We start from the raw sequence: 57,671 nt of genomic DNA, 5'->3' as shown, positions 1-57,671 counted from the left end.
TCTAATAATCTGATTGTCAAAAAATGCTGAAACGCTTCCATTTACGGGATACGTATGATCACCAAATTCTATATCTCTTTGAAGCACTTTTGTTGATCTTCTGTTTAAATAAAAATATTCAGCACCTAGTCTTGATCTTCTTGAAATGCGCCATTCAAAAGCAGCAGTAAATGATTCACTGCTTTTATTAAAACCGAGATCTTTCTCAAAATCGATCGAATTTCCAAAATCACCGTCATTGCTTCCCACTTCGACTTGGGTGTTATTTATTGGAAAAAATGCACCGGCTGTAAATTTAAATCGGCGTGCGTGCCAAGGCAAATCTTCAGGGTCATAATTTTGAAATTCGTCTGAGTGATTTTCTGTGGCGGGTAAAGTTTCAGCTGGAATTTCGGCAGTGTTTTGTGCTTTAGCCGTAATCCAAAAGAGGCAAAGTATCATAAAACAAATTAATTTTTTCATCGGATTTAATTTTAGAGTTTTTGATAAATTTTTAACACTTAAAGTTAACAAAAAAAATCATTCATTTAAATTTTTATAGTTTATTATTTAGATAATTGATTTGATTATCAGTTGAATAACTTTATTGTGTTTTGTGATGACTAAAATTTCTTTTGAAAACGGATGCCGCGTGAGGGATAGGAGCATGCTGCCGAAGCAGCGCGGATAGCCCGACAGCATTTAAAAAAAGGCCTGATGAACGCAATGTTGATCAGGCCTTTTTTTAAATGGTGGCACGCCCAGATTATTTTAGATTTTTGGATTTTTAGATTTTTGGATTTTTAGATTTTTGGATTTTTAGATTTTAGACTTTAGACTTTGGAATTTAGACTTTAGAATTTAGACTTTAGACTTTAGACTTTAGACTTAGGACTTAGGACTTAGGACTTAGGACTTAGGACTTAGGACTTAGGACTTAGGACTGGGAACTAATCACTAAAAACCAAATCAAACCCTATCATAATCTGCTTTCCAGTGGACTATTGCTTTTTTGATGGAGTCGCCGGCGAGGTTGTTTTTAATAGCATCTTCAAGAAGCGGTAAAAACTCGTTGTCCGGTGCGAAACGCAGAGCAAATAATTGATCGTCGGTTAATTTGTATTCAAATTCTTCGAGTCTTTTCCCTGTAAGGGTGAAATAGCGGTAACGTAGTTCTAAACGCACGATTCGGTTTTGTAAAATCAAAGCATAATGTTGACGGAGCATAAAAGCTAAAAAGAATAGAAAAATGAAACCTACACTGATAAACGACCAAATAAGCGCATCATTTGTAGTACAGGCAAAATAGATGCTGAAAATTAAAAAAATCGTTAAAACGGGATAATATATAAAATGATGAGGTGTGTAAAACCGTATGTGATTGTAATAGGTTTGAACTTTCATAATGACATTTTTAGGTATTGATTAAAAAAACAAAGCTACTCTAAAAATTAGAATAGCTTTATTTCTCAAAATAAACTAACATAACCAATGTTTTCTTTATACTTTAACTTTTACAGTTTGTAATTCTATTTATTTGAAAAAAGCCTTCATTTTGCATCAAAATACTTTTCTTTTTTGGCTTTAATTTCTTGTTGTAAAGTTACATCGAGCGTCAAGGTTTTTGTTATATTTTAATTTGAAAATGTTATATTATTTCAACTGCTTCAATTATAAAGTGCCAATGATTTTCCACTCGGCTAACTTTGAATCGAAAGATTTTCCAGCATTGGCGGGACTTGTAGAGGGAAGCGTATGAAGTTGATATGCTTTTTTTAGAGCAACATATTTTTTAAAAAAGGCATGTGCTTTTTGTCCGTTAAAGAAGATGGTTGTAATCTTTCGATGTTGTTTTAAAAACGTTTCAAAATCATTTGCGATTTCGTTTTTGATGGCGCTGTCTAAACTTCCTATTCGGTCACAATATTGCAAAACATCCCAAAGTGCAATTTTGTTTTTTATTAGCAAAGCTTTTCTTATTTCATAATCAGATGAGAAATCTTCTTTGAAAATAGTAAACATGAATTTCCAAAAATTGTTTTGATTGTGCCCGTAATATTGATTCAACTCTAATGACTTTGTACCAGGCATTGTGCCGAGAATTAGAATTGTGGAATCATTTGTAGCGATGGGTTCGAACGAAAAACTTTCCATTTTTTTGAATTAAGATTTTTTTTGTTTGAGTTAAAATTATCATTCCGAAGTAATTATAAAACAAAACCCCAAAATTATATAACATTTTTCAAGAACGCTTGACCGAACTTTGAATTATTGATTTTAAAAAGAAATCTAAAAGTAAAATGTCAAATTTAAATGTACGCAAAATGAAAATAGTTACCATACATACAGAGCAAATTCAAACGGTATTTGATGAATTGAATGATAATTTTGACGGAAAAATAGCTTTTGATTTTGATGAATATACGCTTGAAATTAATAATAGTTTTGCAAAAGGAACTATAACTGGCGCTTCTTTTAGTGATAATATTTCATACGTTCAGTTTGATATGACATTTTCGACAGCTGTTAGAATGGATTTTTTAAACGTATTGTCAACGCCTGTTTATTTTGCGTATTGCTCAAAAGGCAGTTTATCGCACAGTTTTGGAATTAACGGCGAAGAAAGAAAGTTTAAAACTTTTCAGACTGCAATTTTGACTTCGGATAAGGATCAGGATAATGTTTTGTTTTTTGAGAAAGATGTCAATACTAAACTAACGCTGATTATTGTTGGAACTCAAACCGAACAGCCATATTTGATGCCATCACTAAACCAAAAGGTAAAAGAAACTTTTTTTGAAAATAATGCAACGGAGAATTTCTTTTATATGGGTTCATATAATTTAAAAATTGCCGAAAAAATTGAACAGCTTAATGCCGTAACGCAAACCGGAATTGTTAGAAATTTATTGAAAGAAGGGATTTTGAAAATTATTTTGGCAATGGAAATTCAGCAACACAGTGACGATTTGAATGCTTTTACAAAAGATGTTAATGGCTTGACATTAAAAGAAATGGAAGAGATAAAAGAACTTTCAGAATTTATCAAGTCTAGTCCAGAAGAAGCTTTTACGATTAAATCGCTGAGCAAAAAATCTGGATTATCGCCAAGCAAACTTCAAGAAGGTTTTAAAATGATTCACGACCGAACTGTCAACGATTATATCACACACATGAGGGTTTTAAAAGCCGAAATTTTAATGCGCACTTCTGATCTTAATATTTCAGAAATTGTGTATTGCATTGGTTTCACCAGCAGAAGTTATTTCTCGAAAATCTTCAAACAAAAATTCAACTGCAGCCCAAAAGAGTATAAGTTTAATATAAGTTGCTAAGGTTCTGAGATTCTAAGATACTGAGGTTCTGAGATACTACGACTCTGAGATTCTGAGATTTTGGGTAGCTTAATATAGATGTGAAAATAGACTAAGATTTTGAGTCGCTGAGGTTCAAGGTGAAAACTTTGAGGCTCCAAACTTAGAATCTTAGTTTTTTTTAGATCAATTTTACATAGCAAAAAAACTCAGCATCTCAGAATCTTAGCATCTTAGAATCTCAGAACCTCAGTATCTTAGAATCTTAGCATCTCAGCACCTTTTAAAATCATCTCCCAAATCGATAATATTCCAAATCCATATTATTTTTACCATTGATGGAATCCAGAATAGAATTCATTCCGATGATACTGAAAGTGATTCCGTTGCCGCCAAAACCTAGGACATAATGTTCATTTTTTTTAGGATCTGGTTTTCCAAAATAGGGAAGACCGTCTTTTGTTTCACCAAATGTTCCCGCCCAGGAATAATCGAGTTTAAAGTTGATATTTGGAAATTTTCTTCGAAAGGATCGTAGCATATATTGTTCTTTTTTTGGAATTAACTTATCTCGTTTTTTGGAATCTAAAAAATCTTCATCTCCACCGCCTACAATCAGTCTATTATCTGAAGTTGCTCGAAAATACAAATACGGATTTGAAGTATCCCATAAAATTGAGTTTTTGAAAACAGCAGGCAAATCGGGCAAACTTTCAGATGCAATGACGTACGTGCTTTTTAAATCGACAACTTTCTCTTTCAGCGTTTCAGTACTTTCATATCCCGAACAATGTATAATATGATTTGCCATAATAAAGTTTCCATTTGCTGTCTCAGCAATAAATTTTCCACCTTGACTTTTTATGGATTCGATATTCGTGCGATCAAAAACTTTCATTCCTTCATTTTGACAATATGAAATTAAATCTTGAGCCAGATGAAAAGGATCCACCACAGCTGCGGTTTTTGATTCTATTGCTGCAATTGCTTTTAATCCCATTGTTTCTAATTCCGCTTTACTGAGCCAGTTAACATCAAAACCATGTTGTTTTCTGGTTTTGAATTCATTTTTTAAAAACGGAATATCTTTTTTGAGACTGCAGAAATAAATACTTTTTTTAAACTCAAACTCGCAGTCGCTTTTTATGGTATCAATAATGATTCGCAAGTCAAAAATTGCTTTTTTACCGTTGCGGTAGCTGTTTATTGCACAGTCTGCTCCACGTAATTTGATTAATTCATGCAACGAAACATCAATTTCGTATTGGAGTAAAGCCGTGCTTGCGGCCGTGCTTCCGTTACAAACGTCGCGTCGGTCAACTAAAACTACTTTCTTTCCGTCGCTAATTAATTTGTAAGCAATCAATGCGCCTGTAATTCCGCCTCCAATGATTAATATCGGTGTTTCGATATCTGAATCTAAAGACGGATAACTAGCCTGCATTTTGTATTTCAAAGGCCAAAAAGTTTCTGTGGAGCGTAGTTTCATTTTTTGGTAGTTTTGGTGGTTTTTGTACTAGCTGTAGTTTTTATTTTTTTAGCCGGTTTATCCTTGGCTTTATTTTCACTTCTATTTTTGTCTTTTCGCTCATGCTGTTCATGCGCTTCTGCAATAGAATGTGATGTTCTAATGCTTTCATCTTTTTTTGCAAGCTCACTCAGTCTTCGATAATATTTTTGAATGATTTCCATTTCTTCTTCCGTCATACTTTCAATATCAACGAGGCTATTACTAGACAATTCATTTGAAGCAACTAATTCGTTTAACTTTAACTGAATGGCAAGTGAATCTTTATTTTGAGCTTTCTGAATTAAGAAAACCATTAAAAAAGTGATAATTGTTGTTCCGGTATTAATAACAAGCTGCCATGTTTCTGAATAATCAAAAAATGGTCCAGAGACTGCCCAGACAACAACAATTAAAAAAGCAATAATAAATGCCGGCGTGCTTCCTGTCGCTTTGCAAACCGTACTTGCAAACTTTTCGAAAGCACTGTTTTTATTTTGATTTTTTGTTTTCATTTGGATTTGATTTTTTGGGTTTGCTTACCTTTTCTTCTCTTATTACTTTATTATGTTTTTCATCATAAACTGCCTCATCGATTTTTTGTCCTGTTTTACTGAATATTTTTATTTTAGGATCTTCATGGGTACCTGTTATTACAATTGGAAAACCAATAATTCCAAAAGGTGGCAACCCTAATCGCATTCTTAAATCCAGTAGTCCATCAAAACTGGTGGTACCTTTTATTGTGGGTTTAAAACTGGCAACAGAAAAAGTAAATGGCTCAATAAAAATTAAGTTGTTATCGATTGTAGATTTAATTTCAATTCCCTTCATATCAGGATTATCAAGGCCTTTTTGTCCTGTTTTAGAGCTGATTCCGTCAAATAGTTTCAATCCTTTAACCTGAACATCACGCAGATTTATTGTACCGCCTCCTTCAAGTGATTCATAAATAGGCCCCATATTTCCGTTCAAATCGCCTTTAACTGTATAATCAACAGAGATAATTCCCTGCGCTTTTTCGGCTACAGTTACCATATCATGAAACATCGGGATTTCTTTGTATGCACGTTGTACGCTAAAATCTTTAGCAGTAAAATGAGCATCAAAATGAGCCGTTGTCGGTGATTCGTCTTTGTATGAAGCATCAATTCCTAATAAGCAGTCAATGATATTAAAAGTGGCATTTTGCAAATAAAAATTACCTTTTTCAATTCCGGTTTTACCTGCAAGTTTGTTTAAAACCAAACCGTTGTATTCGACTTTTTCAGCAGTTGCATTTAAAGAAACATTCAAATTTTTCGGAATCATAACGACACCACTCATTTTTGGATGATCTTCTTTGGCATAATCAACTTCGAGTTTTCGATCTTTGTTTTCTCCTTTTTCAAGTGCCATAAATTCATCAACATTAATTAGTTTTGATTTCAATCCAAAATTGCCACTCAATGTTCCGTGCGATTCAAGAAAATAATTGATAGTATTTAAAAGATATCCGTTAATATCAAAATCTGATTTTCCGTAAGTGGCATTGAATTTTTCAAACCACATTTTTTCATTCTGAAAACGGAAATTTCCTTGTTTAATAAAGAAAGCCTTCGGAAAAAGTTCTGAGGTTGCTTTAATATTTTTCAGCAGAATTGTACCGCGGTTATCCAGTTTATCATATTGTCCGGTTGTAGCATAACTCTGTTTTCCTTTTAAAGACAAATCGGCTTTTGCATAACCAGTTACATCAACTCCTTTTTGAGAGAAAACCTGATAAATTCTTCCCACATTCAATTCGCCTTTAATTTTGGCATTGTAAGCCAAATCATTAAAGTCAGAAAGTGTTGCATTTACATACATCGGATTTCCTTCAAAAACAAACGATGCCGGAGCCACGGCCACAATCAAATCTTGATAAGTGCCCGCTTTATTTAGCACATTAGCAACAAAAGTAATATTGGTAATGGGGTTAGGATAGGAGTTGGTTTTGAGCCAGCCGTTGTGCAGTGCAATACCACCAATTGTTTTTGGAAATAGTTTTTTTGAAGTGCTGAAAATACCTTTGGCTTTAATATTTGTTTTTAAAATACCTTTTAAGTCAACCGAATTTAAGCCCAAAGCGGCATCGACAACCCCAAGATCCAGTGCGCCTTTTACACTGGCATCTATTGTCATTTCAGTAAAACCTTTGCTGTGCAAATAGGCATTGAAATAATCTTTTTCGCCAACTTTAAATTTAAAAGTTCGAAGATTTACTAAGAGTTGTTCCCTATCTAAAGAAGGAAGAATCGCATTCAAATCCATTTGAAAATCAGTCAGCGGTACCGGAGCATTTTTATAATTTACAGCACCATTATCGATTTTTAGATTGAAAGCTAAATTTGGTTTTTGTTTTTTGGCAACATTATAATCTCCTTTAAAAGTAAAAAGCAGATCACTTCTGCCCGAAATATCTGTTTTTTCCAACCAGGTTAAGTATTCTGGTGGCATTACAGACAGTAAATCTTTGACAGTTGTATTTTCTGAAGCAGCCTTGATATTGATTTTATAGCCATCTCTTAAAATAGTAAAAAGCCCAGTAAATTTTAAGGGCAGTTTATTGATATGAAGCTCGTTTTTTTGCAGAATAAACGAAAGGGCATGTGTATTGATGCGCGTAATTAAATCGGCGCTTACATTTTTTCTTCTCAAATAGCCTGTTCGGTCATAATAGAAATCAAGATTGTCAATTTCTGCATTGGTACTTAAATCAAATATATCATCGCTAAGGTTTCCTTTTCCAATATAATTGAATCCTCGCGCATCTACTAAAACTTTAGCCGATCGGTCATTATATTTAACATGGCAATTTTTTAGATCGATTCTTTCTAACCGAATCGCTGTTCCTTCTTCGGGCGCATTGGGATCTTTTTTATCTTTTCGATCTTCGGGCGCTACATAAATATTATAGTTGGCTTGTCCTTTTTCATTTACCATTACATTTATTAAGGCATCAGACACATATAATTTATTTATTTTGACTTCGTTGTCAAAAATTAATCTCTTAATATTTATACCAAATGCAACTTGATCTGCTTTTAATAAAGTATCATTACTGAAAGGCGCAGAACCCGTCATGGACAAATCATCTAATGAAACTGTCAACGAAGGAAAGTGTGTAAAAAAGGAAAGTTTCGATTTCGAAAATTCCAGTTTCGTATCTAAACGTTCATTGGCTATTTTTTTAACTTCTGAGGCAATTTTTCCGGGAAATAAAAGAGGGAGCAGGAAAAGCAATAGTAGTATTCCTGCTATCGTGATTCCAGTCCATTTTAGAATTTTAAGGCTTATATTTTTATGTGAAGTTTTCATGGCGTAGAAATTTTATTATTTTTTTTCAGGCTCTTTTTTAGCATCTTGTTCTTTTTGCTTTTCCTGTTTCGCTTTTTCTTCTTTAGCCTTTTCCTGTTTTTCCTTTTCCTATTTTTCCTTTTCTTCTTTAGCTGCTTTTTCCTGCTGTTCTTCTTTTTTTTCTTTTATTTCTTCTTCTTTTTTTGCTTTTTCTTTCTCTTTTTTCTTGAAGTAGCCTTTAAAGAGGAAATTGCTTTTTGCAGCTTCCATATTTTCGCTGAAACCTTTTGTGCCACTTTCTAAGTTAGAAAGCGTGTTTGTAACACTGTTTGCCATTTTATCATCGCGGACTAATCTTGCTAAAGCGCCATTTCCGTTGTTCATACTGTGGCTAAAAATGGCCAGTTCTTCAGAAATTACACCAACGTTGTCAACACTTTTTTTGACGCTTTTCATGATATCATTCATTTCAATTCCGTCAATAGAAGCGATTGCACCGTTGTCTTCAATAATTTTTGTTGATTTAACGCCGGGAGAAATAGTCAGCACTTTGTCGCCCATTAATCCGTCAGAACCAATTCCTGCGCGGGCATCGGTTTTTATAAATTTTCGAACTTCTTCTTTAATGACCATTGAAACTACTACAGAAGAATCGTTTATAATTCTGATTTCTTCAACAGTCCCAATATTAATACCAGAAAAACGGACATTGTTCCCAACTTCTAAACCACTAACAGTTTTAAATTTTGAACTGATGTGAAAAGTAGAGCCAAACAGATTTTTTTGTTTTCCGATAAAATAAATGGCCATAATAAAAAGCAGCAGACCAACTGATACAAACATTCCTAATTTCCAAGTATATCCAGATTCCTTTTCCATGATTTCTACATTTTATTTTGCTTTATTCAAAAAATGAGCGAACCCATTCGTCTTCATCTTTTTCAAGTTCTTCATAAGTTCCTTCGGCGTGGATTACTCCATCTTTTAAAACCATAATTCGGTCGGCAGTCATTTTGGCGCAGGCCATATCGTGCGTAATGATTATTGATGAGGTTTTTTGTTTGTGTTTGATATCCAGAATCAGTTCACTTATTTCTCGAGAGGTAATCGTATCTAATCCTGTTGTGGGTTCGTCGTATAAAATGATTTCGGGTTTTAGAATCAGTGTCCTTGCTAGACCAATTCTTTTTTTCATTCCGCCAGATAATTCGGCAGGCATTTTATCAATAGCATCGCCAAGACCTACACTGTCAAGAGCTTCGATAACTTCATTTTCAACTTCATCTTCGCTTAAATCTCTTTTGTGTGCCCGTAATGTAAAAGCCAGATTTTCTCTAACCGACATTGAATCGTAAAGTGCGCCACTTTGAAATAAAAAGCCAATTCGCACCCGCATTTTATTTAATTCTTCTTTTGAAAGATCCAGTAAATTTTCATCAAAAACCTTTATTTCCCCTTGATCAGGTTGAATTAAACCCACAATACATTTTATGGTTACTGATTTTCCAGAACCGGAACGGCCTAAAATCACTAGATCTTCACCTTTATTTACGGTAAGATTAACGCCTTGCAGCACTTTATTGTCTTTACCGAAAGTTTTATGCAGATCCTTAATCTCAATGATTGGAGTCTGTTTTTTATCTTTTGATTTTTGCTTGATATTTTTTTCTTCTTTAATCATCTTAGTAAATTAAATCAGTTATTTGTACTGCGATCATGTCAATAATAAAGATGCTTAAAGAAGCTGTAACCACTGCCGAGTTTGCAGCACGTCCTACACTTTCTGTTCCATTTGCAGCGTTAAATCCTTTAAAGCATCCAATCATACCGATGAAAAAACCAAAGAAAAAAGTTTTTATCGTTGCCGGAATCAAATCTGAAAATTCTAATGACTGAACAATCTGAGTGAGATAGCGGTAGAAATTAACATCACCGTGAATGTTTATTCCGGCGTATCCGCCTATAAGGCCAACAGCATCTGCAAAAATCACTAATATGGGAACCATCAGCGTACAAGCTGCAATTCGGGTTACTACCAAATAATTATAAGGGTTGATGGCTGAAACTTCCATAGCATCGATTTGTTCTGTAACTTTCATTGAACCTAATTCGGCACCAATTCCAGATGAAATTTTCCCCGCACAGATTAAAGCAGTTATTACAGGCGCAATTTCACGAATCAGCGAGAGTGCCACCATTCCAGGAAGCCAGCTTTCGGCTCCAAATGTCACTAAAGTAGGTCTTGACTGAATTGTTAATACCAATCCCATAATAAAACCGGTAATAGCAACTAAAGGCAGTGATTTATAACCAATAATATAACATTGTTTTAAGAACTCTTTTGCCTCGTATGGAGGGATTAAAAGTTCCTTAAAAAACCGCGATGCAAACATTGTTGCATTTCCAATTTGTGCGAATGTATTTTTTAAGCTGAGGATCAAAATAATGTTGTTTTAGAGTTAAAACATATTGTAAATCAATTTTTTAACAGTTTTATATGCCTTTTGTAATTATAGATGAAAGTTACCGTAATACTTGTTAAAATCTTTTACACAACTTTTATACAAGCTTATATAATTTACATTTGAATACAATAATTCTAATGGAGTGACGTTTTGCAACGCTTTGAAACAAAAAATCCCTTTCATTTAGAAAGGGATTTTAAGGGTTTAAAAAGAATTTTGGTCAGCTTTGCCGTTGTATTATGAGTTTATTGCGATTCCAGTTCGAGTTTTCATTAGCGGAATAACTCGAGATTGCGATAAAGCTAATTTTTCCATTAATAATCGTGCCGTCAGAAAACATACAGTAGATTCAGCTCCTTGATTTAAGTTCACATTTTCTTTTTCAAGTCCGTCATAACCACCGCCGCTCACTGGATTGTACATAATTTGATTTAAATGATTTTTGCCTAAAAACCAGTTAAAAGCTGCTTTCATTTTCTTTTTGTAATGCGGTGTTTTAAACGCGTTATAAAAAGTATATAATGTTTGAATGGTATAAGTAACATCAATTGGCTGTTCGCCGTATTGACTTGGTTCTGAATCTTTATGATGCCAGCTTTGATTTGAAATTGCTTTAAAATCGCCATTTACAAATGTTTTAGAAATCAAGAAATCTAATGAGTCTAATGCCACTTTTTTGTAAATAGGCTTATTAGTAATTAAATAAGCATAAAGCATTGATTCTGGAAGAATTCCATTACCATAAGTTAAATAATTCTCAAACCATTGCCATTCTTCAGATGCTGTATCTTCATAATTGGCCAGCAGTTTTGTATTCAGTTTATTGATAATTGCGGCGACATATAAATTAGGAATCGTAGCATGATATAAAAATAAACCTTTAGTAGCAAAGCCAATAGAGCGCGGCGACTGAATTGTTTCGGCCCATTTTAATGAATTCAATAAACATTTAGTCGCTTTTTTAGTAATCGCTTCTGGAAGAATATCGGAAAGAGAAATTACCGTTCCTAATGCCCAAATTGCTCGCGCATTTGAATCCTCTAAATTAACTTCGGCATTTTGCTCAATATGTTCGCGATTTTCCTGATCGACATAATTGATAAAATCTCCTTTTGGTTTTTGACAACGCTGAATAAAGTCTAAATAGATTAAAATATAAGCTAAATCATCTTTATCCTGAGTCAATTTATAATGCATGCAAAAAGCAATTAATGCTCTTGCGTTATCATCTAAAGTATATCCTGTATCTAAATCTGGAATAGAAATTTTGCTGAACTGAATAATACCGAGCTCGGTTGTCAATTTTTTAATGTGATTTAAACGAATTTCCGGATAACTGAATTTAATTTCAGATGGATTTTCAATTAAGTTTTTATAGGTATTGATGTGCGTGATGGCAGCATTTTCCCACGAAGAAGCTCGCATTTTAGTAAACGAGTTGATTCCCATTTCATTTCTTAAATTTTCATCAGAAATCAGTTTGATTGCTGCCTCTGCAAATTGATCAACATTTCCAATATCAACTAATATTCCTGAATCTGGCGTTAAAACTTCTCTGGTATGCGGAATCTTTGAAGCAACAATCGGGCATGCACAACTCATTGCATAAGCAAAGGTGCCGCTTACTGCCTGATTTGGATCTTTAGAAGTAAACATATAAATATCAGTTGCTTTTAGATATTCTAAAAGTTCATCAGTATCTAAATATTCATTTACGAAACGTACGTTGTTTTCCAGCTTTAAATCCTTAACAATTGTTTCGAGCTTATCACGGTAAACATCGACGCCGTCTTTAATTAAATTTGGATGTGTTTTACCAATTATCAAATACAATGCATTTGGCGCTTTTTCAATAATTTTTGGAAGCGACTGCAATCCTGTTTCGATGTTTTTTCCTTCGCCTAAAAGTCCGAAAGTAGAAAGCACTAATCGATCAGCTATATTTAATTTTTCTTTTGCTTGAGCTGGAGTTTCATAAACTACAATGTGAGTTCCGTGTGGCACGCAAGTGATTATGTTTTCGTCAATTTCATAATCGTTTATCAAAATTTCTTTCGATTTATTTGTCATCACAAAAACCGAATTACTATAACTCAATAACAGTTTAACAAATGTTTTTAAATCATTATTCGGGTTAGGAATAACGCTGTGAAATGTAAAAGTCACAGGTTTTTTAATCACATTTAAAAAGTCTAAAAGATAATCTCCATAATTTCCTGAAAATAAACCAAATTCATGTTGAATATGAACTAGTTTTACAGCCTCATCATTATTGATTTCCTCTGCTGCCCTAGCATAATCTTCTCTGTTTTTTGTGTTTAAAGTAAATGCCTGTGTAGTTTTTTCTTTTGGTTTATCGACAAGTTCGCATATTTCGCATTTGATAGATTTACCGTAAACATCTGTGATTCCTTTAATTGTATCTTGCGTATAAGTTGCTATGCCGCATTGTGTTGGCGGGAAAGTAGATAAAAAAACTATTTTAGATTTATTGGATATCGTCTTCATGGGGATTCTGTTTTAATTCAGTTAATAAGTCGTTGAGGTTCAATGAAGCCACCGCAATTTTGTCATCGGCGGCACCGTAATAAATATATAGAAGGTCATCAAAAATGGCAGTTCCGGTAGGGAAGACCACATAATTTACATAACCATGTCTTTCATAGTATTCTGAAGGTGTAATAATGGGTTTTGTCAATCTTGACAACACTTTTGAAGGATCATTCAGATCCAATAAAGCGGCACATGCATGATAAACAAGGCCCTTTTCGCGTTTTTCGGCAGCGTGATAAATCAACAGCCAGCCATCTTCAGTTTCAATAGGTGGGGCGCCTGGACCAATATGACTGGTTTCGTGGTCATATTTAGGTTCCAGAATAATATGGTCTGGTAAGTTTTTGATGTAGTCTTTCCAAAATTCAACCGTCAGATCGGTTTTTTTTTCAAATGAAAATATTTGAATCGAAGGAAATAATCTATGTAAAGCTATGAATTTCCCATCAATTTTTTTAGGAAAAAGAACTACATTTTTATCCCAGACATATAAATGTTCTTTCATTGTTTCTGTCAGCGGATAATTTCTTTCTGTATTGAAAGCTAATATTCTAGCAATGCTTGGTGTTTGCAAGTGTTTGCGAATCAAGTTTGTAAATTCGTTCAAGATAAATCTTGGCGTTATTATTCCCTTCTTTTTAAAAGAAGTTATATCTTTTGATGTTGCTAGCGCACCGCATGCATTTATTCCATCATAAGTTACATACGTCATGTAGAATTTATTGTCAATTTTTACAATTCTAGGATCTTCTACGCCATGAATTTCATAAATGTATTCAGGAACAAAAATAGGTTCTGTATGTCGTTCGACTAAAGTTTTTGGTCCTTCAAAACGGCAATAGCCAATAGTTGAAAAATTTCCTCTTTTCGCAGCTCTATAAAACATATGAACATTGTTGCCATCTTGATAAATAGCTGGATTTAAAACACCAAGTGCTTCAAATGCTCGATCTGTTTTCTCTAAAACGACACCATGTTTCACAGCGGTTAAGCTTTTTACTTCTGCTATTTCCATAATTTTTCAATTTTCATCTAAAATTACTTTAGAAACAGAGCGACAATTGATCCAATCGATCAAAAAAATAACTCAATCACTTAGAAATGGGAATTTTGTAACGAGGAAAATTGAATTATAAAAATTAAAGTCCAGTCTTTATTTTTTTTAGCTTATTGTGTTGTTAAAAAGGCGTTTATAGCTATTAGGAAGTAAAACAAAAAGTGATTTTTGCAAAAGAATAGAATCAAGTATTAAAGGAGTATTTACAAATTAAAACAAACCTTATGTCACATTGGACAATTAGTTTCATTTTTTTGACAGTTATTGCCGGAGTATTTGGTTTTGGAGGAATTGATAGCGGATTTGAGAGTATCTCGCAATTGTTTTTCTTTATTTTTTTTATACTAACTATTATCACTGTAATAATAGGGCGAATAACAATATCACATTAAAAATGAAAAAACGCGAAATCAAAAATAATTAGTTTCGCGTTTTTTTTTAGGTTTTATTCCTTTATAAATTAGCTTCGCAATGACAGGTATTTTTTATGAATAAAAGCAATTGGGATTCCGATGCAACATATCAAAATTATAATTGATAAGAATAATGGAAAATCTAAATGTTTTTCTGGAAGCACTGGAAACACAACAGGAAGAACCACTAAATTCATAATAATCCAGACAAACACGCCGTAAATAATTCCAGAAAGCAGTGTGTTTTTTTTCAGAAATGAAAAATAAGGAAAAACAGTAAAATAAAGCCACGCAAAAGTAAAAGCGATGAAGTAGTGTAGTAAAAGGCCGTAAAGTGCCATTTGAGCACCGCCACTATAGGCTTCTTTTTTAAAAATACCGCTGGCTATTGACTGTAAAATTTTAATTCCGGTTGTTTTGTTTAGAATACCTGCATAAATGGTAATTGCTGCAACAATGTCTAATGTACCGGCAATTAATCCAGCTATAAAAATGGCTCCGCTTTTTGATTTCATATTAATAGGTTTTTGGTTGATTTTGAAGCTTTAAGTTATACTTTGGTTAATGTTTTTAGAATTGAATTTAGCTGATAGGTATGTCGCTGTGTATGAACAAGAGCAAAATGAATCCATTCAAAAATGGTGAAATTTTCAAAACCAGGAACATTAAAATCCAGACATGTCAAGGTTAAATCATAATTTTCTGCAGACTCGAGTAATTCAGCTTCTATTTTTATTAAGGATAAAGTTAAGGAATTTTTGCTGTACTGTTTTTTCTCTGGTATTAGAAAATCGGGTGCATTCATTTTTGTAGTAAAGTCAAGAAAAAGTGCATCTAATTGCAACACATTATCATCATATTTCCGAATGGTTTTTTGTGTTTTTCCTTCAAATAATTGAGGAAAACCTGAGCATGCAAGAATAATGTGCTGCGCCGTTTGTCCGGCGGTCCAGCTTCCTTGATAAGGAATTTGGTTTAATTCTTCCTCCGAAAATGAAGAAAATACTTCATTCAGTTTTTTGAATGTTTCGACAATATTTTTTTGAACGGCTGCCTTCATAATTATTGATTTTTAAATTACAGATGTGATCCACCAGACATTTCCAAACGGATCCGTAACACCGCATGTTCTGCCATAATCCTGATCACTTAATCCCATTAAACTTGTTGCACCATTTTCTAATGCTTTTTTATAGGTTTCATCGGCATTTGGAACATAAACAAATAAGTGTGAGGTTTGTTTTGCCCAATCCGTAATTTCGTCTGTAATCATAATAGTGCTTCCGCCTAAGGTAATTTCAGCATGCATGATCGTTCCGTCTTCGCGGATTGATTTTGTGTTGGTTTCACTTGCTCCAAAAACGGTTTTGGTAAAATCTATGAATTTTGATGCGCCTCTTAAAATCAAGTAGGGCATTATTGTTTGGTGTTCAGCAGGAATATTCATTTTTTTGATATTTTAAAAATTAGGATTTTAAAATTACAAATTTTTAAGGTATTATTTTGTAAATCAATAAATTATGATTTATAAAAGAACTTCGCAATGAAAACCATAGGAGTCAAGAAGGGCTATTATTTTTCGATTTGAAATTGATGAGGCATGAATCCGCAGAATTTTATCGCAATCTTCTAAATCAAAATTGATTTTGCTGTCTGGGAAATGTTCAAGAAGTTTCCCAACAATCAAAATAGATTGCTCGACTTCCTGAACATTTGTTTTGAAAACCTCAATCATGATTTCAAAAGTTTATAACGCTATGTTTTTGTAGCGTTCTATTTTATGATAGTAGATATATGAAATTGCCAGAATCAGTAGAATAATTAACGGAAAAAAGCTTTGAAAATTAAACCCGTCAACTGCAAAATGACTAATTGAGGCAAAGATAAAATCAAATCCAAATCCAGCATAAGCCCATTCTTTTACATTTTTTGGAACTTGCGGAATCACTAATGCTAGAACACCCAATACTTTGAAAACAACTAATGCATTTCCAAAATACTCAGGATAACCTAAATGTCTGATTCCTTCTTTCGCTAATTCTGTCTGCGAAGTCAGCGCCGGCATTACGCCTTCAAATAAAAAGATTAAAATTGTCGTTGTCCAAAAAATAATTTTTGCTTTTTTCATGTGGTTTGTTTTTTTAAATAGTTATTAGTTAATGTATTACAAACTTACTAATCTTTCTTTTTTGAAAAAATATATATTTAAGACTATTTTAGGGGCATTTGGGACAAGTTTTTGATTTTAGATTTTAGAGGGTAGATTTTTGACTGTGTAATCACAAAGCATGTCATTGCGAGGAACGAAGCAACCACTCTAACATAAATAATTGGTTGATTTAGAAAGTGTGATTGCTTCGTTCCTCGCAAAGACAAAAAAATCCGTGGCATCAATGTTTGCCATACAACAACAATAAATTAAAAAACGCCATGAAACCAAAAGGTCTCACAGCGTTTTCATCTCAAAAAATAAATAATTAACGGGTATTGGGTATTATTTCCAGCCTCCACCTAGTGCGCGGTACAAATCTGTATTAGCTGTAAGTTGTTGTCTTTTAATATCGGCAAGTTCTAATTCGCTTTGTAATAAATTTGCTTGTGCAGTTAAAACTTCAAGGTATTCAGCCATACCGTTTTTGAATAAAAGGTTAGCGTTTTTAATAGCTTGTTGCAGTGTTTTTACTTTTTCTCTCAAGAAAATTTCCTGCTGTTGTAATTTTTCGACTTTAACTAAAGCATCCGAAACTTCGCTTACAGCAACCAAAACAGCTTGTCTAAAATTTAAAACAGCTTTTTCTCTTTCTGCTACAGCGATATTATATTGCGTTTTTAATCTTTTATTATTCAAAAGCGGTTGCGTCAAACCTCCGGCAACAGTTCCAAATAAAGAAGCCGGAATGTTGAACCAATTGCTGGTTTCGAATGAATTTACACCACCTTGAGCTGTAATTCTTAAAGCCGGATACAAATCAGCTTTTGTGATTCCTACGTTTGCGTTGGCCACTTTAAGAGCCAATTCGGCACTTTTTACGTCGGGTCTTCTGCTTACTAATGAAGATGGAATTCCGATTGCGTTATTGTTTTTAACTTCAATAGCACTTAAACGAATTGTTCTTTCTTTTGAATTTGGGAAAGAGCCCGTCAATACGCTCAAAGCATTTTCCTGAATCGAAATGTTTTGTTCCAATAACGGAATCAATTGTGCTGAATTTAATTTCTGCGCTTCCGATTGTTGAATCGCCAATGAAGTTACCTGACCAGCATCGTATTTTAATTTGATAATATTGGTTGTACTATCATTTAAACGAAGATTTTGTCTGGCAATATCCAGTTGCGCGTCCAACATTAAAAGATTGTAATATCCTCTTGAAACATTGGCAACAATATTAGTCTGCAATGCTTTTTTAACTTCTGCAGATTGTAGATATCCTGCGTACGCCCCTTTTTTCTGATTTTTGATTTTCCCCCAGATATCAGCTTCCCAAGAAAGTGAAGCTCCGGCTGAATAATCGTCAATATGTTTGGCACCAATTGCTTGGTTTAGGTTCAATCCTGTAAAACTATTGTCAGACGGATTGCTTGTGCTTGCATTTACAAATAAATTAACCTGAGGTACATTTCCCCATTTTGACTGCGTAAAACGGTATTGCGCAATTTCAATGTTCTTTTCGGCAATCTGTAAATCGTTGTTTCTCGCAACGGCGCTGTCGATCAATTTGATAATATCTTTTTCAGTAAAGAAGTTTTTCCACTCCACATCGGCAATACTTGTTGTATCACTCGAAACTGATGCATTCCTGAAATTCTCAGGAAATGCATCTTTTGGAGTTTCAATATCCTTCGAAACTTTACAGGATATTAAGGTCGTGATCAGAATGGCGAAGGTCACGATTTTGGTTATATGATTTTTCATTCTTTCTTTTATTAAATTTTTTTATCCGTTGGGTGTAATTTTTTAAACACATAGAAACATAGCTTTTTGAGGATTTAAAAAAAGGCGTTTCACTTATTTTAAATACACATAGTTTTCTATGTGTTGAAACTAGTTTCTTTTATTCTCTTTTTTCGAAATAAGAAATCTATGTCTCGATGTGTTAAAATATTTTTTTTCCAAAGGGTTAAATTTCTGTACAAGTATCTTTTCTAGTTTCAAGATCTTTTGAGATTCTGTACGATATATATGCGATGCCAAATATGATGGCTACTAAAGCTGTTGTTATATAGTTTTCCATTTATTATTTTTCTTCTTCGTTATGAATTACGGCAACTGGTTTTCCAGAAACCTTTTCTTGTAAATGCTGGAAGATGATGAATAAAACAGGGATGATAAACAAACCTAGAATTACTCCTGAAATCATACCTCCGGCAGCACCAATACTAATTGAGTGGTTACCTTGCGCTGATGGTCCTTTGGCGCTCATCATTGGCACTAAACCAACAATAAAAGCAAGAGACGTCATGATAATTGGTCGCAAACGTAATTTGGCTGCATCGATGGAAGCTTTAATTAACGCTTGTCCCGATTTTCGTTTCTGGACGGCAAATTCCACAATCAGAATGGCATTTTTGGCGAGCAGACCAATTAACATTACCAATGCAACTTGTACATAAATGTTATTTTCAATTCCGGTCAAGCCGATTGCCACAAATACTCCAAAAATACCTGCAGGGATTGATAAGATTACCGCCAAAGGCAAAATGTAACTTTCGTACTGTGCAGCAAGTAGGAAATAAACGAATATCAAACACAGTAAGAATATAGTTGCCGATTGCCCTCCGGAAGAAATCTCCTCACGAGTCTGACCCGAGAATTCGAACCCGTAACCTGCAGGTAATTGTTGTGCTGCTACTTCTTCAATTGCTTTAATGGCATCTCCTGAACTAAATCCTGGTTTCGGAATCGCATTAATAGAAATTGAATTAAATAAATTGTATCGTGAAGCGGTTTCTGAGCCATAAATACGAGTTAGTTTTACTAAAGTATTTATTGGCACCATTTCGCCAGTTTTGTTTTTAACAAAAACTCTGTCAATTGAAGTTGGATCGGCTCTGTCTTGGATATCAGCCTGAACAACCACACGGTAGTATTTACCAAATCGGTTGAAATCAGATGCCTGCGCGCTACCAAAATAAGCCTGCATCGTTTGTAAAATGTCTTTTACATTTACACCCAATTGATTTGCTTTTTCGTCGTTAACTTCCAATTGCAATTGAGGATAATCTGCTTTGAAACTCGTAAAAGCAACTGCAATTTCCGGACGTTTCATTAATTCACCAATAAAGTTTTGAGAGATACCACTGAATTTGTCTAGTTTTCCTCCCGTTTTATCCTGAAGAACTAAATCTAAAGCTTCAACATTACTAAATCCGGGAACAGTTGGGAAACTGAATACGAAGAAACTTCCTCCTGAGATTCCGCCTAGTTTTCCTCGAACCTGGTTCATGATTTCGTCAATATTTTTTACTTCGCCTCGTTCTTCGTTTGGTTTAAGCAATACGAAAACTACGGCTGAAGATGGGCTTGTAGAGTTTGTCAATAAGTTGAAACCTGAAATAGCGGTTACAAATCGAGAAGCATCTAAACCTCTTAAAGTGTTTTCTGCTTCAGTCATTACTTTTTGAGTTCCGTCTAATGATGTTCCGGATGGCGTATTTACTGCAATCGCAATAAATCCTTGATCTTCGGTTGGAATAAACCCTGCAGGAGTTGTTTTTACCATTACAATAGTTGCTACAACAATTAAAGCTAATCCGCCTAAACTCAACCATTTTCTTCTGATTAAGAATTTAAGTCCACCAACATAACGATTCGTTAAAGATTCAAAACTGCTGTTGAAAGCGGTAAAGAATTTTTCTTTAAATCCTTTTTTCACATAAGGCGCATTGTGATCGTCTGCTCCGTGATTATCTTTTAAGAATAATGCTGCAAGCGCCGGACTCAATGTTAAGGCATTAACAGCCGAAATTACAATTGCAATTGCCATTGTAAAGGCAAACTGACGATAGAAAACTCCTGTTGAGCCTTCCATAAAACCAACCGGCAAGAATACAGCAGCCATTACCAGCGTAATCGAGATAATAGCACCCGTTATTTCGTGCATTGCTTCATGGGTTGCGATTTTTGGAGACAAACGTTTGTGCTCCATTTTCGCATGCACCGCTTCGACTACCACAATGGCATCATCGACCACAATACCAATCGCCAGAATTAATGCGAAAAGTGTTAAAAGGTTGATCGAAAATCCGAATAACTGCATGAAGAAGAACGTTCCTAAAATTGCTACAGGTACAGCAATAGCCGGGATTAATGTTGATCTAAAATCTTGCAAGAAGATAAATACCACAATAAATACAAGTATAAAAGCTTCTAATAAAGTATGCTCAACTTGCTCAATAGATTGGTCAAGTGATACTTTTGTACTATAGAAAATATTGTGTTTGATGCCTTTTGGAAAATCTTTAGAAGCCTTTTCCATCATTTTGTTAATGGCAATCTGAATATCATTTGAGTTCGATCCAGCTAACTGAATAACCCCAATTACAATTCCTTTTTTACCATTTAAACGAGTTAAACTGTTATAAGAATAAGCACCAAGTTCAACTCTAGCAACGTCTTTTAAGCGAAGTACTGAACCATCGGCATTAGAACGTATCGCAATATTTTCGTAGTCTTCTGGTTTGGTTAGTTTTCCTTTGTATTTGATAACATATTCAAAAACTTCTTTGCTTCGCTCTCCAAATTTCCCCGGAGCCGCTTCCAAACTTTTGTCTTGAATCGCTCCCATAACTTCGCTTGGCGTCACTTTGTAAGTTGACATCTGCGTTGGGTTTAACCAAACACGCATCGAGTAATCTTTTACACCACCAAAAATACTGGCAGAACCTACACCCGGAATACGTTTTAACTCGGGAATAATATTAATCTGTGCATAGTTGGCAACAAACGTCTGATCATATTTTGCTTCATCATCGGTGTACATACCAATCGCCATGATGAAACTGTTTTGTTGTTTCGCCGTAACAATACCTTGTTGTACCACTTCGGCAGGAAGCTGGCTCGTTGCCTGTGCCACTCTGTTTTGTACGTTTACCGCAGCTTGATCAGCATCTGTGCCCAGTTTAAAGAAAACTGTAATAGCTAAAGTACCGTCGTTACTCGCTGTAGAACTCATGTAAGTCATGTTCTCTACACCATTTATAGATTCTTCGATAGAAGGTGCCACAGAACGTAAAACCGTTTCTGCGTTTGCTCCCGGATATACCGCCGTTACCAAAACCGATGGAGGCGCAATATCAGGAAACTGTTGTAAAGGCAGTTTAGTTAAACCTAGTACCCCCAGAATTACCAATAAAATGGAAATTACGGTTGCCAGTACAGGTCTTTGTATAAATATTTTGAACATTTTCTTTTAGAATTATTTTTTATTAGTTACTTCGGCAACTTTAGTTGATTTTTCTGGCTGAATCGCTTGTCCATCCTGAAGTTTGTCAATACCGCTTAACACGATTTGGTCACCCGTTTTTACACCTTCTTTAATTAAATAATTGGTTCCGCTTTTACCCACAACGGTAATAGGCATTTTAGTTACTTTGTTGTCTTTGCCTACAGTGAAAACAAATACTTTATCCTGCATTTCAATTGTAGCTGCTTGTGGCACTAAAATCGCATCGTCGTGGTTTAATCCTAAACGGATTCTTCCTGTGTTTCCCGAACGTAACGTTCCGTTTGCATTTGGGAAAGTCGCTCTAATCGTGATTGCTCCGGTAGTTTTATCAAACTGTCCGTCAACCATATCAATTTTTCCTGTTTGAGGATAAGCATTGTTATCAGCTAAAATCAAAGTAACTGGAGGAAGTTTTTTGATTTTATCACCAAGAGAATTTCCTGCGTATTGTGCTTTAAAGTTGATGAAATCTGTCTCTCCTAAAGAAAAATAAGCAAACACTTCATGAACATCAGATAAAGTGGTCAGCGCTTCAACATCAGAAGCAGAAACTAAACTTCCTTGTTTTTTAGGTAATCTTCCGATGTAGCCACTCACTGGGGCTGTAACATTTGTATAGCCTAAATTAATTTTAGCAGAACCTACCATTGCTTTTGCCTGTTCAATATTTGCAGCAGCAATTTTTTGAGAAGCTTTAGCCGTTTTTAACTGATAATCAGAAACTACTTTATTTTGTACTAAAGGAGTCAATTTGTCAACTTCTAAATTAGCGTTGATCAAAGCCGCTTCTGCCGCGTGAAGACTTGCCAAAGCATTGTTTAACTGCTCACGGAATGGACGCTCGTTTATTTTGAATAAGGTTTGTCCTTTGCTTACATAAGAGCCTTCGTCAACATAAACTCTTTCTAGATTTCCGCTTACTTGAGGGCGAATTTCAACATCAACAGTTCCTTGTATAGCAGCAGGATATTCGGCGTCAGTGGTTGTATTTGCGCTTGTGATGGCCAATACTGGTAAAACCGGTGGAGGTGGAGCAGTAGGTGCCTGATTTTTATCAGCACAACTGCTTAATACTAATGCCAGAATAAAACTGGTTATAATTACATTTTTCATTTTCATAGTGGTTTTAATTGGTTGAACATTTCTTTTAAAAAATTGTGGTATTCTAAAATTCTCGGGATCCATATTTAATAATATTAAATTTTCTAACGTTGTTAAGTTTAAGTGCGCAAATTTCCTTATTGTAACTCTTTTCTATTCTGTTTCAAAATCGTATTAAATGATTTATCACTGTTAAGTAAAAGAGTAAAAAAACTCGAAATTACTTAGGTTAAATTTTCTAACAGTGTTAAGTGATTGTTATAAAAAAAAGGATTTTATATTATCCAATTAAATGATTTACCACTGTTAAGTAAAATTAAAAATTTTTTTATTGTATTGATTTGATGATACCGCCAATAGCATCTTTCAAAATCTGATTGTTGATACTTTCTAATGCTCCATTTCTGTTTATAATGTTGATTGCAATCAAACCATGAATGATAGAAAAGAAAGTAAAATACTTTTGTTTAATAATTTCCGGATCCGGATTACTGTCTTTCATGACTTCAGCAATAACGGCTGTAAACATCATATAAGGTGAATCTGAAAGCGAACATTGTTGCGAACAGCAATTCATTTGAACCCCAAACATTACCTGATACATTTCGGTATCTGTAAAGGCAAAATCCCAATATGCCATCCACATGGCTTCTAATTGTTCTTCTGGCTTTTCAAATTTTGCTTTTGCTTTTTCTAACTCTTTTGCCAGTTTAATAAACCCTTGACCAGTCAATTCGGTCAATATAGCATCTTTATTAGAAAAATATTCATAAATAATAGGAGCAGTATATTCAATCCTATCAGCAATTTTGCGCATACTTAAACCATTCCAGCCGTCTTCTTTCACGATGTCATAAGCAGCCCCAAGAATGTTATTTCTTGTCTCTTCTTTTTGTCTTAAAATTCGATCTTTACTAGCCATTTTGATTAAGTATTAAATTGTTTAACACTGTTAGGCAAATGTATGGCGCTTTTTCTGATTATGAAATAATTTTATCATAATATTTTCTTATCGTGTCATAGAGTGATTTCAAAAGCTCTGGAAAACCTTTATTTTATTGGGATTTTTGCTTGTGTGAATTTTTAAAGGAGCAGACGTTTTTCGTTTTTTAAGACGTTTTGTCCCGCTCTACATTATATCTTTTGTGGTGAACCCCACCACAAAAGGATGCCATTTCGATCGGGGCTAATCGAGAATGTGTCTTTTTCATAAGATTTTGACATTAATATTTATAATTATTGCATGCTTAGCTAGACTGAAGTCCAACTCTACAATATTGGTTGAGCCTTTGGCTCTTTTCTATTAAATATATTCAAAATGTATTACTGAAAACAAAAAAGAAAATCATTCTTTTTCATATCAATGAAAATAAAAATTCCGAAGGAATGATTTATATTGTAGGGCTGGACTTCAGTCCAGTTTAATCATAAAAGGAAGGATAACAAAGATTACAACACAAATCAGTGGAGAGGTTTTTTTTCGTAACATTACAAAAAAAAATATGAAAACATCTATAACCATAAAAACCACAATTGTGGTCTTGTTTTTTCAACATTTAGCATTTTCCCAAGAAGCCAAAAAAGAAACTGCATCACCGCAATACACGATCGAAAACTGCGTCAATCATTTTGACATAACCAAAGCAACAAAAACAAAAGTTGGATATCAATATTGGTTTGCCGATAAAAACTTCACTCAGGAAAACACGCTCAAAATGAGTATTGTAGAACCAGGGAAATCGACACACGCGCCGCATCACCATCCTGAGGAAGAATTCTTCTATATCTTAGAAGGAACTGCCGAATTCTTCTTAGACGGAAAAACGGTTACAGCCGGACCAAACACCAGTTTTTACTGTCCACCAAATGCTGAGCACGGAATCAGTAATGCAGGAAAAACAGACTTAAAGTATTTGGTTATAAAGAAGGATTTAAAGTAAAATGGGTTTATGACAATAATTCATTTTATTGAATATTGATTGAATACGTTAGTAAACCTCCATTTGGTTGTGGAAATCTCAAAATATGTGTTCCGGTTGTTGTGGCTTTAAAATTATAAATAGTTTTGATGTTTCCAATGCTTTGAAAACAGAAGCACCCTTCATATTTGGCTTTTATTGTAATTGTTTTGGTATTTCCCGAATTTGTTTCAGAAACAGAATCAAATCCACCACAGCTATTACGGGTTGAAAAAGTAATATCAATCGGAATTATCTCATTCACTTTGCCTATAGATGGAACATTAGCAACAATTACTGGCGCCTGCTCGTAGCTCACGCAAACTTGATCAAATGTTTCTGTCCATTCGACAAACGAGTATTTTTTCATTGCTGTTTTCCAGTACGTTTGCGTTCCTTCCGGAATGCTCAAACAGATGTTCCCTTTATCCTTTTCTTGTAGTTTTAATGACGAAATGATGCCTAGCAGATCTTCCTGATTGCTAAGATTCATTTCAAAAAAACTATTTACAATATAGGTCTTGTTTTCTGGTTCGTAGTAAAAAACACTGCTCGTTGTAGCTTGCCAGGCACCTGTTTTTATATATGGTTTTGTATTTAAGAAATCTCTTAAATCTGGAACATCACTTTTAGCAGTATTAGAAAGATAAACAAAACCGTTCATTTGACGAATATCAAAATTTAGTTCGTTTATGGTTTTGAAAACTACACTTAAATCAGCGTTATCTTTAATTCCGATAGCCAGATTTATTTTAGATGAATTCGGTCCTTTAGCCAGTTCAAGGTCTAATGTTTCTTCTTTTTGAACTTCTGAATTATCAGAAGAACAGCTAAAAAGTAAAAATGTAATAATGCTTAAAGTTAAAATCTTACTCATTTTCATATAGTTTTTATTAAATAGATGAGTTTTTTGCTAAAAGGTTGCGTGTAAAGTTACATTTTTTTATAAGAGATATAGTACTCAGGAATTCATAAATGAAAATATGGTTGCAGTAATGCTGTAAAAACAGATTTAAAGTACTTGATTATTAAAAAGATTTAAGGTAGTTGTCTACTTATTCATGTCAGTTTAAAGTATTTTCTTTTTGCACTTTCATATGACGTAAAGGGCGCTTCCTCAAGTTGGTAATCAAATCCTAGAAGAGACTCACAATAAAGATTTCCTTCTTCATCGACGTTGCTTAGAATGCTTTCTTTTACTATTTTTTTGTTTGCAACTACAAATTGAATGAATTCGCTAAGTGGGTAATGATCGCCAACATCTTCAAGAAATTCGACTAGAAAATTCTCAATTTTCAATCTTTCCACTAGTTCAATAATTTCTAAGGTTTCTTCTAATAAATTAGATTTGTTTTTACTTAGTTCCTCAATACTTTCATATTTTCCAAATTCATTTCGTACATCTTCGATTGCAAAAGAAATTTGTAGAGGAAAGTGAATATATGAATTGCTGATAAAGTGAATTATTTCGGTAGGTATACCAGTTAGTTTGTCTTTTGTCGTTATCCGAGATCTTACAAAATGGGCCATTTTTATTTATTTATTCAATTTAATCCTATTTTTTTTCACAATCTTGCGTTCACGAGCGAGACGCTCGCGCCAGCTGGGGGCAATCTTTTGTGCCGAACCCCGGCACAAAAGGATTTCCACTTCTATCGGGGCTAGGCCAGTCATTTTCATAAGAATATTTCCGTTAGTTTGTCATTTCGAGGAACGAGAAATCCTCGCAAGTAGCTCGACAAAGATTGGCCATTTTGGCTGTATGTTTATCGAAGATTTCGATAGCGCGGATTTGTAATCCGTGCCCGCAAAGATTGGTTATACCTGCATTGTGTAAAACTGTTGCGGGCACGGATTACAAATCCGCGCTAACGGAGTTTTGTAAAACAATTTTTGATATTAAGAAGGTTTTGCAGTTACTAAAATTAATTTATGAAAAATTACTCGCTATAACTAATCCCACCACAACCATAATCCATTCATTTCTTTAATTGCTTCTTTTAAATTTTTTAGACTGCCAACACCTTGGTCAACAGAATCAGGACAAAAAGCATACACTTCTTTTGAAAAAGAATCCAAATCAGATGGTAATTTATCAAATTCAATATGAACCCAATCTCTACTGCAACCTATTACTATTAGACCGTATTTTGTTTTCCATTCAGAAATTTTTTCAACTACAGCTGTATTGTCCAAATCATAGTTAATTCCGTCAGTTCTTCTGTATCTCAGAATGTCTAGATCATCTGTACCTTTAATTACAGCAACTCCTTTTTTATTGTCATTACTTTCAAATTCAAAAATCAAATAACCGTTCTCTCTAAATTTATTTTTAAGCTTTTTTACATATTCGACAGCTTGATCTTCTGTAGTCTCGGTAAAAACACCATCGTAAAACTTATCGTTGTACATTTCTCCTGTTTCTCCGTCAATTGCGGGCAGTTGTTTAAAATCACTTTTTGTAAGTTCTTTTAGTTCTACAATTAAATCGGAGTTAAAGTTTATTTTTTTTACTAATTCGGTTTCAGTCGAGGTTAAATTGTTTTTTTGGCTGCAGCCAAATAATAAAGAGATTCCTAGTGTGGCAAGTAGTAGTTTTTGTTTCATTTTAATGAATTGGTTTTGGATAATGATTTTAATGATTTGAATTAGAGTTTAAAAGATGGTCTTTGATTTCAAATATATTTAAAATTTCTTACAAATAATACAAGTTAATTTTATTTCTAAAATAGTAGAAGTCTTAAACAATGCTGATAAAAAAGCGTTTAAAAATAAACATTTTAAACGCTTTAGAAAACTATAAATAAAATCATCACAATGTCTACACATTCGATAGCGCGGATTTGCAATCCGTGCCCGCAAAGATTGGTTATACCTGCATTGTGTAAAACTGTTGCGGGCACGGATTACAAATCCGCGCTAACGGGTTTCAAAAACTATAAATAAAATCATCACGATGTCTACACATTCGATAGCGCGGATTTGTAATCCGTGCCCGCAAAGATTGGTTATACCTGCATTGTGTAAAACTGTTGCGGGCACGGATTGCAAATCCGCGCTATCGGGGTTATATTGCCCACCAAATGCAGAACACGGAATAACCCGATAGCTATTGGGATTGCGAGACTAATTTTTTACCACAAAAAAAAGGGCGGCACCAATAGCACCGCCCTTTTAGGCAAAATTTTAATTTGCATTTTAAAACCAAATCAAATTTTAAAATGCCGCATTAATAAATGCGTACAGTTTTTGGGTAATCTACTAAAAAGAAGACTAAACGCAGGTTATTCGTTTATTGTATCGCCTTCCTTAGTTTCTTCGCTGGCAATTTTTACCAGTTTATCTTTTGGGTTTAAATCACCGAAAATTTCAATTTTATCGTCGATTTCTCTTCCTCTTTTTACATCAACACGTGTTGCTTTGTGATTCACTACTTTGATTACAAAAACACCTTCTGCCGCATTTACTACTGCTGATTTTGGCACTACAAATGTGCTGTCTTTTGCGTTAAGCGGTAAAAGTACTTCGGCAACCATTCCAGGTAATAAATCTTTTTTGGTATTATGAACGTCCATTTCTACACGCTCAGAACGCAGTTTTAAATCTAACGCACCAGACATTCTGGTAATAGTAGCTTTAAACGTTTCTGGCAATGATTTTACATTAAAACTCATTTCGTCGCCAGTATGCAGATATCCTGTATAAAGTTCTGGAACAGAAACTGCCAAACGTAATTTATCCTGCTGCTGAATTGTCAATAAAGGCAAATCTGAACCTTTTCCTGCCGGACCAACAAATGTTCCTAAATTCACATTTCTAGCGGCTACAACGCCATCAAACGGAGCGCGGATTTCAAGATAACCTCTCATAATCGAAACTTCTTTGTGCGCGGCAACTGCTGCCTGATATTGTGCATAATCAGAATTTTTCTTTCCGTTGGCCATTTCTAAATCATTTTTAGAAATCGTTCCTTCCACTTTGCTGGTTTCGTACAAACGGTTGTACGTGCTTTTGCTGGTTGCGTAAATGGCTTCCATCGATTTTAATCTCGATTCGGCTGCAGCCAATTGTGAACTGATTTCAGGTGCTTCCAAAACAATCAAAAGCTGTCCTTTTTTTACTTTGGTACCAATATCAACTTTAAGCAATTTTACGAAACTGCTCACTTTTGCATATAAATCTACTTGTTGAAAACCAGTTAATTCGGCTGGTAAACGCAATTCGGTAGTCAGTTTTTCTTTTTGCAAAAGAAAAGTCTCTGTTTTAGGTTCGATTTCTGCCGTAACAACTTCTTCTTTTTTTGAATTACAGCTGTTCAGGAAAAATAATGCTGTAAAAAACAGCGCGCTATATTTTATAATTTTAGTGTTCATTTTTTGGTTTTAAAGATGAGATATAATGGATGCTTTCTTCGTCTTCAGGATCTAAAGAAACAGATTGTGTTGTTGTTTTTTCTTGTGCCCAAGCAAATATCTGAGGCAGAATTAGTAATACGGCAAAAGTAGAAAATAATAATCCGCCAATAACCGCTCTTCCTAACGGAGAAACCTGATCGCCTCCTTCGCCATGACCAATTGCCATTGGCAACATTCCCGCAATCATCGCAACAGATGTCATGATAATTGGACGAAGACGCAGCGCCGCAGCTTCACGTGCCGATTCTAATGCATTTCCGTTTCGTTTTCGCAATTGTTCGGCATTGGTGACTAATAAAACGGCATTCGCAATCGAAACCCCAACCGACATGATAATTCCCATGTACGACTGTAAATTCAATGTTGAACCAGTTAATGTCAGCATTATTAAAGCGCCTAAAACTACCGCTGGAACTGTTGTTAAAATAACCAGCGAAACTTTGAACGATTGGAAATTAGCGGCCAACATTAAGAAGATTACAAAAATGGCAACCAATAACCCAACTTGCAAACTGCTTAATGTTTCCTCCAATACTTTACTTAAACCAATTGGTGTAATGAATAACCCCCTAGGTAATTCACCCAATGAATTTATTGTTGTTGCAACATCTTTTGTGGCCGTCCCCAAATCGGTCTGATTGATGTTTGCTGTAACAGTAATGTATGGCATTGCCCCTAAATTGTCGTTTTCACCGCTTACAAAGCCAGGTGTAATTTTTGCAACGTCACTTAAAACGGGACGAAGCGAATTTTTTAATACTGGAATTTCTCCAATATCAGTTTTACTTTTCATTTGATTCAGCGGTACCTGAACCTGAACGTTATATGATAATCCCGCTCTTTCATCGACCCATGTATTTTTTTCTGTATATCTTGAAGATGAGGTTGATGCAACAAGCGAACGCGAAATATCATTCATGTCAACGCCTAATTCGGCAGCGCGTGTTCTGTCAATATCAATATTCATTGCTGGATAATGAATTGGCTGTCCAATTTGAACATCTCTGAAATACGAAATTGCTTTTAGTTTCTCTACGATTTGATTGGCGTACAATTCATTTCGTTTTTTGTCTTTTCCTGCAATTCGAACTTCGATTGGAGTAGGAGAACCTTGGCTTAAAACTTTATCTGTCAATTCGATTGGTTCAAAAGAAAGTTTTACATCTGGAAGCACTTTTTTGATTCGGGCTCTAAACTCATCTTTAAAATCATCCATATCGGCATGGTACTCTTTTAAACTCACCTGAAAAACAGCTTCATGCGAACCTGCCATGAACAAATAAATTGGGTTGATAGAGAATAATGATGGGTGTTGTCCAACATAAACAGATGAAATCCCGATGTGTTCTGAACCAACCATTTTCTTCAATTCTTTCAAAACAATGATTGCTTTTTCTTCGGTACGTTCTAAACGAGTTCCGTCTGTAGCACGCATTCTTAACTGAAACTGACTTGAATTTACTTTTGGAAAAACATCTTTCCCAATAAAAGTAAGCAATACGATTGCTAGAACTGTTGCAGAAATCAAATACGTAATACTGGTGATTTTTTTGTGAACAAACAATCGGTCCAAAGTTCTCATAAAACGAACTTTAAATCGCTCAAAGGGACTTATTTTTCCGTTTTGATCGGTATCTAATCTTTCAACATACTCTTTTTTCTGAATAATCAGATCTTTTTCAGATTCTGGAGTTAATCCGCAGGCATTAAACTCCGCTTCATCGTCAGTTATTTCAGGAGAATGTTCGTGTTTTTCATGACCTTTCATTAACCAGTTTGCCATTACAGGAACAAATGTCTGTGATAATAAAAAGGAGATTACCATTGAAAAACCAATTGCTAAAGCCAAAGGCAAAAACAACGCTCCCGGAATACCAACCATTGTAAATGCCGGAGCAAACACGGCCAAAATACAAAGCAAGATCAATAATTTAGGCAACGCAATTTCCTGACAGGCATCCCAAATGGCGAGCGCTTTTGGTTTCCCCATGTCGAGATGCTGGTGAATATTTTCGATGGTTACGGTACTTTCATCCACCAAAATACCAATTGCCAAAGCCAATCCTGATAAAGACATCAAGTTGATCGTTTGCCCGAATAATTTCAGGAATAAAACCCCAGAAATAATCGAAATAGGAATTGTCATAATTACAATCAAAGCAGCACGACGGTCACCAAGGAATAATAAAACCATTAATCCGGTTAAAACCGCACCAATAATTCCCTCAGTAATTAAACTTTTAACCGAGTTGATTACATAAACAGATTGGTCAAATTCATATGATAGTTTTACATCTTCTGGCAATGTGCTCTGAATTTTAGGCAATTCTGCTTTTAATTTCTGAACTACATCCCAAGTCGAAGCATCTCCGGCTTTTGCAATACTGATGTAAACTGAACGTTTTCCGTTTACTAGAGCATAACCTTGTGTAATATCGGCACCATCTTTTACGGTTGCCACATCACCTAATTTTAGGTTTTGAACACTTCCTTTGAATAACGGAATATTTTCAAAATCTTTAACTTCTTTGATGGTATTATTTGTTGGCGTGATATAGTTTTTATCGCCCATTCGCACGTTTCCAGAAGGTGCGGTCTGGTTGTTGATTCGTATAGCTTCAACAATTTGATCTGGCGTCATGTTGTGTGAACGCAACAAGTCTGGATCTACGTTGACCTCAATTGTTCTTGGGCTTCCGCCAAAAGGTGCTGGCGATAATAAACCGGGAATTGAAGTAAACGAAGCACGTACATAAACGTTGGCTAAATCCTGTAATTCATTATTCGAACGTATTTTACTGCTCAAAACCAATTGTCCAATTGGAAGAGAAGAAGCATCAAAACGAATGATAAACGGAGGCTGTGTTCCCGGAGGAAATGCTGCCTGAATCCTGTTCGAAAGTGAACTTAATTCGGCTGCAGCCTGCGCCATATTGGTGTTTTCATAATAGGTTAATTTCATAATCATTAACCCCTGAATATTTTTGGTTTCTACCGATTTTACACCATTGGCAAAGGGAAGAATATTAACATAAGTCTTAGCAAAATAAGCTTCCATTTGGTCTGGCGTGTAACCTCCAAAAGGATGCGCAATATAGATAACCGGCAAATTCATTTTTGGCAGAATATCTACCTTAATATCTTTGATGGCACCAATTCCGAAGAAAAATAGACCCGCAACCAATACTAATATGGAGATGGGTTTGCGGAGTGCAAAACGTATTAAATTCATTAGGCTCTATAATTAAAATTCATTTATAAATAAGTCAAAATTGCCAGTCGCAGCAACTTTTAGCAAAAACGACTGCCATACATTATTGTTGACAATGTCTCGGTCAATTTCAGCTCGATTTAACGTGAACATCGTTTGTGTTAAATCGGTCAAATCGGTTAAGCCATTTTTGTACAAAGTTGATTTTTGGATATAAGCACGTTGTGCGGCATTGACCTGAATTGGCGCTTCGACATAATTCTCCAGCGTAATCTTTATTTTATCTTCGGCGAAAGCCAGTTGTGACTGCAATTCTCTGCTGGCTTGATTGTATTCTTCCTGCAAACCTTGCGAAACAAATTTTTGAGAAGTCACTTGTTTGTTTGCTCTAAAAGGTGTCGTCAAATTCCAAGTAATTCCAACTCCAACCAAATAATTAGAACGATCCGGATTAACACCGTCCCAATAATTTCTGCTGAAATTTGACTGATCTATTGCATAACCTGTTTCAAAACCTGAAGCTCTGGTCTGCAAAACACCAAAGGCACTCATGGTTGGGTAATAAAAGCGTTTGTATAATTTAACCTGTTGGTTGCTGTAATCAATTTTGGTTTTATAAAACTGTAATAGAGGATGGAGACTATCAGTTGAAGCTGTTGATCTTAAAACCTCTTTTGGAATTTGATTGACAAACAAAGTATCTGCAATAAAATCCTGAGGTGCAACCCCCATTAAATCAACCAATTTGTTGTTTTGTTCTTTTACAAAATTTCTGGCAAGATTCAGTGCGATTTTTGCTTTTGAAACTTCGGCAGTTGCTAAGGTCGAATCTACTCCAGCTAATAATCCGTTTTTAACTCGGGCAACAGCTGTCTTTTTGAAAACTTCTGCACGGCTTAAATTCTTTTGCTGTGAAATCAGTAACCTTTGGCTTGCCAATAAATTCAAATAAGCCGCAGAAATTTTAATTTCCTGTTGAAACATTTCCTGTTTCAGATCATTTTCTTTGGTTCGAACATCAATTTTAGCCAAATTGATTTTTTCCTGAGTTTTTCCGAAAGTAAAAAAGTCCCAGTTCATGTTGACTAAATATAAAGCACCAAAGGCAGAATTCCAGTTTTGCTCTGGCAATGCTGGTCCAGAAGAAGCAGTTCCTAAACCATTAAATCCATATAATGCACCGTTTTGTCCATTAATAGTTCCATAATCTTGTTGTGCTGATAAGTTAAGATTAGGAAGATAATCACGTCGAGATTGTTTTAATGTCTCTTTTGAGGCACTGGCGTAATTGTTTTTTGCTTTGATCGAACCATAGTTTTCAAGACCCGTTTTTATTGCTTCTTTTAAAGACAAGGTTTGTGAATAACCATTTGAGGCTAAAATCAAGAAAAATAATAAAGTAATTTTTTTGAAATACATAAAACTCAAAGTGTGAAATTAAAACGCAAATTTATTTCTCTTACACTGATAAAAGTCAGGTTAAGTGATGTACTGCACTAATAAATGACCAATTGAATTTGTCATTTTTTGGAAAAAATAATTAAATATTTGTCCGTACTTTGTAAACTATTTAAGTTTAAAAAATGAATAAAAAGTTTGATAATATATTGGATAACAAGTGGTGGCAGGAAATTGCTGTTGTCCTTTTTTCATTTACAATTTATACGTTAAAAAATGACTGGATGCTTTTCAGTTCAGTTACTTCCATATTAATGGGAATTTTTTTCTATTGCATTTTGTACATGCATGCGCAGTTTAATCGCTTTTTTCTTCTTCCAATATTATTTAAGACCCAGCGCCCGGTAACTTATATTTTTCTTACGCTCTTTGGAGTTTTTGTGTTTTCGGTCATTTTGTACGAGATTACAATGCTCGATATATTCAGCAATTGCCGCTTGTATCAAAACTCACATCAGCGTAGTTATATTTATCAGTTAGCTAGTGTTTTAGGGACTTTGGTTTGTATTTTAAGTCCAATTATTGTTTTTAAGTTTTACAGAATTCACAGAAAACACACCGACGAAACTTTGCTGTTCAACCAAATGCAACTGAATTCGTTGAAGGGGCAATTGAATCCACATTTTTTATTCAATACATTTAATACGCTTTACGGAATTAGTTTAGAGTTTCCAGACCGAACGCCAGATTTGATCATGAAGGTTTCGCAATTAATGCGTTATCAGCTTGAAAGCAATAATAAACAATGTGTAACTTTAGAAGATGAATTGGAATTTATAAACAGTTATGTACAGCTTGAAAAAGAGCGTGTTGGCTATCGCTGTGATATTACGTATGATTGTAAAATTGACAATGAAAATGCGTATAAAGTCTCGCCAATGCTTTTAATTGCATTTATTGAAAATGCTTTTAAGCACGGAACTTGTGCCATCGAAAAATGTTTTGTGCGAATTTTTATTACGGTCGAAAATGGATTGCTTCATCTGCACGTTGTAAATTCAATTCCGACAAAAAAAACAGATGTTGTTTCGACTAAAATTGGTTTAAAAAACACTATTGAAAGATTGAATTTACTTTATGGAAAAGACTATAAATTAGATATTCAAGACGATAAGAAAACGTATATAATTGATTTGAAACTGCAGCTGAAAAAATTTATGTAATGAAAGAGCCAAAAAAATGTATAATTGTTGATGATGAACCGGCGGCGCATTACGTTTTGGCGAATTATATCAAACAAAATCCGCAATTAGAATTGGTTTTTCAAGGTTATAACGGAATTGAAGCGATGGATTATCTGCGTGAAAATCATGTTGATTTAATGTTTTTAGATATCAACATGCCGGAGATTTCGGGAATGGAATTATTGAAGATTATTCCGAATCATCCTAAAACAATTTTAACAACAGCTTACTCTGAATTTGCTCTTGAAAGTTATGATTACGGCGTAATTGATTATTTGCTGAAACCTATTTATTTTCCTAGATTTTTAAAAGCAATCGATCGTTTTTTTTCAACAGAAACTGTAAAAATTAAGGAAGAAGAAACTATTATAAATTCGGTTAGCGTAAAAGTTGACGGATATTTTATTGATATCGAATTGGATCAACTGTTGTATGCGCAGAGTTTTGGAAATTATGTTAAACTGCATACATTAAAAAGAACTTATTTGGCTTCCATAACTACAACTGAATTAGAAAAATGTCTTCCCGAAAAAAACTTTATGCGCATTCATAAATCGTATATAGTGGCTCTAGATAAAATTGAAGAAATTGAAAAGGATTTTGTCGTTGTGAAACATGAAAAACTGCCAATTGGAATTACATATAAAAGGGAATTATCAGACCGATTAAAAAGATAAGAAATTGTTGATAATTTTTTTTAAGCTCTTCATTTAATCTTAATTTAAAAGTAGTAATTTTAATACGATAGTTTAAGAGTATTAATTTGTAAATGAGGAATTATGAAAAGTCTTTTGCTGATTATTCTTTTTTTATGCCAAGGTTTTCTTTTTGCACAAGAAGGGACAAATATGAAGAAAGTAATAAAACCTCCAGAAAAGGTGCAATTTGCTTTTGAGAAAGAATATCCCGGAAAAACTGCAGTTTGGTCTGAAGAATATGTTGGTGATGATGATGATGAAGTTCGCTACGAAGCAAAATTCAACAAAGATAAAAATACAAAAGCAGTGGCGATTTATAATAATTTAGGAGTTTTGAAAGCATATCAATTGCAAATTCCTCTCAGTAAATTGCCTCAGCAGGCACAGGTTTATCTGAAAAAGAATTATTCACCAAAGGCTATTAAAGAAATAGCAGTTGTTGTGGATGATAAAAATAAAACAACCTATGAAGTTGGAGTGAATAAAGACTCCAAATTTTATGATGTTGTTTTTGATAAAGATGGTGATTTTAATGTCATAATCGAGAAAAATTAAAATATGTTTGCTTACTAATTCAATATATTTGAAAAGACAAACCCGGCAGTTTTTAGAACTGTCGGGTTTTGTTTTTTATTACTGTAACGAAACCTAACAGGTTTTTAAAACCTGTTAGGTTTGCTTATGGAAAATTACAACATCATTCCGCCAGAAACCTCAATACGTTGTGCGTTTACCCAACGTGCATCTTCGGTACATAAAAAAGAAACTACACCACCAATATCATCTGGCAAGCCAACTCTTCCTAAAGCTGTCGCTGAAGCTAAATTTTTATTTAATTGCTCATTATCACGAACAACACCGCCTCCAAAATCAGTTTCGATTGCACCTGGCGCCACAACATTCGCTCTGATTTTTCTTTCGCCTAATTCTTTTGCCTGATATTTGGTCAACGTTTCGATTGCGCCTTTCATAGAAGCATACGCAGCGTAACCTGGGAAAGAAAATCTCGCTAAGCCAGTTGAAATATTTACAATACCGCCACCGTCATTCATTACGTTTAATGCTTTCTGGGTTAAGAAAAAAGGACCTTTAAATTGAATATTTGTCAATTGATCAAACTCAGCTTCAGTTGTTCCAATGAATGAATTGTGTATTCCGATTCCGGCATTGTTTACTAAAAAGTCAAATTTATCGGTTTTAAAAGTGTTTTTCAACACTTCAGAAACACTTCCGAAGAAAGCATCGAAAGTTCCTGAATCGGCTACATTCAATTGAAGTGAAGCTGCTTTTTGACCTAAACTTTCGATTTCTCTTACAACAGAATCTGCTTCTTCTTTTTTGCTGTTATACGTTATAATTACGTCGATTCCTTTTTTAGCAATTGAGATTGCCATGTTTTTTCCTAAACCTCTGCTTCCTCCTGTAACCAGAGCTATTTTTGTATTTACTGCCATTTTGTTTGAATTTTAGATTTTAGATTGTTGATTTAGATTGTTGATGAAAGAAGCAAGAAGCAAGAAAAAAAATATGATGCAAATCGTAAAACATCTTGCCTCTTGCTTCTTGCTTCCTTCATCTTGGATCTTATTAATTATGAATGTAATGCCTCAAATGAAGCTTTTAATTCTGGAACACTTGCGTTTAGTCTTGTTTCGCTGGTTCCAAAAGTAAGTTCCTGTTTTCCGTTTTTCAATTGTTCGAAAATGGAAACAATAAAGTCAGCTACACTTGGATGTGCGTCGTGTAATCCCACACCGCCTAAATCGGTATTTAATGCTGGCGGAATAATTTCGATTACTTCAATATTTTTTGCCTTTAAAATGTGACGAAGTGAAAGCGTAAACGAACGGAAAAATGCTTTCGTAGCCGAATAAACTGGAACTTTTGCAAAAGGCGAAAAAGCCAATCCGGAAGTTACATTCATTACAGTTGTAAGTGATTCTAATTGAATAAATAAAGAAGTTAAATGAAGAGGTGCTTCAATATTGGTACTAAGTTCTGTTTTCATGCTCTCGTAGAAATCAGCATCGGTAACAGAAACCCATTTTTGGATCCCCGCATTGTTGATTAATACATTTAAATCCGGGTGATTTTCAGCAATCCATTCATAAAGCGCAATGCGCTCTTTTTCATCTGATAAGTCGCATACTTTTGTAATTACGGTGGGGAATTTTGCTTTAACTTCTTCTAAAACAGATGCTCTTCGTCCGCAAATAATTACGGTATTATTTTCCTGAATAAAACGTTCGGCAAGCCCGAGTCCAATGCCACTTGCACCGCCAGTTATTAAAATTTTGTTGTTTGCTAAATTCATCTTTTCGATCTTTTAAATTGATAAGACAAAGGTAGGAGCAAAGTAGAGGTGGGGAATTGTAAATTTCAAACCGATGTTTGCGAAATTCAAATCAACTCATTTTATGTCATTGCGAGGAACGAAGCAACCGAACTCGTATTAGTCATCAGTTTTATTTAGCAAATGAGATTGCTTCGTTCCTCGCAATGACCAAACTTTGTGGTAACTATTGTAAATAATCTAAAATCTGCAATCTAAAATTAAGCTCTAAAAGCAATTGGCGTAAACGAAGTTTGTTTTTTAAAGAAATTAGAAAAATGTGCCAGTTCTTCAAAACCTAAAGAAAAAGCGATTTCAGAAATGTTCCAATCCGTTTGTTTTAAAAGGATTTTGGCTTCGTTTATTAAACGGGTGCTGATTAATTCGGTTGTTGTTTTTCCTGTGTTTTCTTTTAAAACTTTATTTAAATGATTGACATGAACGGATAATCTTTCAGCGAAATCCTTTGCAGTTCTCAATTCTAATCGCTGATGTGGCGATTCAATAGGGAATTGTCTTTCTAATAATTCTGCAAATAAAGAAGAAACTCTTGCTGCCGAATTATGTTTAGAATATAGCGCTGTTATAGGTTGTAATTTTTGCCCAAAGTGAATTAACTCGGCAACATAATTTCGGATTAAATCATATTTGTAGATATAATCAGAATTGATTTCTTTTTGTATTTTGTTGAAAATCAACGCGACTTCTTCAACTTCTTCATCTGATAATTGAAAAATCGGATAACCATCTGAAGCGAAAATAGGAAGTTCATCTAGATCAATTCCGCTTTTACTTTTAGATAAAAATTCACTTGTAAAAACACAAAACTGACCGGATTGATTGGTGTCTTGCGGTATATAATTGTATGGGATTTTTGGCGTAGCAAATAGAAGTCCCTGCTTTTCTATTTCGATTATTTTATCGGCATACTCAGATCTGTTTTTACCTCGAATCAAACTGATTTTGTAGTAAGCTCTTCTGTCATAAGGCATAGAAGGCTTGTCTTTCATTCTCTCCAGCAGTTCTTTGATGTCAAAAACATTAAAGTGGCCAATTTCCTTTTTGATGTCGTTGGGTAATAATGAACTTGGTTCTACAGAAGAACCTTCGGTAATATCTTGGTAAAATGAATCTAGGGATTTCATAGATGTGAATTGTAAAATTCAAATATACGAAAAATAGATTTTAGTTTCAGGTTTCAAGTTTTTCTTGTTTCAGGTTGCTTTACTTTGTTGTTATTTAACCGCAAGGTTCGCAAGGGTTTTACGCAATGTTCGCAAAGTGATCTTGTTTAATCACGCAAAGACGCAAAGTCGCAAAGGAAATAAACTTTGCGACTTTGCGTCTTTGCGTGAAATTTAGCATCCTTGCGTAAAATCCTTTGCTCCCGATAGCTATCGGGATTGCGGTTAGAAAAGGCTACCCTGAATTAATTCCGGTTGAGGATTATTGCCAAAAGGGAACGTTTCTAAGACAAAATATTGTTTTTTGATCGGATCAAATTCTCTTAAGATAATGGCATCACATAAAAATTCCATATTAATTGTAGTGAATAAATCACGAGCAATTTGGATGTTTTCGGGTGTTAGGTTTCTTCCTATTGAAATATGCGGATCGTCGCTTCTGTCTTTACTGGAAATCTGAAGTGCTTCCTGAATTTTTTTCATCATAGGTTTTAAATTTATTTTAGAGTCTTCACTTGGAGATATAAAGAAAGCCCGACTTTCCTCATAAGCATCAAAATGATCTAAATAAATTTGAACAGGAGTTAAAGTATCAGCGATTTTAAAAAGCTTTTGTCTGTATTTATCAAGCTGATTTTCATTTGCTTTAAATCCGCCAATTGTAATATGCGCTACAGAATTGCAACTTCCGTACCATCCAATTACATTGAATAATTCTAATTTTAGTTTTTTAATAATCTCAATTCCATTTTCTGAAGGATGAAAAACAACTGAGTATTTCTTTTCCATTTTTATTTTGGTTTATTTGCTTAAATGTTAATTTATACCTTTTTTGAAATGAATTTCCATAGTACTAAAAAAAATAATAAAAGGAATACTATAATTCCTAAATAAAAAGATATAATAGCTGTAAAATAAGATATATAATAAATGAAAATTCCAAAAGCACTGTTATAAAGATCAAATTTATCGAGGAAAATAAATAAAAGCCATGAAAATAAAATCAAGATAAGGCAGCCTAATAATAATTTTAATAAACGAGTTATTTTCTTATCGTTCATCATCAATTATTGTTTTAAAATTGGAAGCACAATAGAACTGTTTGTGTACCATTTTATTTCTAATGGATCTTTAGCATCGGCCATGTTTTCAGAACTTACATCTTTACCTGAACCGTAATTTACTTCCCAATTTGGATTTTTATTAACGCCCAAAACGATAACAATTGAACTTCCTTTTTGTAATTCTTTAGAAGTGATAAAAGTCTGATCGATATCGATAGTCTCGATTTTGTTTGGTACTAATAATTGTCTTTTGGTTCTATCTTTTGCTAAACTTGCTCTTTGAATGTTATTGCTTAAAGCGAAATATTGGCCGTTTGCTGTTTTTTCATAAAGTTGCAATTCAACATCAATGTCTTTTTTATTACTGCTTATTTTTAAGGAAGCTTTTAGTGAACCGCTTATAATTATGGATTGTAAAACTGGATCACTTTCAAAAACTAACAAATGTTTTTCAGGCTTAATAATAGAATCAATAACATTAGGAAACCCATTTACATAATTGTCATTGTAAATATTGATTTCAGAACGATCTTTAAAATCAACAATTTGATTAATAGAGGTTACTTTTTTAGGAGCTGTTTTTTGCAACGAATATTTAGTGTCTTTGCTGCTAAGATAAAAAGTAAGATCCTGATTGTGCATTTTATCTAACGACGGAACACTTTTCCATTCGTTTTTGCCCATAATTTCAAAGTTTACTTTATCTTTTAAAATATCCGGACGCTTTGCATCTTTTAATATATAATCAAACCATTGGAAAATAATAGCATTAATTGGAATATTTGCGGCTTCATCTAACGCATATCCTCCTAATTCTTTTTTGGGATAACCTTGCGAACCTCCATGATCATAAGGCCCAATTATTAAATAATAGTTGTTCGTTTTATTGTATTTCTGATATTGATTGTAATAGTACATAGCGCCAAGCTGATCGTCATCATAATATCCCGTAGTGCTTAAAATAGGAATATTGATGTTGGCAAAAGCTTCTTTTTGAGGTGTCATATTTTGCCAGTAAGCATCATATGTTGGATGATCTAACCATCTTTGAAACAACGGAGAAGTATTGCCTTCGATTTGATCTAACGTTCTAAAACTACTGCCGTTTTTATAATATTGAGAAAAAACTTCATCCCATTTTTTGCTGTTTTGAAAATCACCAAGATCTGTTAATTTATTATTAGCCACGTAGTGGATCCATCTTAAGGCATAACTCATAAAAATACCATTTTGCATCGGAAAGTCAATTCCTGCACCAACAGATACTAAAGGAACAATTGTTTTTAAAGCTGGATGCACTTTTTTCATGGCGCTCCATTGTGCGAATCCAAGATAACTCCCGCCATATAACCCAATTTTTCCATTGCACCACGGTTGTTTGCTAACCCAATCCAGAATGTAATAAGCATCATCGCCATCGTGTTCGTAAGGCTCAATTGGGTCATTGCTTAAATTTTTACCTCTTGTATTGGCTATAAAACCAACATAACCCATGCTGGCTATTTCTTTGCATTGACTTAGTTCGTTTCCAGCATAGATATTATACTTCATTACCACAGGTTGTGGCTCGGATACATTTCTATATCTGACCATAGTACCAGAAATTGTGCTTTTGTTTGGTAATGTTATAATGATGTTTTTATCGATTATATAAGTGTCTGCTTCTATTTTTTGAATTATTTTACTTGCGATAGAAAGCGTTTTGCTGTAAATAAAATAACGTGAATAATGACGGCATAAAAGTGCTGCATCTTCTGTGCTAATACTATCACTTTTTTGTGCGGATTTTAGCCGCGATTCAAAATTGGTTTTCATTTCATCCAATTTTATTTCATAATAACTTTCAGTCCAATTTTTTCCATCTTTATCAAAGCTATTGTATAATCTGTAAAATTCAGTTGTAAAGGTTTTTTCAAAATCTGATTTTGAGTTAGGTGCTTTTGTAATGGTTCTGGCATACGTTTTATAAATAAATCCCATAGGTCTATTTACGATGCTATCACCCAGTATGTCTTGCGAGTAGTTAACAAAACTTCGTTCCATCTCTTTGTAATCTCCGGCAACAAATTGTATTCTGGCATAACTGTCTAAAAACGTTGCTTTGTTTGCATTTTTATAGATCGGTGCTACTTTTTTTGCCAGTAAAGGCATATTTTTACTAATACTGATACTATCACTGAATTGAGTTTTATCGAAATATATTTTTTGTGAAGTTGCTATTTGAAAAGAGAAACAAATCAATAGTATTAGGATATTTTTCGTCATGCCTGGGAATTATTTTTGAGGTTTTGGTTTAAATTTGTCTTCTCAAAAATAGTTTAAATTTCTTATAAAACAGGTAAAGGTTTTAATTGTATTTAAAATTTAAATTGCGCTGTCAACGCTGCATAAAAATAATCTTTTGCTATAGGATGGATTGAAATCCATCCCTACAAAATATCTAGAATCTAGGATTCTTTAACATCAGAATTTAAATTGCGCTGTCAACGCTGCATAAAAATAATCTTTTCCGGTTCCAACCTCTTTTAAAAAGGAACCTGCGTTAAACCAACCCGATTCTAATGTAAAAGCAAGGAAATCATTCGCAGTGTAATCTAAATTAGCAATCAATTGGGAGCCTATAAAACGCTCAGTAGTATCTTTTCCGGAATATAGTAATTGCATATTTGGTGCATAAATACCATCGCTAATTGATTCTCTCCAAAAAATATCATAATCCAATCCGAGGCCTAATTTTTCGGTTAAAGTAAAATTAATGGAAGGATGAATGTCAATTAAGTTAGAAGGACCAATTAAAGCCACTAATCCAAAATAAGCGCCTCTTGGATATAACGGATTAAAAGTTTGCAAATGATTGTCATCTGAATGTTTATCTCCGGAAATAATCTCTGTTTTCAATCCAATTTCAGGACTAAATTTTACTTCTGTGAAAGTATAACAGGCAAATGAGGACAGCGTCCATGCTGAGATTGATTTCTGATTTATGTTTCCGAATTGATATAATCCTTCAAAATCATATTTCCAATTTCCTTTGTTTTTCCAGATTCGGGTTCCAATGGATTGGCGATTTTCTTCTCCAATGGCATCATCAAAAATGGCTCTGTTTTTCCATAATCCTAAATAATAAAAATCGATATTCTGAATAAAAGGTACTTTGTGAATTACAGTATAATTTCCCCAGAATTGTGCATTTTCATTGAAACTGTCATTAAAAGTTCCTTGTTTATTGGCAACGGGATGTGTATAAAAAGCATCGGTTTGCCAATTATCTTTTTTATAAAATAGTTTAATCGCATCAAATGCTAGTCGGTTGTTTGGGCCTTCGCGAACAGCAATCAAACGTTGTGATCCGTATGACATTTCCTGTCTTCCTGAACGCAATGCCAATCGCTCGTTTTCATTATGAATAAAATCGACATCTAAAAAGGCCTGATGAAAATCCAATTCGTTTTCATCAACCGGACTCGGGTCAATTTTGCTGTTGGCCAAACTGCTTTGTAGTTCCACAAAAGTTCTGAAAGCTCCCAAATGAACATCGGCATGAAGCAAGTAGCGGGAAAGTAAATAACCATCGCCTTCATCAGAGTCATCGCCCCATTTGTCGTTTACGGTGTATGTATATTGTAATCTTGCTTCACCGCCAATAGTGGCGTAATATTTACTGTTTTGGCCAAGCGGAATGTATTTGATTTTTTCGTACCAATTTCTGGTAGAATCTTTTAAATAAGTCAAATCATCGTCATATCGCAGCTTTTGGAATGCTATTTTTTGTTGTGCATTTGCGGTGTAAAAGAATCCCAAAAGCAACAATATTCGGAATAACGTTTTCATTGGTTTAATTTTTTTGATAACCTCCAAAATAATTTACCGGACTCCAGTCTGGAATTGCTTTTGGTTTTTCGTCTGCAAAAGTTCTAAAGTCATTGTCAGCATAAACTACTTTTCCGTTTACGACTGTCAGTTTCGATTCGATGTTTAGGATTTTTTCTTCAGAAGTAGAGAAATAATCGTCAGAAAGAATTGCAAAATCGGCTAGTTTGTCTGCTGTGAGCATTCCTCTATCTTTTTCAATATTTATTAATTGTGCGCTTCCATAAGTGAATAATTTTAAAGCGGTAGTCCTGTCTACAATATTTTCGTCGTTCATATATTTTAAACCGGCTAAAGTTTTTCCAGTTGTGAGCCAATATAGGCCCACCCACGGATTGTAGCTGGCAACACGGGTTCCGTCGGTCCCCATTCCGACTTTGATTCCCATGTCAAGAATCTTTTTAAGCGGAACCGTGTTTGCAGCAGCCGTTTTTCCATATCTTTTTATAAAGCTTTCTCCTTGATATGCCATTCTGTGTTGAATCGCCAAACCTCCGTTTAAAGCTTTGATTCTTTTTAAATTTTCAACCGAAACCGTTTCTCCGTGATCAAAAAACCATAAGAGTCCGTTTAAAGGGGTTTCTTTATTAATGTCTTCAATTACATTTAAAAATCGGGTAATGCTTTCGTTATAAGTGGCGTGAATTCTAAACGGCCATCTGTTTTTTACTAATAAGGATAAAACTTCTTTTAATTGACCTTCCATCGCCGGACTTAATTCAGGTCTAGGTTTATCGAAGTTTTCAAAATCTCCGGCACTCATTACTAAATTTTCTCCTGCACCCTGAACATGATATTCTACTTTATCTGAATGATGATCGTCGTCACAGCCTTCGCCAATTTCGACTGTCTGCATCCATTTTGTGTAATCGTTTAATTCTGTTCCTGCTTTTTGAGCAAACAAATAATAAGGCATTCTAACTGTTAAATCGCTGTTTTTGCACAATCCGTTTGTTACACCATAATCGTCTGGAAAGTTTTGAAATCCACCTCCAGCGTCCATAATGGCTGTTACCCCAAGACGGTTCATTTCGGTCATAAATTGTTTTGTGGAGTTTGTTTTCTCTTCTGGAGATAATTCCGGAAGTTTAGAAAGAGTAGAGTATAAGATGAATGCATTTGGTTCTGCAACTAATAATCCAGTTGGATTTCCGTTAGGATCTTTTTCGATTAATCCCGCATTTGGATTTGGCGTATTGGCATCAATTTTTAAAGTTTCTAAACCCGCTTTGTTTAAATAAGCATGTCCGTATAAATGAAGAATAAAAGCAGGAACATCGCCTGTTGCTTCGTTGATTTCGGCTAAAGTCGGCAGTCTTTTTTCTTCAAACTGATAAGCGTTCCATCCGCCAACCACTCGAACCCATTGTCCTTTTGGAGTTCTTTGTGCTTGTTCTTTTAGCATAGCCAAAGCTTTTTTTAAGGAACGAACGCCGTCCCAGCGTAATTCGGTATTGTAAAATCTTCCGCCTCGGATAATGTGCATGTGAGAATCAAATATTCCGGGAATAATGGTTTTTCCTTTAGCGTCGATTACTGTTGTTTTTTTGTTTTTTAATTTTAAGATTTCGCTGTTTTTTCCTGTTTTCAGGATTTTCCCATCGGCGACAGCCATAGCTTCAACGATTGTGTTTTTATCATCTAAAGTGTGAATAACAGCATGATGAACGATAAGTGTGGCACTTTTGCCTTGAGCGAAAATTGGCAACGATAGAATTAAAAGTAAAGCTGATAGTAAGGTTTGTGGTTTCATAATAATGGTTTTAATTAAGTTTTGGAGAAAAAAAAGGCTGTAACTTAAACAGCCTTTTTAGATAACCAACCAAGAACAATTCTATGAATTAATGTTTAAGCATTTCGTGTGCATATTGTACACCAACACCGTAAGCACCACCATATTTTTTAACCAAATCAGTCACAGGTACATAAGTTTCTTGACGAGCCCAGTCACGTTGTAATTCTAATAAATATTGTAATGAAGTGATTGGATGTGCACCAGCCTGAACCATACGAGTTACGGCCATTTCGTGCGCTTCTTTAGAAACGTCTCCGCTTGCATCTGTAATTACATAAACATCATAACCTTCGTTGATTGCAGATAGAGCAGGTCCAACAATACAAACACTTGTCCATAAACCGCCAAAAACGATTTTCTTTTTACCTGCTGCAATAATCGCTTTGCGTGCTGGAGCATCTTCCCAAGTATTCATTGTGGTACGGTCAATATAATTAGACGTTTTTTGTGGGTAGAATTCTTCAATTTCTCTGAAAACAGGTCCGCTGAATGATTTTTCTGCAACAGTTGTTACAATAGTTGGAACTTTGAATATTTTTGATGCTCCGGCTACAAGAGCGGTATTGTTTCTAAGCTGATCGATTGGAATGTTGCTTACTGCAAAGGCCATTTGGCTTTCGTAATCTATTAAAACTAAAGTATGATTTGTTGGGTCTAATAACGCTGGACTTGGTTTTTGAGCGAATCCAATAAATGTTACTAATACTAAAACTGCTGTAAGGATTAATTTTTTCATGATAATGTGATTTTGTTGTTAATTAAAAGGTTTAAAAAAATATTTTGTATTTGATTTTCAATGTTTTGCATTCAAATTAAATGCCTTGTTTGTAATGTGTTGATTTTAAAAGGTTTTTCAGAAAAGGCAATAGAAATCCTAGCGATATATCGTCAATAAAAATTGGATATTCGTTAATGTGTTATTGTAAAGCTTTTAATGAATTTTAAAAGAGAAAAATACTGATACCTAAATTTTTCCCTTCAAATGTAATCTGTGGAGGATCTCGGATCTTAGCAAACCGCTTCCACCTCCAAAATGTTCTATTACTTCTACATCTGGCTGTGCTTTTATGCAGAAAGATGTAAATTGTTTTTCGACATGATCTTCGATTCCGGAACTCAAAAGAACAATATCGATTTTGTTTTTAAGAAAATATTCTTGTGCTAAATTTTCATCATCAAAAGGTATTGCGTTCCATTCTTCGTATGCATTTACAAGCCTAGTCAGTATCTCTAAAATTGGCTCGTTTTTTCCGAGTATTAAGAATTCAAATGTTTTCATAATTACTAATTTACATGACAAAATTATTATAATTAAAATTGTTTCAACTTAATCTAGAACAAGAAATGATTTTTCTGATTTTTGATCATTTTCAAAACAATCATTTCCTTGAACTTTTAAATTGTTTTACAAATGTATAAGGATCTTGTAAGATTGTTTGTTAATCTAGGATAAGAAATAATGTAAAGAGAAAGTTAAATTTTATTTTTTTGAAAATTTTTGGTTTTGATATTTAAGATTGTTAATTGCTTAATATCAGTTTATTAGGTGATTTTTTAAGCCAAAAACTTGAAAGGCAATAAAAATATTTTGTTTGAATGAGGAAAACCGTAATGTTTTCGTTTTACAGCTGGGTAAATTTGTGGTATAGAAATAGAGATTTAAGATGTTTTTGCCTTTTTTAATCATCATTAAAGATTTCTATGGATTATTACTAGTTTTTGGAGAAACAAGTTTTATTTTAGAAGTTTGACATATTCATTGATCGTGGGTACATTGTATAAATTTGCAAGATAAATACAAGAAGTCAAAATTTTTAACGGGCTTTTAGATTTGGTTACACGTTAGCCAATCTAAAAGCCCTTTTTTTTATTTAGTAATATCCGTGAATTTTAAGCCATTCTTCGCAATCTTTTGTCCAGTTCTTGCTAGTATCTTTTACCCCTAGACCAAAACCGTGCCCTCCATTCTCATATAAATGTAACTCAGATGTAACTCCGTTTTTTTTGAGTGCTAGATAATAATTGATACTGTTTTCGGGTAAAACTGCAGTATCGTCTGTTGCGTGTATTAAAAAAGCGGGAGGAGTCTGCGGTGTTACTTTTTTATCATTTGAAAAAGAATCAATCAAAGTTTGCGATGGATTGTTTCCTAATAAATTAGTTTGTGATCCTTTGTGCGTGATATTATTTTCCATGGAAATAACAGGATAAATTAAAAGCGAAAAATCAGGGCGTGCACTAGTTTTTGATGCTGTTTCATAAATTTTGTCATCATAATGTGTTGCCAAAGTTGATGCGAGATGACCACCAGCTGAAAATCCGATTATACCAATTTTATTGCTGTCGATATTCCACTTTAAAGCATTTTCACGTACGTAACGCATTGCTTCCTGAGCATCCTGTAGCGGTCCAATGTTTTTGTTTTTCATGATTAAATCGCTTGGCAGACGATACTTTAAAACAAAGGCGGTAATTCCTAAACTATTCAGCCAGTTTGCCACTTTTGTTCCTTCTTTATCCATAGAAAGGTGAGAATAGCCACCGCCAGGAAAAATAATTACAGCGGTCTGGTTTGGTTTAACATCTTTCGGAATAAAAATGCTTAAAGTTGGAATTGTAACAAAACTTGTGCTTTGAAGAATTCCATCTTTTATAGTTTGCTTTTCTTGATAATCTGCAGAAATAATTTCATCCGGAATTTTGCTCCATAAAGGAATTGTTTGGCTTTGCGCTTGAATCTGATTAATAGTTAAAGTAAGCAAAACGAGAATAATGAGTGATTTAGGGTAAAAAATGGCTTTCATTTTTTTAATTTAAATATAAGGAATTGATTTACTTTATTCTAAGAGAAAAACATTGTAAAAGCACTGGTAAGTGAGTGTTCCTGTTTCAGGACAATTTTAGCACTTTAAACGGATGAATTTGGTACTTTGATATTTAACAAATATATTGTTTAATATGTAATATTGTGGTATTTTTTTTATTCTATATGTTTATTTAATAGGATAAAATAATTTTTTATATAATTTATTTGGTTTATAAAGATTAAAAACTATATTTGTGCAATCGATTACATTAATTTGTTTTATTTGTATTAAATCATTGTTTTTTAGTGCTTTTAAATTCGAATTGAGGGATAAAACAAACTAACTAAAAAACCTAAATTTTTACAATAACCATGAGCCAAAAAGATTCAGTTACTACCAGCCAAAGCAGCAAATCAATAGGAAAATATCGATGGAGCATTTGTGGGTTGCTATTTTTTGCAACTACAATCAATTATTTAGACCGTCAGGTTCTTTCGCTGACATGGAGCGATTTTATTGCGCCAGAATTTCATTGGACTAATAATGATTACGGAAATATAACCGCATTGTTTTCTATTTTTTATGCAGTTTCATTGCTGTTTGCTGGACGATTTGTAGATTGGATGGATACTAAAAAAGGATTTCTTTGGGCAATCGGAATCTGGTCTATAGGTGCTTGTCTTCATGCTTTTTGTGGCATTGCAACTTCGGGAATTATTACTGGAAATTGGTTATTAGGTTTTGAAGGTTCAAAAGAAGTGATTTCATCTATAAGTGATACTTCATTGGTAATCAGTGTAAGTGTCGATTTATTTATTTTTGCACGTTTCGTTCTGGCAGTTGGTGAAGCCGGAAACTTTCCAGCTGCAATCAAAACTACAGCAGAATATTTTCCAAAAAAAGACAGGGCTTTTGCAACTAGTATTTTTAATGCTGGTGCAACAGTTGGGGCCTTGGCAGCGCCAGTTACAATCCCTTTTATTGCTAAATCTTTTGGCTGGGAAATGTCTTTTATTATTATTGGAGCATTAGGATTTATCTGGATGGGATTTTGGCTTTTCATGTATGATAAACCAGAAAATCATAAAAATGTATCTAAGGAAGAATTGGCTTATATTCAGCAAGATGATATTGCTGAAAGCAAACTAGAAAGTTTTGTTCCAGAAACTTCTTCAAAAGTATCATTAAAAGAATGTTTTAAATACAAACAGACATGGGCTTTTGCGTTTGGTAAATTCATGACAGACGGTGTTTGGTGGTTTTTCTTGTTCTGGACTCCAGCTTATTTAAGTTCTGTTTACGGAATGGATTCTACTGAAGCGGCATTGCCATTATTTGTACTGTACATGATCACTTTATTGTCAATTATTGGTGGTTGGCTTCCAACTTATTTCGTAGAGAAAAAAGGAATGAATCCGTACGAAGGAAGGATGAGAGCGATGTTGATTTTTGCATTTTTCCCATTATTAGCATTGATAGCACAGCCATTAGGGTATATCAGTTATTGGATTCCGGTAATTATTATTGGAATTGCAGGTGCTGCGCATCAGTCTTGGTCGGCAAATATTTTTACAACTGTAGGAGATATGTTTCCTAAAAAAGCAATTGCAACCATTACAGGAATTGGTGGTTTGGCGGGCGGAATTGGTTCAACTGTAATCAATAAGGGATCAGGAGTTTTGTTTGATTACGCTAAAGATACTAATATGCTTTTTATGGGATTTAAAGGAATTGAAGCTGGATATTTTATCATATTTTCGATCTGTGCCGTTTGTTATTTAATAGGCTGGATGGTAATGAAATCATTGGTTCCAAAATACAGCCCGATTACAGATCTTTAAAAAGATTTTTACTGACTAACCAACCAATTTAAACCAACCAACCATGAATCAAGCTAATGAAGCAATAGGAAAATACCGCTGGACTATTTGTAGTTTAGTTTTTTTTGCAACGACTGTCAATTATTTAGACAGAAATGTAATAAGTTACCTTAGACCTTTTTTGGCAGAAGCTTTTCATTGGACACCTGAACAAGATGTTATTGATTATTCGAATATTGAATTGGCGTTTAAAATTGCTTATGCGCTTGGAATGCTGGTTGCAGGTGGAATTATTGATAAATTAGGTACAAAATTAGGCTATGCAATTGCAACTGGTTTGTGGAGTTTGGCAGCAATTGGTCATGCGTTGGCAACAGGAACAGGTGGTTTTTTAATAGCACGCGTATTTTTAGGAATTACAGAAGCAGGAAATTTTCCGGCGGCGATAAAAGCAACAGCCGAATGGTTTCCGCAGAAAGAAAGAGCATTGGCAACTGGAATTTTTAATTCGGGAAGTAATATTGGTGCGATCATTGTGCCATTAACGGTGCCGTATATTGCTGAAAATTATGGCTGGCAATGGGCGTTTATTTTAACCGGTATTGTTGGTTTTGTTTGGCTTTTGTTGTGGTTTTTATTATATGAAGTGCCTCAAAAACAAAAACGTCTGTCTCAAGCAGAATTAGAATACATAACTGCTGATCAGAATGAAACTACAGTAGAAGATTCAGCAGAAAAAGTTTCATGGATAAAATTGTTGTCATTTCGTCAAACATGGGCATTTGCAATTGGTAAATTGCTGACAGATCCGGTTTGGTGGTTTTATTTATTTTGGCTTCCAGATTTTTTGATGAAGGAATACAAACTTACAGCGACAGAAATTATTTGGCCTTGCGCCCTTGTTTACATGATTGGAAGCGTGGGAAGTATTGGCGGTGGCTGGCTTCCTTTGAAATTAATCAATAATAATTGGCCGGCTTTTAAAGCTCGCAAAACAAGTATGTTGCTCTATGCGTTTGCAGTTTTGCCGGTTTTGTTTTCACAATATTTAGGAACCATAAATATGTGGTGGGCCGTTTTAGTTATTGGTTTGGCTGTTTCTGCGCATCAGGCTTGGAGTGCTAATATTTTTACTACGGTTTCAGATATGTTTCCTAAAAAAGCCACAGCTTCTGTTACGGGAATGGGAGGGATGTTCGGTGCTCTAGGAGGTATTCTACTAACTTTGGTGGTTCAAAAAAATATGTTCGTTTATTATACAAAAATTGGTAAAATCGAAACGGGATACTTTATTATGTTCTGCATTTGTGGATGTTCTTATTTACTAGCATGGCTTATCATGCATATACTGGTTCCAAAAATGAAAAAAGTAGAATTGTAAAGAAAAATAGGTTTAAGTGAAATAATTTTTTGGTTTGAATTATGGTTTTTCAATATAAAAAATTAAATTTGTGCAATCGATTACATTAATTTAGAAATTATGACAAAATATAGTTCAAGATACGCGTCTAGCCCCGAAGCAGTAAAAAAATATGACACACAACAATTGAGAGAAGAATTCTTAATTGATGACTTAATGCAGGAAGATGAAGTTGTTTTAGTTTATTCTCACTATGATAGATATATTGCTGGATCTGCAGTACCTGTAAAAGGAGATTTGGTTTTAGAAACAATTGATCCGTTGAAAGCGCCTTATTTTTTAGAAAGAAGAGAATTAGGTATTATCAATGTTGGAGGAAACGGTTCTGTTGTCGTTGAAGGAACAACTTATGAGTTAGGTTTTAAGGATGCTTTATACATCGGGAGCGGTAATAAAGAAGTAATTTTCAAAAGTACTGATGCTAGTAATCCAGCTAAGTATTATATCAATTCGGCACCAGCTCACACAACTTACCCAACGGTAAAAGTAAGTTTGGCTGAAGCAAATAAATTAAACTTAGGTGCAATGGAAACTGCGAATCACCGTACAGTAAATCAAATGATTATTGGAAGTGTAGTAACAACCTGCCAATTGCAAATGGGAATGACAGAATTAAACCCAGGAAGTGTTTGGAATACAATGCCAGCGCACGTACACGATCGTAGAATGGAAGTTTATTTCTATTTAGATGTTCCAGAAAATCAGGCCGTTTGTCACTTTATGGGACAGCCACAAGAAACAAGACATATTTGGATGAACAATCATCAAGCAGTTATTTCTCCACCATGGTCAATTCACTCTGGTTCAGGAACTAGTAATTATACTTTTATTTGGGGAATGGCAGGTGAAAATTTAGATTATGGAGATATGGATGTTTGTAAAATCACAGATTTAAGATAAGAATTATGACAAACTTATTTGATATAAATGGAAAAGTTGCTTTAATCACAGGAAGTACACACGGACTGGGAATGGCAATGGCAAAAGGATTAGGTCAAGCGGGAGCGACAATTGTTGTGAACGGAAATTCTTCACAGCAAAAAATTGATGATGCTGTAAATGAATTAAAAAGTGAAGGAATAAATGCTGTAGGATATAAGTTTAATGTAACTGAAGAAAAAGAAGTTGCAGAAGCTGTTCAGAAAATTGAAAACGAAGTTGGTCCAATCGCTATTTTAATCAACAATGCCGGAATCATTAAAAGAATTCCGTTGATTGAAATGGAAGTTGCTGATTTCAGAGAAGTAATTGATATTGATTTAGTAAGTCCGTTTATTGTTTCGAAGCATGTTGCAAAAGGCATGATCGCAAGAAGAGAAGGCAAGATTATCAATATTTGCTCGATGATGAGTGAGTTGGGAAGAAATACGGTTTCTGCATATGCTGCAGCAAAAGGCGGCTTGAAAATGCTGACTAAAAATATGGCAACAGAATGGGCAAAATACAATGTTCAAATCAACGGAATTGGGCCTGGATATTTTGCAACAGAACAAACAAAACCTATTAGAGTTGATGGACATCCTTTTAATGATTTTATCATCAGCAGAACTCCGGCGGCAAAATGGGGTGATCCAAGTGATTTGGCTGGTGCGGCAATATTTTTGTCTTCAAAAGCTAGTGATTTTGTAAATGGTCACATTTTATACGTTGACGGCGGTATTCTAGCTACAATTGGAAAACCATCAAACGAAGAATAATTCTCAATTTTTATTTAAAGAAGACATGAGCGCGAATACATTCATAAACGATAATTTTTTATTAGAAAATAAATTTGCTGAAGAATTATATCATAATTATTCTAAAAACCAGCCAATTATTGATTACCATAATCACTTAAACCCACAGTTTATTGCCGAAGATAAAATTTTTGACAATATTACGCAGGTTTGGATTAACGGAGATCACTACAAGTGGCGTGCAATGCGTACTTTAGGAATTAACGAGCAGTTTGTAACAGGAAATGGATCTGATAAAGATAAGTTCTTAAACTGGGGAAAAACAGTTCCGTACACAATGCGTAATCCTTTGTATCACTGGACACATTTGGAATTGGCTCGCTATTTTGATATTTATGATCTTTTGAATGAAAAATCGGCTGAGAAGATTTATATCGAAACTTCTGAAAAAATAAATTCGCAAGCTTACAGCACGCAAAATCTTCTTAAAAAAGTAAATGCCGAATTGGTTTGTACAACTGAAGATCCAATTGATAGTTTAGAGTTTCATAAAAAATTGGCTCAAAACCCAATTGGGACTAAAATGAGTACAGCTTTCAGACCTGATAAAGCGATTTTAATTTCTAATGATGGATATAACGCATATGTTGATACTTTGGGGGAAGTGTCAGGTATTGCAATCGAAACTTATACTGATTTACGTGCAGCACTGAGAAAAAGAATTGAATTCTTTAATGAAAACGGATGTAAATTAAGCGATCACGGACTTGATCAAATTTATTTTGAGAATTTCACTGAAAATGAAGTAAGCGCTATTTTCAAAAAGAAAAGAGAAAATGGAGTTTTGACTCCAGAAGAAGCATTGAAATTCCAAAGTGCCATTTTATTATTCTTATCTGAAACGTATCATGAATTTGGATGGGTACAGCAGTTTCACTTAGGGGCTTTAAGAAACAACAATGCGCGTATGCATAGAATTTTAGGTCCAGATACTGGATGGGATTCTATTGGAGATTATCCGCAAGCGCAAAAATTATCAAGTTTTTTAAATGCTTTAGATAGTAAAGATAAATTGTCAAAAACGATTATCTACAATTTAAATCCTGCAGATAATGAAGTAATGGCAACTATGATTGGAAATTTCAACGACGGAAGCGTTCGCGGAAAAGTACAATTTGGTTCTGGATGGTGGTTTTTAGATCAGAAAGACGGAATGACAAAGCAGTTAAATGCGCTTTCTAATATGGGATTAATCAGCTGTTTTGTTGGAATGCTTACAGATTCTAGAAGCTTTTTATCATTCCCAAGACACGAATATTTCAGACGTATTTTATGTAATCTTCTTGGAGATGAAATCAAACGTGGAGAACTGCCAAATGACATGGAATGGATTGGAAAATTAGTTTCTGATATTTCATACAATAATGCAAAAGAATATTTCAAATTCTAAATATATTTTACCATTAAGAGATTAAGTTAATTAAGTTGAAATGGTAAAAACAAAGAACATTAAGCTTAATGCTCTTAATGATAAAAGAAGAAAAATGATTAAGTATGAAAGCTTAATTCTCTTAATATCTTAATGGTAAAAAGAAAAAAAAACTTACTGGTAAAAATAAAATTAATATGAGTAAAGTAGTTTCATTTGGAGAAATTATGTTGCGTTTATCGACAGAAAGACATTTACGTTTTTCGCAATCTACAGCATTTGGTGCTACGTATGGTGGTGGAGAATTTAATGTAGCTGTTTCTTTGGCGAATTATGGCGTGAATGCAGAATTTGTTACCAGATTACCAGAAAACGAAATTGGTTTTTCTGCATTAAAAGAAATCAGAAAAATGAATGTCGAGTCTAAAAACATTGTTTATGGAGGAGAGCGTTTGGGAATTTATTTTCTTGAAACAGGTGCAGGAACTCGCGGAAGCAATGTAGTTTACGATCGTGCACACAGCTCGATGGCAACTATTCAAAAAGGAAATATTGACTGGGAAAAAGTTCTAGAAGGTGCTGAATGGTTTCATTGGAGCGGTATTACGCCTGCTATTTCCCAAAGTGCCGCCGAAGCTTGTTTAGAAGCAATTAAAGTGGCGCACAAAAAAGGAATTACAATTTCCTGCGATTTAAATTATAGATCAAAATTGTGGCAGTATGGCAAAACGCCAAGCGAGGTTATGCCAGAAATGCTAAAATATAGTAATGTTATTTTAGGAGATATTGATACAGCGTATTTTATGTTGGGAATTCCTAAAGTAAATCCTAATTACCAAGATGAAAAAACACTTCCAGCAGTGTACGATAAATTGTTTGAAGAGATTACGAATCTTAAAGTTGTTGCAACGACACTGCGTTATTCTGTTAGTGCTTCTCATCAAAGAATTGGCGGGATTTTATACGACGGAAAAGCAATTTACAGCGCAGCAGTTAAAGAAGTAACGCCTGTAGTTGACCGCGTAGGAAGCGGGGATGCATTTATGGGCGGATTAATTTACGGTTTACTGCAATATCAAAATAATAATCAAAGAGCATTGGATTTTGCTGTTGCAGCCTGCTGTTTAAAGCATACTATCGCAGGTGATTATAACTTGGTGACATTGAAAGAAGTTGAAAATATGATTGATGGCGATGGTTCGGCATTAGTATCAAGATAAAAAATAAAAATGGCAAAATATTCAAGAATTGAGGTCGCGCAGCAAATGAAAGAAAACGGTATGGTTCCGTTGTTTTTTCATTCTGATATAGCATTAAGCAAAAAAGTGCTAAAAGCCTGTTATGATGGTGGTTCACGTTTAATGGAATTTACGAGCAGAGGCGATTTTGCTCATGAAGTTTTTGGTGAACTGAACAAATATGCTTTGGCTGAATTACCAGGAATGATGTTGGGAGTTGGTTCGATTACAGATGCCGCTTCAGCTTCACTGTATATGAGTTTAGGAGCAAATTTTATTGTAACTCCAGTTTTTAGGGAAGATATCGCAATTGCTTGTAATCGCCGTAAAGTGTTGTGGTCACCAGGTTGCGGAACGCTTTCTGAAATTGCCAGAGCAGAAGAATTGGGCTGTGAAATTGTAAAATTGTTTCCAGCTGATATTTATGGACCAGAGTTCATTAAAGCGATAAAAGGACCATGTCCTTGGACGAACATTATGCCGACAGGTGGTGTTTATCCAACGGTTGAGAGTTTAAGTTCATGGCTAAATGCCGGAGCAACTTGTGTTGGTTTAGGTTCGCAGTTAATTTCAAAAGATATACTTGATAAACAAGATTTTGACGGCTTGCAGGCTAAAGTAAGTCAGGTTTTGGAGATCATTAAAAATATTAAAAATAAATAGGGAATGATCATACCAATTCCTTATTTGGCATGCGGTTTTTTTTAGAGTTTTAGATGTTGTAATTGAACATTACGCTTGCAAAATAAATCTTGTCACTCCTCACAGCAGGATTTATTTTACTCTTTCAGGTGTAATGTTTCTTTTACAATATAAGGCCGAAAAAAAATGAATAAGGTATTGAAAGTGGTTATTTATAACGCTCAAATGAATTTATAATGGAAAAAATAAACAGATCAAATACGGAGTTTTCACATAAACTTCCGATAAAAATAGTGCAGTTTGGAGAAGGAAATTTCT

At 34.3% G+C, this 57,671-nt stretch carries 50 protein-coding genes (2 of these 50 running past the window's edge); 14 read left to right on the top strand and 36 right to left on the bottom strand.

The window, feature by feature from the left end:
* From EV145_RS15270 to EV145_RS15260, 3 genes are all read right to left on the bottom strand, one after another.
* On the bottom strand, positions 1-462 hold the 5' portion of the coding sequence (locus EV145_RS15270; protein ID WP_133526067.1) for a hypothetical protein. 447 nt of this gene lie to the left of the window's left edge; only the first 462 of its 909 coding nucleotides appear in the window; its start codon is at positions 460-462; its stop codon lies off the left edge, out of view.
* A 486-nt stretch (positions 463-948) separates the two neighbouring features.
* Positions 949-1,383, bottom strand: a complete 435-nt coding sequence (locus EV145_RS15265) for a DUF6526 family protein (protein WP_133526066.1) — start codon at positions 1,381-1,383, stop codon at positions 949-951.
* A 267-nt stretch (positions 1,384-1,650) separates the two neighbouring features.
* A complete protein-coding gene (locus EV145_RS15260) occupies positions 1,651-2,133 on the bottom strand; it encodes a DNA-deoxyinosine glycosylase (protein WP_133526065.1) in 483 nt (160 codons plus the stop codon).
* A gap of 170 nt (positions 2,134-2,303) precedes the next feature.
* On the opposite strand from EV145_RS15260, the gene EV145_RS15255 reads away from it, so the two are divergent.
* Entirely contained in the window at positions 2,304-3,314 is a 1,011-nt protein-coding gene (locus tag EV145_RS15255) for a helix-turn-helix domain-containing protein (RefSeq protein ID WP_133526064.1), read from the top strand.
* Between the two features lie 268 nt (positions 3,315-3,582).
* Here EV145_RS15255 and EV145_RS15250 read toward each other — a convergent pair whose 3' ends face one another.
* The 8 genes from EV145_RS15250 to EV145_RS15215 all read right to left on the bottom strand — a co-directional run bounded on the left by EV145_RS15250 (position 3,583) and on the right by EV145_RS15215 (position 14,151).
* A complete protein-coding gene (locus EV145_RS15250; protein ID WP_133526063.1) occupies positions 3,583-4,782 on the bottom strand; it encodes an NAD(P)/FAD-dependent oxidoreductase in 1,200 nt (399 codons plus the stop codon).
* Positions 4,779-5,315: a low affinity iron permease family protein gene (locus EV145_RS15245; protein WP_133526062.1), complete on the bottom strand. Its 537-nt coding sequence runs from the start codon at positions 5,313-5,315 to the stop codon at positions 4,779-4,781. The genes EV145_RS15250 and EV145_RS15245 overlap by 4 nt, the downstream gene beginning before the upstream one ends.
* Positions 5,293-8,139, bottom strand: a complete 2,847-nt coding sequence (locus EV145_RS15240; protein ID WP_133526061.1) for an AsmA family protein — start codon at positions 8,137-8,139, stop codon at positions 5,293-5,295. The genes EV145_RS15245 and EV145_RS15240 overlap by 23 nt, the downstream gene beginning before the upstream one ends.
* A gap of 108 nt (positions 8,140-8,247) precedes the next feature.
* A complete protein-coding gene (locus EV145_RS15235) occupies positions 8,248-8,997 on the bottom strand; it encodes an MlaD family protein (RefSeq protein ID WP_243739270.1) in 750 nt (249 codons plus the stop codon).
* Positions 8,998-9,019: 22 nt separating this feature from the next.
* On the bottom strand, positions 9,020-9,799 hold the full coding sequence (locus EV145_RS15230) for an ABC transporter ATP-binding protein (RefSeq protein ID WP_133526060.1): 780 nt from the start codon (positions 9,797-9,799) through the stop codon (positions 9,020-9,022).
* A gap of 1 nt (position 9,800) precedes the next feature.
* Complete coding sequence (locus EV145_RS15225) at positions 9,801-10,559, bottom strand: MlaE family ABC transporter permease (RefSeq protein ID WP_133526059.1); 759 nt, start codon at positions 10,557-10,559, stop codon at positions 9,801-9,803.
* A 261-nt stretch (positions 10,560-10,820) separates the two neighbouring features.
* Positions 10,821-13,091, bottom strand: a complete 2,271-nt coding sequence (locus EV145_RS15220; protein WP_133526058.1) for a glycosyltransferase — start codon at positions 13,089-13,091, stop codon at positions 10,821-10,823.
* Positions 13,072-14,151, bottom strand: coding sequence for a pesticidal protein Cry7Aa (locus tag EV145_RS15215; RefSeq protein WP_133526057.1), 1,080 nt, complete (start codon positions 14,149-14,151; stop codon positions 13,072-13,074). Before EV145_RS15215 ends, EV145_RS15220 begins: the two co-directional genes overlap by 20 nt.
* A 266-nt stretch (positions 14,152-14,417) precedes the next feature.
* Here EV145_RS15215 and EV145_RS15210 point away from each other — a divergent pair, with 266 nt between their 5' ends.
* The gene (locus EV145_RS15210; protein ID WP_133526056.1) at positions 14,418-14,585 is read left to right on the top strand and encodes a DUF1328 family protein; all 168 of its coding nucleotides are present in this window, start codon (positions 14,418-14,420) and stop codon (positions 14,583-14,585) included.
* Between the two features lie 68 nt (positions 14,586-14,653).
* Here EV145_RS15210 and EV145_RS15205 read toward each other — a convergent pair whose 3' ends face one another.
* From EV145_RS15205 to EV145_RS15165, 9 genes are all read right to left on the bottom strand, one after another.
* Positions 14,654-15,121 carry a DUF1440 domain-containing protein gene (locus tag EV145_RS15205; protein WP_133526055.1) on the bottom strand — a complete coding sequence of 156 codons (468 nt, stop codon included), beginning with the start codon at positions 15,119-15,121 and terminating at the stop codon, positions 14,654-14,656.
* Positions 15,122-15,156: 35 nt separating this feature from the next.
* Positions 15,157-15,666, bottom strand: coding sequence for a DinB family protein (locus tag EV145_RS15200; protein WP_133526054.1), 510 nt, complete (start codon positions 15,664-15,666; stop codon positions 15,157-15,159).
* Between the two features lie 12 nt (positions 15,667-15,678).
* Entirely contained in the window at positions 15,679-16,053 is a 375-nt protein-coding gene (locus EV145_RS15195) for a VOC family protein (RefSeq protein WP_133526053.1), read from the bottom strand.
* Between the two features lie 78 nt (positions 16,054-16,131).
* Positions 16,132-16,341 carry a hypothetical protein gene (locus EV145_RS15190; RefSeq protein ID WP_133526052.1) on the bottom strand — a complete coding sequence of 70 codons (210 nt, stop codon included), beginning with the start codon at positions 16,339-16,341 and terminating at the stop codon, positions 16,132-16,134.
* Positions 16,342-16,353: 12 nt separating this feature from the next.
* Positions 16,354-16,734 (bottom strand): DoxX family protein, encoded by a 381-nt coding sequence (locus tag EV145_RS15185; protein WP_133526051.1) that lies wholly within the window; start codon positions 16,732-16,734, stop codon positions 16,354-16,356.
* Between the two features lie 366 nt (positions 16,735-17,100).
* A complete protein-coding gene (locus EV145_RS15180) occupies positions 17,101-18,519 on the bottom strand; it encodes a TolC family protein (RefSeq protein WP_133526050.1) in 1,419 nt (472 codons plus the stop codon).
* 322 nt (positions 18,520-18,841) lie between these two features.
* On the bottom strand, positions 18,842-22,009 hold the full coding sequence (locus tag EV145_RS15175) for an efflux RND transporter permease subunit (protein ID WP_133526049.1): 3,168 nt from the start codon (positions 22,007-22,009) through the stop codon (positions 18,842-18,844).
* Positions 22,010-22,021: 12 nt separating this feature from the next.
* Entirely contained in the window at positions 22,022-23,236 is a 1,215-nt protein-coding gene (locus EV145_RS15170; RefSeq protein WP_133526048.1) for an efflux RND transporter periplasmic adaptor subunit, read from the bottom strand.
* Positions 23,237-23,480: 244 nt separating this feature from the next.
* Positions 23,481-24,074, bottom strand: coding sequence for a TetR/AcrR family transcriptional regulator (locus tag EV145_RS15165; protein ID WP_133526047.1), 594 nt, complete (start codon positions 24,072-24,074; stop codon positions 23,481-23,483).
* Positions 24,075-24,654: 580 nt separating this feature from the next.
* Here EV145_RS15165 and EV145_RS15160 point away from each other — a divergent pair.
* Positions 24,655-25,092 (top strand): cupin domain-containing protein, encoded by a 438-nt coding sequence (locus EV145_RS15160; protein ID WP_133526046.1) that lies wholly within the window; start codon positions 24,655-24,657, stop codon positions 25,090-25,092.
* A 25-nt stretch (positions 25,093-25,117) separates the two neighbouring features.
* On the opposite strand, the gene EV145_RS15155 is transcribed toward EV145_RS15160, so the two are convergent.
* The 6 genes from EV145_RS15155 to EV145_RS15130 all read right to left on the bottom strand — a co-directional run bounded on the left by EV145_RS15155 (position 25,118) and on the right by EV145_RS15130 (position 34,155).
* A complete protein-coding gene (locus EV145_RS15155; RefSeq protein WP_133526045.1) occupies positions 25,118-25,987 on the bottom strand; it encodes a hypothetical protein in 870 nt (289 codons plus the stop codon).
* A 182-nt stretch (positions 25,988-26,169) separates the two neighbouring features.
* Positions 26,170-26,640 carry a hypothetical protein gene (locus tag EV145_RS15150; RefSeq protein WP_133526044.1) on the bottom strand — a complete coding sequence of 157 codons (471 nt, stop codon included), beginning with the start codon at positions 26,638-26,640 and terminating at the stop codon, positions 26,170-26,172.
* Positions 26,641-27,063: 423 nt separating this feature from the next.
* A complete protein-coding gene (locus EV145_RS15145) occupies positions 27,064-27,717 on the bottom strand; it encodes a DUF4253 domain-containing protein (RefSeq protein ID WP_133526043.1) in 654 nt (217 codons plus the stop codon).
* Positions 27,718-28,394: 677 nt separating this feature from the next.
* The gene (locus tag EV145_RS15140; RefSeq protein ID WP_133526042.1) at positions 28,395-29,483 is read right to left on the bottom strand and encodes an efflux RND transporter periplasmic adaptor subunit; all 1,089 of its coding nucleotides are present in this window, start codon (positions 29,481-29,483) and stop codon (positions 28,395-28,397) included.
* Complete coding sequence (locus EV145_RS15135) at positions 29,473-32,757, bottom strand: efflux RND transporter permease subunit (protein WP_133526041.1); 3,285 nt, start codon at positions 32,755-32,757, stop codon at positions 29,473-29,475. The genes EV145_RS15140 and EV145_RS15135 overlap by 11 nt, the downstream gene beginning before the upstream one ends.
* A gap of 12 nt (positions 32,758-32,769) precedes the next feature.
* Positions 32,770-34,155: a TolC family protein gene (locus EV145_RS15130; protein WP_133526040.1), complete on the bottom strand. Its 1,386-nt coding sequence runs from the start codon at positions 34,153-34,155 to the stop codon at positions 32,770-32,772.
* A gap of 164 nt (positions 34,156-34,319) precedes the next feature.
* On the opposite strand from EV145_RS15130, the gene EV145_RS15125 reads away from it, so the two are divergent.
* From EV145_RS15125 to EV145_RS15115, 3 genes are all read left to right on the top strand, one after another.
* Positions 34,320-35,357 (top strand): sensor histidine kinase, encoded by a 1,038-nt coding sequence (locus tag EV145_RS15125; protein ID WP_133526039.1) that lies wholly within the window; start codon positions 34,320-34,322, stop codon positions 35,355-35,357.
* Positions 35,357-36,055: a LytR/AlgR family response regulator transcription factor gene (locus EV145_RS15120; RefSeq protein WP_133526038.1), complete on the top strand. Its 699-nt coding sequence runs from the start codon at positions 35,357-35,359 to the stop codon at positions 36,053-36,055. Before EV145_RS15125 ends, EV145_RS15120 begins: the two co-directional genes overlap by 1 nt.
* A 171-nt stretch (positions 36,056-36,226) precedes the next feature.
* Complete coding sequence (locus EV145_RS15115) at positions 36,227-36,631, top strand: hypothetical protein (protein WP_243739269.1); 405 nt, start codon at positions 36,227-36,229, stop codon at positions 36,629-36,631.
* A 134-nt stretch (positions 36,632-36,765) separates the two neighbouring features.
* Here EV145_RS15115 and EV145_RS15110 read toward each other — a convergent pair whose 3' ends face one another.
* The 10 genes from EV145_RS15110 to EV145_RS15065 form a co-directional block, all read right to left on the bottom strand.
* Positions 36,766-37,530 carry an SDR family NAD(P)-dependent oxidoreductase gene (locus tag EV145_RS15110; protein ID WP_133526036.1) on the bottom strand — a complete coding sequence of 255 codons (765 nt, stop codon included), beginning with the start codon at positions 37,528-37,530 and terminating at the stop codon, positions 36,766-36,768.
* A 137-nt stretch (positions 37,531-37,667) separates the two neighbouring features.
* Complete coding sequence (locus EV145_RS15105) at positions 37,668-38,390, bottom strand: SDR family oxidoreductase (RefSeq protein ID WP_133526035.1); 723 nt, start codon at positions 38,388-38,390, stop codon at positions 37,668-37,670.
* 239 nt (positions 38,391-38,629) lie between these two features.
* Positions 38,630-39,553, bottom strand: coding sequence for a helix-turn-helix domain-containing protein (locus tag EV145_RS15100; protein WP_133526034.1), 924 nt, complete (start codon positions 39,551-39,553; stop codon positions 38,630-38,632).
* A gap of 264 nt (positions 39,554-39,817) precedes the next feature.
* Complete coding sequence (locus EV145_RS15095) at positions 39,818-40,381, bottom strand: 2'-5' RNA ligase family protein (protein WP_133526033.1); 564 nt, start codon at positions 40,379-40,381, stop codon at positions 39,818-39,820.
* Between the two features lie 278 nt (positions 40,382-40,659).
* On the bottom strand, positions 40,660-42,807 hold the full coding sequence (locus tag EV145_RS15090) for a CocE/NonD family hydrolase (protein WP_166638466.1): 2,148 nt from the start codon (positions 42,805-42,807) through the stop codon (positions 40,660-40,662).
* Between the two features lie 312 nt (positions 42,808-43,119).
* Positions 43,120-44,487 carry an alginate export family protein gene (locus EV145_RS15085; protein ID WP_133526031.1) on the bottom strand — a complete coding sequence of 456 codons (1,368 nt, stop codon included), beginning with the start codon at positions 44,485-44,487 and terminating at the stop codon, positions 43,120-43,122.
* 4 nt (positions 44,488-44,491) lie between these two features.
* Positions 44,492-46,279: an amidohydrolase gene (locus EV145_RS15080; RefSeq protein WP_133526030.1), complete on the bottom strand. Its 1,788-nt coding sequence runs from the start codon at positions 46,277-46,279 to the stop codon at positions 44,492-44,494.
* An 88-nt stretch (positions 46,280-46,367) separates the two neighbouring features.
* Complete coding sequence (locus EV145_RS15075; protein WP_133526029.1) at positions 46,368-47,057, bottom strand: hydrolase; 690 nt, start codon at positions 47,055-47,057, stop codon at positions 46,368-46,370.
* A gap of 228 nt (positions 47,058-47,285) precedes the next feature.
* Positions 47,286-47,600 carry a hypothetical protein gene (locus EV145_RS15070; RefSeq protein ID WP_133526028.1) on the bottom strand — a complete coding sequence of 105 codons (315 nt, stop codon included), beginning with the start codon at positions 47,598-47,600 and terminating at the stop codon, positions 47,286-47,288.
* A 592-nt stretch (positions 47,601-48,192) separates the two neighbouring features.
* Positions 48,193-49,125 (bottom strand): alpha/beta hydrolase, encoded by a 933-nt coding sequence (locus tag EV145_RS15065; protein WP_133526027.1) that lies wholly within the window; start codon positions 49,123-49,125, stop codon positions 48,193-48,195.
* A 374-nt stretch (positions 49,126-49,499) separates the two neighbouring features.
* On the opposite strand from EV145_RS15065, the gene EV145_RS15060 reads away from it, so the two are divergent.
* The 8 genes from EV145_RS15060 to EV145_RS15025 all read left to right on the top strand — a co-directional run.
* Complete coding sequence (locus EV145_RS15060) at positions 49,500-50,969, top strand: MFS transporter (protein ID WP_133526026.1); 1,470 nt, start codon at positions 49,500-49,502, stop codon at positions 50,967-50,969.
* Between the two features lie 43 nt (positions 50,970-51,012).
* A complete protein-coding gene (locus tag EV145_RS15055; protein WP_133526025.1) occupies positions 51,013-52,329 on the top strand; it encodes an MFS transporter in 1,317 nt (438 codons plus the stop codon).
* Between the two features lie 99 nt (positions 52,330-52,428).
* On the top strand, positions 52,429-53,268 hold the full coding sequence (gene kduI / locus EV145_RS15050) for a 5-dehydro-4-deoxy-D-glucuronate isomerase (RefSeq protein ID WP_133526024.1): 840 nt from the start codon (positions 52,429-52,431) through the stop codon (positions 53,266-53,268).
* A 5-nt stretch (positions 53,269-53,273) separates the two neighbouring features.
* A complete protein-coding gene (locus EV145_RS15045; protein ID WP_133526023.1) occupies positions 53,274-54,065 on the top strand; it encodes a gluconate 5-dehydrogenase in 792 nt (263 codons plus the stop codon).
* 25 nt (positions 54,066-54,090) lie between these two features.
* Positions 54,091-55,494, top strand: coding sequence for a glucuronate isomerase (gene uxaC, locus EV145_RS15040; protein WP_133526022.1), 1,404 nt, complete (start codon positions 54,091-54,093; stop codon positions 55,492-55,494).
* Positions 55,495-55,670: 176 nt separating this feature from the next.
* Entirely contained in the window at positions 55,671-56,693 is a 1,023-nt protein-coding gene (locus EV145_RS15035; RefSeq protein ID WP_133526021.1) for a sugar kinase, read from the top strand.
* Positions 56,694-56,702: 9 nt separating this feature from the next.
* On the top strand, positions 56,703-57,374 hold the full coding sequence (locus EV145_RS15030; protein ID WP_133526020.1) for a bifunctional 4-hydroxy-2-oxoglutarate aldolase/2-dehydro-3-deoxy-phosphogluconate aldolase: 672 nt from the start codon (positions 56,703-56,705) through the stop codon (positions 57,372-57,374).
* A gap of 215 nt (positions 57,375-57,589) precedes the next feature.
* Positions 57,590-57,671 carry the start of a tagaturonate reductase gene (locus tag EV145_RS15025; RefSeq protein WP_133526019.1) on the top strand. It continues 1,367 nt past the right edge of the window, so 82 of the gene's 1,449 nt are visible here — the first part of the coding sequence; it begins with the start codon at positions 57,590-57,592; its stop codon lies off the right edge, out of view.

The sequence above is a fragment of the Flavobacterium sp. 245 genome (assembly GCF_004362055.1).
Classification (GTDB): Bacteria; Bacteroidota; Bacteroidia; order Flavobacteriales; family Flavobacteriaceae; genus Flavobacterium.
The sequence above is the reverse complement of the archived record's forward strand: the minus strand, read 5'-3'. Positions and strand labels throughout refer to the sequence as shown.

Excerpts from the sequence above, each read along its gene's own strand:
- EV145_RS15265 (WP_133526066.1), bottom strand. The coding sequence starts at position 1,383 with ATGAAAGTTCAAACCTATTACAATCACATACGGTTTTACACACCTCAT.
- EV145_RS15260 (WP_133526065.1), bottom strand. The coding sequence starts at position 2,133 with ATGGAAAGTTTTTCGTTCGAACCCATCGCTACAAATGATTCCACAATT.
- EV145_RS15255 (WP_133526064.1), top strand. The coding sequence starts at position 2,304 with ATGAAAATAGTTACCATACATACAGAGCAAATTCAAACGGTATTTGAT.
- EV145_RS15250 (WP_133526063.1), bottom strand. The coding sequence starts at position 4,782 with ATGAAACTACGCTCCACAGAAACTTTTTGGCCTTTGAAATACAAAATG.
- EV145_RS15245 (WP_133526062.1), bottom strand. The coding sequence starts at position 5,315 with ATGAAAACAAAAAATCAAAATAAAAACAGTGCTTTCGAAAAGTTTGCA.
- EV145_RS15240 (WP_133526061.1), bottom strand. The coding sequence starts at position 8,139 with ATGAAAACTTCACATAAAAATATAAGCCTTAAAATTCTAAAATGGACT.
- EV145_RS15235 (WP_243739270.1), bottom strand. The coding sequence starts at position 8,997 with ATGGAAAAGGAATCTGGATATACTTGGAAATTAGGAATGTTTGTATCA.
- EV145_RS15230 (WP_133526060.1), bottom strand. The coding sequence starts at position 9,799 with ATGATTAAAGAAGAAAAAAATATCAAGCAAAAATCAAAAGATAAAAAA.
- EV145_RS15220 (WP_133526058.1), bottom strand. The coding sequence starts at position 13,091 with ATGAAGACGATATCCAATAAATCTAAAATAGTTTTTTTATCTACTTTC.
- EV145_RS15215 (WP_133526057.1), bottom strand. The coding sequence starts at position 14,151 with ATGGAAATAGCAGAAGTAAAAAGCTTAACCGCTGTGAAACATGGTGTC.
- EV145_RS15210 (WP_133526056.1), top strand. The coding sequence starts at position 14,418 with ATGTCACATTGGACAATTAGTTTCATTTTTTTGACAGTTATTGCCGGA.
- EV145_RS15205 (WP_133526055.1), bottom strand. The coding sequence starts at position 15,121 with ATGAAATCAAAAAGCGGAGCCATTTTTATAGCTGGATTAATTGCCGGT.
- EV145_RS15200 (WP_133526054.1), bottom strand. The coding sequence starts at position 15,666 with ATGAAGGCAGCCGTTCAAAAAAATATTGTCGAAACATTCAAAAAACTG.
- EV145_RS15195 (WP_133526053.1), bottom strand. The coding sequence starts at position 16,053 with ATGAATATTCCTGCTGAACACCAAACAATAATGCCCTACTTGATTTTA.
- EV145_RS15190 (WP_133526052.1), bottom strand. The coding sequence starts at position 16,341 with ATGATTGAGGTTTTCAAAACAAATGTTCAGGAAGTCGAGCAATCTATT.
- EV145_RS15185 (WP_133526051.1), bottom strand. The coding sequence starts at position 16,734 with ATGAAAAAAGCAAAAATTATTTTTTGGACAACGACAATTTTAATCTTT.
- EV145_RS15180 (WP_133526050.1), bottom strand. The coding sequence starts at position 18,519 with ATGAAAAATCATATAACCAAAATCGTGACCTTCGCCATTCTGATCACG.
- EV145_RS15175 (WP_133526049.1), bottom strand. The coding sequence starts at position 22,009 with ATGTTCAAAATATTTATACAAAGACCTGTACTGGCAACCGTAATTTCC.
- EV145_RS15170 (WP_133526048.1), bottom strand. The coding sequence starts at position 23,236 with ATGGATCCCGAGAATTTTAGAATACCACAATTTTTTAAAAGAAATGTT.
- EV145_RS15165 (WP_133526047.1), bottom strand. The coding sequence starts at position 24,074 with ATGGCTAGTAAAGATCGAATTTTAAGACAAAAAGAAGAGACAAGAAAT.
- EV145_RS15160 (WP_133526046.1), top strand. The coding sequence starts at position 24,655 with ATGAAAACATCTATAACCATAAAAACCACAATTGTGGTCTTGTTTTTT.
- EV145_RS15155 (WP_133526045.1), bottom strand. The coding sequence starts at position 25,987 with ATGAGTAAGATTTTAACTTTAAGCATTATTACATTTTTACTTTTTAGC.
- EV145_RS15150 (WP_133526044.1), bottom strand. The coding sequence starts at position 26,640 with ATGGCCCATTTTGTAAGATCTCGGATAACGACAAAAGACAAACTAACT.
- EV145_RS15145 (WP_133526043.1), bottom strand. The coding sequence starts at position 27,717 with ATGAAACAAAAACTACTACTTGCCACACTAGGAATCTCTTTATTATTT.
- EV145_RS15140 (WP_133526042.1), bottom strand. The coding sequence starts at position 29,483 with ATGAACACTAAAATTATAAAATATAGCGCGCTGTTTTTTACAGCATTA.
- EV145_RS15135 (WP_133526041.1), bottom strand. The coding sequence starts at position 32,757 with ATGAATTTAATACGTTTTGCACTCCGCAAACCCATCTCCATATTAGTA.
- EV145_RS15130 (WP_133526040.1), bottom strand. The coding sequence starts at position 34,155 with ATGTATTTCAAAAAAATTACTTTATTATTTTTCTTGATTTTAGCCTCA.
- EV145_RS15125 (WP_133526039.1), top strand. The coding sequence starts at position 34,320 with ATGAATAAAAAGTTTGATAATATATTGGATAACAAGTGGTGGCAGGAA.
- EV145_RS15120 (WP_133526038.1), top strand. The coding sequence starts at position 35,357 with ATGAAAGAGCCAAAAAAATGTATAATTGTTGATGATGAACCGGCGGCG.
- EV145_RS15115 (WP_243739269.1), top strand. The coding sequence starts at position 36,227 with ATGAAGAAAGTAATAAAACCTCCAGAAAAGGTGCAATTTGCTTTTGAG.
- EV145_RS15110 (WP_133526036.1), bottom strand. The coding sequence starts at position 37,530 with ATGGCAGTAAATACAAAAATAGCTCTGGTTACAGGAGGAAGCAGAGGT.
- EV145_RS15105 (WP_133526035.1), bottom strand. The coding sequence starts at position 38,390 with ATGAATTTAGCAAACAACAAAATTTTAATAACTGGCGGTGCAAGTGGC.
- EV145_RS15100 (WP_133526034.1), bottom strand. The coding sequence starts at position 39,553 with ATGAAATCCCTAGATTCATTTTACCAAGATATTACCGAAGGTTCTTCT.
- EV145_RS15095 (WP_133526033.1), bottom strand. The coding sequence starts at position 40,381 with ATGGAAAAGAAATACTCAGTTGTTTTTCATCCTTCAGAAAATGGAATT.
- EV145_RS15090 (WP_166638466.1), bottom strand. The coding sequence starts at position 42,807 with ATGCCTTTACTGGCAAAAAAAGTAGCACCGATCTATAAAAATGCAAAC.
- EV145_RS15085 (WP_133526031.1), bottom strand. The coding sequence starts at position 44,487 with ATGAAAACGTTATTCCGAATATTGTTGCTTTTGGGATTCTTTTACACC.
- EV145_RS15080 (WP_133526030.1), bottom strand. The coding sequence starts at position 46,279 with ATGAAACCACAAACCTTACTATCAGCTTTACTTTTAATTCTATCGTTG.
- EV145_RS15075 (WP_133526029.1), bottom strand. The coding sequence starts at position 47,057 with ATGAAAAAATTAATCCTTACAGCAGTTTTAGTATTAGTAACATTTATT.
- EV145_RS15070 (WP_133526028.1), bottom strand. The coding sequence starts at position 47,600 with ATGAAAACATTTGAATTCTTAATACTCGGAAAAAACGAGCCAATTTTA.
- EV145_RS15065 (WP_133526027.1), bottom strand. The coding sequence starts at position 49,125 with ATGAAAGCCATTTTTTACCCTAAATCACTCATTATTCTCGTTTTGCTT.
- EV145_RS15060 (WP_133526026.1), top strand. The coding sequence starts at position 49,500 with ATGAGCCAAAAAGATTCAGTTACTACCAGCCAAAGCAGCAAATCAATA.
- EV145_RS15055 (WP_133526025.1), top strand. The coding sequence starts at position 51,013 with ATGAATCAAGCTAATGAAGCAATAGGAAAATACCGCTGGACTATTTGT.
- kduI (WP_133526024.1), top strand. The coding sequence starts at position 52,429 with ATGACAAAATATAGTTCAAGATACGCGTCTAGCCCCGAAGCAGTAAAA.
- EV145_RS15045 (WP_133526023.1), top strand. The coding sequence starts at position 53,274 with ATGACAAACTTATTTGATATAAATGGAAAAGTTGCTTTAATCACAGGA.
- uxaC (WP_133526022.1), top strand. The coding sequence starts at position 54,091 with ATGAGCGCGAATACATTCATAAACGATAATTTTTTATTAGAAAATAAA.
- EV145_RS15035 (WP_133526021.1), top strand. The coding sequence starts at position 55,671 with ATGAGTAAAGTAGTTTCATTTGGAGAAATTATGTTGCGTTTATCGACA.
- EV145_RS15030 (WP_133526020.1), top strand. The coding sequence starts at position 56,703 with ATGGCAAAATATTCAAGAATTGAGGTCGCGCAGCAAATGAAAGAAAAC.